The 57,201-nt window shown below is 71.7% G+C and carries 49 protein-coding genes and 1 pseudogene (2 of these 50 only partly in view); 30 read left to right on the top strand and 20 right to left on the bottom strand.

Annotated elements, in window-relative coordinates:
* From ACIOEW_RS05835 to ACIOEW_RS05865, 7 genes are all read left to right on the top strand, one after another.
* Positions 1-231 carry the end of a pyruvate dehydrogenase gene (locus ACIOEW_RS05835; protein WP_362553959.1) on the top strand. 1,512 nt of this gene lie to the left of the window's left edge, so 231 of the gene's 1,743 nt are visible here — the last part of the coding sequence; its start codon lies off the left edge, out of view; it ends in the stop codon at positions 229-231.
* 88 nt (positions 232-319) lie between these two features.
* Positions 320-1,495: an NAD(P)/FAD-dependent oxidoreductase gene (locus tag ACIOEW_RS05840; protein ID WP_401961661.1), complete on the top strand. Its 1,176-nt coding sequence runs from the start codon at positions 320-322 to the stop codon at positions 1,493-1,495.
* A gap of 126 nt (positions 1,496-1,621) precedes the next feature.
* Positions 1,622-1,960, top strand: coding sequence for a (2Fe-2S)-binding protein (locus ACIOEW_RS05845; protein WP_362553953.1), 339 nt, complete (start codon positions 1,622-1,624; stop codon positions 1,958-1,960).
* Entirely contained in the window at positions 1,941-3,395 is a 1,455-nt protein-coding gene (locus ACIOEW_RS05850) for an NAD(P)/FAD-dependent oxidoreductase (protein ID WP_401961664.1), read from the top strand. The genes ACIOEW_RS05845 and ACIOEW_RS05850 overlap by 20 nt, the downstream gene beginning before the upstream one ends.
* 64 nt (positions 3,396-3,459) lie before the next feature.
* A complete protein-coding gene (locus ACIOEW_RS05855) occupies positions 3,460-4,368 on the top strand; it encodes a dihydrodipicolinate synthase family protein (RefSeq protein ID WP_401961666.1) in 909 nt (302 codons plus the stop codon).
* Positions 4,369-4,452: 84 nt separating this feature from the next.
* Complete coding sequence (locus ACIOEW_RS05860; protein WP_401961669.1) at positions 4,453-5,454, top strand: proline racemase family protein; 1,002 nt, start codon at positions 4,453-4,455, stop codon at positions 5,452-5,454.
* Positions 5,455-5,523: 69 nt separating this feature from the next.
* Positions 5,524-6,246 carry a GntR family transcriptional regulator gene (locus tag ACIOEW_RS05865; protein ID WP_362553941.1) on the top strand — a complete coding sequence of 241 codons (723 nt, stop codon included), beginning with the start codon at positions 5,524-5,526 and terminating at the stop codon, positions 6,244-6,246.
* A gap of 162 nt (positions 6,247-6,408) precedes the next feature.
* Here the strand turns inward: ACIOEW_RS05865 and ACIOEW_RS05870 are convergent, their stop codons facing one another.
* A complete protein-coding gene (locus ACIOEW_RS05870; protein WP_401961672.1) occupies positions 6,409-7,137 on the bottom strand; it encodes a hypothetical protein in 729 nt (242 codons plus the stop codon).
* A 323-nt stretch (positions 7,138-7,460) separates the two neighbouring features.
* On the opposite strand from ACIOEW_RS05870, the gene ACIOEW_RS05875 reads away from it, so the two are divergent.
* Positions 7,461-9,836, top strand: a complete 2,376-nt coding sequence (locus ACIOEW_RS05875) for a M9 family metallopeptidase (protein ID WP_401961674.1) — start codon at positions 7,461-7,463, stop codon at positions 9,834-9,836.
* Between the two features lie 57 nt (positions 9,837-9,893).
* On the opposite strand, the gene ACIOEW_RS05880 is transcribed toward ACIOEW_RS05875, so the two are convergent.
* The 3 genes from ACIOEW_RS05880 to ACIOEW_RS05890 all read right to left on the bottom strand — a co-directional run bounded on the left by ACIOEW_RS05880 (position 9,894) and on the right by ACIOEW_RS05890 (position 11,480).
* Positions 9,894-10,283, bottom strand: a complete 390-nt coding sequence (locus ACIOEW_RS05880) for a barstar family protein (RefSeq protein ID WP_362553932.1) — start codon at positions 10,281-10,283, stop codon at positions 9,894-9,896.
* An 81-nt stretch (positions 10,284-10,364) separates the two neighbouring features.
* Complete coding sequence (locus ACIOEW_RS05885; protein ID WP_350995716.1) at positions 10,365-10,757, bottom strand: ribonuclease domain-containing protein; 393 nt, start codon at positions 10,755-10,757, stop codon at positions 10,365-10,367.
* A 132-nt stretch (positions 10,758-10,889) separates the two neighbouring features.
* Complete coding sequence (locus ACIOEW_RS05890; RefSeq protein WP_401961679.1) at positions 10,890-11,480, bottom strand: TetR/AcrR family transcriptional regulator; 591 nt, start codon at positions 11,478-11,480, stop codon at positions 10,890-10,892.
* Positions 11,481-11,706: 226 nt separating this feature from the next.
* Here ACIOEW_RS05890 and ACIOEW_RS05895 point away from each other — a divergent pair, with 226 nt between their 5' ends.
* Entirely contained in the window at positions 11,707-13,638 is a 1,932-nt protein-coding gene (locus ACIOEW_RS05895; protein ID WP_401961682.1) for a serine/threonine-protein kinase, read from the top strand.
* A gap of 143 nt (positions 13,639-13,781) precedes the next feature.
* Positions 13,782-14,180 carry an ATP-binding protein gene (locus tag ACIOEW_RS05900; RefSeq protein WP_401961684.1) on the top strand — a complete coding sequence of 133 codons (399 nt, stop codon included), beginning with the start codon at positions 13,782-13,784 and terminating at the stop codon, positions 14,178-14,180.
* Positions 14,181-14,231: 51 nt separating this feature from the next.
* Here ACIOEW_RS05900 and ACIOEW_RS05905 read toward each other — a convergent pair whose 3' ends face one another.
* On the bottom strand, positions 14,232-15,311 hold the full coding sequence (locus tag ACIOEW_RS05905; protein WP_362553922.1) for a DUF2637 domain-containing protein: 1,080 nt from the start codon (positions 15,309-15,311) through the stop codon (positions 14,232-14,234).
* A 261-nt stretch (positions 15,312-15,572) separates the two neighbouring features.
* Complete coding sequence (locus tag ACIOEW_RS05910; protein ID WP_401961686.1) at positions 15,573-16,421, bottom strand: (2Fe-2S)-binding protein; 849 nt, start codon at positions 16,419-16,421, stop codon at positions 15,573-15,575.
* A gap of 146 nt (positions 16,422-16,567) precedes the next feature.
* On the opposite strand from ACIOEW_RS05910, the gene ACIOEW_RS05915 reads away from it, so the two are divergent.
* Together ACIOEW_RS05915 and ACIOEW_RS05920 are read left to right on the top strand one after the other, a co-directional pair.
* A complete protein-coding gene (locus ACIOEW_RS05915) occupies positions 16,568-17,329 on the top strand; it encodes a GntR family transcriptional regulator (protein WP_362553916.1) in 762 nt (253 codons plus the stop codon).
* A 470-nt stretch (positions 17,330-17,799) separates the two neighbouring features.
* Positions 17,800-17,991 carry a hypothetical protein gene (locus ACIOEW_RS05920; protein WP_401961690.1) on the top strand — a complete coding sequence of 64 codons (192 nt, stop codon included), beginning with the start codon at positions 17,800-17,802 and terminating at the stop codon, positions 17,989-17,991.
* A 19-nt stretch (positions 17,992-18,010) separates the two neighbouring features.
* Here the strand turns inward: ACIOEW_RS05920 and ACIOEW_RS05925 are convergent, their stop codons facing one another.
* Positions 18,011-18,796 carry a hypothetical protein gene (locus tag ACIOEW_RS05925; RefSeq protein WP_362553913.1) on the bottom strand — a complete coding sequence of 262 codons (786 nt, stop codon included), beginning with the start codon at positions 18,794-18,796 and terminating at the stop codon, positions 18,011-18,013.
* Between the two features lie 164 nt (positions 18,797-18,960).
* Positions 18,961-20,682 carry a PucR family transcriptional regulator gene (locus ACIOEW_RS05930; protein ID WP_401961693.1) on the bottom strand — a complete coding sequence of 574 codons (1,722 nt, stop codon included), beginning with the start codon at positions 20,680-20,682 and terminating at the stop codon, positions 18,961-18,963.
* 273 nt (positions 20,683-20,955) lie between these two features.
* On the opposite strand from ACIOEW_RS05930, the gene ACIOEW_RS05935 reads away from it, so the two are divergent.
* The 14 genes and pseudogenes from ACIOEW_RS05935 (at position 20,956) to ACIOEW_RS06000 (ending at position 41,057) form a co-directional block, all read left to right on the top strand.
* Complete coding sequence (locus ACIOEW_RS05935) at positions 20,956-21,846, top strand: xanthine dehydrogenase family protein subunit M (RefSeq protein WP_362553907.1); 891 nt, start codon at positions 20,956-20,958, stop codon at positions 21,844-21,846.
* 2 nt (positions 21,847-21,848) lie between these two features.
* Positions 21,849-22,442, top strand: a complete 594-nt coding sequence (locus ACIOEW_RS05940; protein ID WP_362553904.1) for a (2Fe-2S)-binding protein — start codon at positions 21,849-21,851, stop codon at positions 22,440-22,442.
* A gap of 3 nt (positions 22,443-22,445) precedes the next feature.
* Positions 22,446-24,830 carry a xanthine dehydrogenase subunit D gene (gene pucD / locus ACIOEW_RS05945; RefSeq protein WP_401961697.1) on the top strand — a complete coding sequence of 795 codons (2,385 nt, stop codon included), beginning with the start codon at positions 22,446-22,448 and terminating at the stop codon, positions 24,828-24,830.
* 268 nt (positions 24,831-25,098) lie between these two features.
* The gene (locus tag ACIOEW_RS05950) at positions 25,099-26,556 is read left to right on the top strand and encodes an NCS2 family permease (protein WP_401961700.1); all 1,458 of its coding nucleotides are present in this window, start codon (positions 25,099-25,101) and stop codon (positions 26,554-26,556) included.
* 38 nt (positions 26,557-26,594) lie between these two features.
* The gene (locus ACIOEW_RS05955) at positions 26,595-27,746 is read left to right on the top strand and encodes an XdhC family protein (RefSeq protein WP_401961703.1); all 1,152 of its coding nucleotides are present in this window, start codon (positions 26,595-26,597) and stop codon (positions 27,744-27,746) included.
* A 106-nt stretch (positions 27,747-27,852) separates the two neighbouring features.
* Complete coding sequence (locus tag ACIOEW_RS05960) at positions 27,853-31,611, top strand: S8 family peptidase (RefSeq protein WP_401961706.1); 3,759 nt, start codon at positions 27,853-27,855, stop codon at positions 31,609-31,611.
* A 190-nt stretch (positions 31,612-31,801) separates the two neighbouring features.
* Positions 31,802-35,548, top strand: coding sequence for a S8 family serine peptidase (locus ACIOEW_RS05965; RefSeq protein WP_401961709.1), 3,747 nt, complete (start codon positions 31,802-31,804; stop codon positions 35,546-35,548).
* 242 nt (positions 35,549-35,790) lie between these two features.
* Complete coding sequence (locus tag ACIOEW_RS05970) at positions 35,791-36,093, top strand: urease subunit gamma (protein WP_362557614.1); 303 nt, start codon at positions 35,791-35,793, stop codon at positions 36,091-36,093.
* A complete protein-coding gene (locus tag ACIOEW_RS05975; protein ID WP_362557616.1) occupies positions 36,090-36,419 on the top strand; it encodes an urease subunit beta in 330 nt (109 codons plus the stop codon). The genes ACIOEW_RS05970 and ACIOEW_RS05975 overlap by 4 nt, the downstream gene beginning before the upstream one ends.
* Position 36,420: 1 nt before the next feature.
* Entirely contained in the window at positions 36,421-38,124 is a 1,704-nt protein-coding gene (locus tag ACIOEW_RS05980) for an urease subunit alpha (RefSeq protein ID WP_362557617.1), read from the top strand.
* Positions 38,124-38,789, top strand: a complete 666-nt coding sequence (locus ACIOEW_RS05985) for an urease accessory protein UreF (RefSeq protein ID WP_401961712.1) — start codon at positions 38,124-38,126, stop codon at positions 38,787-38,789. The genes ACIOEW_RS05980 and ACIOEW_RS05985 overlap by 1 nt, the downstream gene beginning before the upstream one ends.
* A pseudogene (gene ureG, locus ACIOEW_RS05990) lies at positions 38,782-39,514 on the top strand (urease accessory protein UreG). The gene ACIOEW_RS05985 and the pseudogene ureG overlap by 8 nt, the downstream one beginning before the upstream one ends.
* Complete coding sequence (locus tag ACIOEW_RS05995) at positions 39,511-40,224, top strand: urease accessory protein UreD (protein WP_401961715.1); 714 nt, start codon at positions 39,511-39,513, stop codon at positions 40,222-40,224. The pseudogene ureG and the gene ACIOEW_RS05995 overlap by 4 nt, the downstream one beginning before the upstream one ends.
* An 89-nt stretch (positions 40,225-40,313) precedes the next feature.
* Entirely contained in the window at positions 40,314-41,057 is a 744-nt protein-coding gene (locus ACIOEW_RS06000) for an SDR family NAD(P)-dependent oxidoreductase (RefSeq protein ID WP_401961718.1), read from the top strand.
* Here the strand turns inward: ACIOEW_RS06000 and ACIOEW_RS06005 are convergent.
* Together ACIOEW_RS06005 and ACIOEW_RS06010 are read right to left on the bottom strand one after the other, a co-directional pair.
* A complete protein-coding gene (locus ACIOEW_RS06005) occupies positions 41,044-42,309 on the bottom strand; it encodes an MFS transporter (RefSeq protein WP_401962941.1) in 1,266 nt (421 codons plus the stop codon). The two genes, ACIOEW_RS06000 and ACIOEW_RS06005, sit on opposite strands and share 14 nt — an antisense overlap.
* 162 nt (positions 42,310-42,471) lie before the next feature.
* On the bottom strand, positions 42,472-43,512 hold the full coding sequence (locus ACIOEW_RS06010; RefSeq protein ID WP_401961721.1) for a hypothetical protein: 1,041 nt from the start codon (positions 43,510-43,512) through the stop codon (positions 42,472-42,474).
* 184 nt (positions 43,513-43,696) lie between these two features.
* Here ACIOEW_RS06010 and ACIOEW_RS06015 point away from each other — a divergent pair, with 184 nt between their 5' ends.
* Positions 43,697-44,275 carry a dihydrofolate reductase family protein gene (locus ACIOEW_RS06015; RefSeq protein WP_362557628.1) on the top strand — a complete coding sequence of 193 codons (579 nt, stop codon included), beginning with the start codon at positions 43,697-43,699 and terminating at the stop codon, positions 44,273-44,275.
* Between the two features lie 50 nt (positions 44,276-44,325).
* A complete protein-coding gene (locus ACIOEW_RS06020) occupies positions 44,326-44,730 on the top strand; it encodes a nuclear transport factor 2 family protein (RefSeq protein WP_362557630.1) in 405 nt (134 codons plus the stop codon).
* A gap of 37 nt (positions 44,731-44,767) precedes the next feature.
* Here ACIOEW_RS06020 and ACIOEW_RS06025 read toward each other — a convergent pair whose 3' ends face one another.
* The 10 genes from ACIOEW_RS06025 to ACIOEW_RS06070 all read right to left on the bottom strand — a co-directional run bounded on the left by ACIOEW_RS06025 (position 44,768) and on the right by ACIOEW_RS06070 (position 56,571).
* A complete protein-coding gene (locus ACIOEW_RS06025) occupies positions 44,768-45,907 on the bottom strand; it encodes a zinc-binding dehydrogenase (protein ID WP_401961725.1) in 1,140 nt (379 codons plus the stop codon).
* The gene (locus tag ACIOEW_RS06030; protein WP_401961728.1) at positions 45,904-46,206 is read right to left on the bottom strand and encodes a putative quinol monooxygenase; all 303 of its coding nucleotides are present in this window, start codon (positions 46,204-46,206) and stop codon (positions 45,904-45,906) included. The genes ACIOEW_RS06025 and ACIOEW_RS06030 overlap by 4 nt, the downstream gene beginning before the upstream one ends.
* A 7-nt stretch (positions 46,207-46,213) precedes the next feature.
* The gene (locus tag ACIOEW_RS06035) at positions 46,214-46,873 is read right to left on the bottom strand and encodes a glycerol-3-phosphate responsive antiterminator (protein WP_401961731.1); all 660 of its coding nucleotides are present in this window, start codon (positions 46,871-46,873) and stop codon (positions 46,214-46,216) included.
* 43 nt (positions 46,874-46,916) lie between these two features.
* Positions 46,917-48,470, bottom strand: a complete 1,554-nt coding sequence (locus tag ACIOEW_RS06040) for an FAD-binding oxidoreductase (protein WP_401961734.1) — start codon at positions 48,468-48,470, stop codon at positions 46,917-46,919.
* Positions 48,467-50,140, bottom strand: coding sequence for an FAD-dependent oxidoreductase (locus ACIOEW_RS06045; RefSeq protein ID WP_401961736.1), 1,674 nt, complete (start codon positions 50,138-50,140; stop codon positions 48,467-48,469). The genes ACIOEW_RS06040 and ACIOEW_RS06045 overlap by 4 nt, the downstream gene beginning before the upstream one ends.
* A gap of 74 nt (positions 50,141-50,214) precedes the next feature.
* Positions 50,215-51,768 carry an FGGY family carbohydrate kinase gene (locus ACIOEW_RS06050; RefSeq protein ID WP_401961739.1) on the bottom strand — a complete coding sequence of 518 codons (1,554 nt, stop codon included), beginning with the start codon at positions 51,766-51,768 and terminating at the stop codon, positions 50,215-50,217.
* Positions 51,769-51,850: 82 nt separating this feature from the next.
* A complete protein-coding gene (locus ACIOEW_RS06055) occupies positions 51,851-53,305 on the bottom strand; it encodes an MFS transporter (RefSeq protein WP_401961742.1) in 1,455 nt (484 codons plus the stop codon).
* 244 nt (positions 53,306-53,549) lie between these two features.
* Positions 53,550-55,103, bottom strand: a complete 1,554-nt coding sequence (locus ACIOEW_RS06060; RefSeq protein ID WP_401961744.1) for a peptidoglycan-binding protein — start codon at positions 55,101-55,103, stop codon at positions 53,550-53,552.
* Between the two features lie 230 nt (positions 55,104-55,333).
* Entirely contained in the window at positions 55,334-56,062 is a 729-nt protein-coding gene (locus ACIOEW_RS06065) for a nitroreductase family protein (protein WP_362546673.1), read from the bottom strand.
* Between the two features lie 47 nt (positions 56,063-56,109).
* Positions 56,110-56,571, bottom strand: coding sequence for a nitroreductase family deazaflavin-dependent oxidoreductase (locus tag ACIOEW_RS06070; protein ID WP_362546670.1), 462 nt, complete (start codon positions 56,569-56,571; stop codon positions 56,110-56,112).
* A gap of 213 nt (positions 56,572-56,784) precedes the next feature.
* On the opposite strand from ACIOEW_RS06070, the gene ACIOEW_RS06075 reads away from it, so the two are divergent.
* Complete coding sequence (locus tag ACIOEW_RS06075) at positions 56,785-57,024, top strand: acyl carrier protein (protein WP_362546667.1); 240 nt, start codon at positions 56,785-56,787, stop codon at positions 57,022-57,024.
* A protein-coding gene (locus ACIOEW_RS06080; RefSeq protein WP_401961747.1) for a beta-ketoacyl-[acyl-carrier-protein] synthase family protein crosses the window boundary here: on the top strand, positions 57,021-57,201 show its beginning. Its footprint extends 1,067 nt past the window's final position; 181 of the gene's 1,248 nt are visible here — the first part of the coding sequence; its start codon is at positions 57,021-57,023; the stop codon falls past the right edge of the window. The genes ACIOEW_RS06075 and ACIOEW_RS06080 overlap by 4 nt, the downstream gene beginning before the upstream one ends.

The following is a 57,201-nucleotide window of genomic DNA, read 5'->3' on the forward strand; positions in this document are numbered from 1 at the left end:
GTCGAGAAGCCCAAGCAGTTGGAGAGCGCCCTCAAGGACGCCTTCAAGCACAAGGGGCCGGCGCTCGTCGACGTCGTGACCGACCCGAACGCGCTCTCCATCCCTCCGAAGATCAGCGCGGACATGGTGACGGGCTTCGCGCTCTCCGCCAGCAAGATCGTGCTGGACGGCGGCGTGGGCCGGATGGTGCAGCTGGCCCGGTCCAACCTGCGTAACGTGCCCCGCCCGTAGGGCCACTGCAACAGCGACTGATGGGGCGTCAGATCAAGGTGTCTGACGCCCTCTTGGCGACCTCAGAGCAATGTGACATATTACTGTCGTGTTCACGAGACAGCGTTTCGACGTGGTCGTCGTCGGTGCCGGAGTGGTCGGTGCCGCCTGCGCGTACTACGCCGCCCGGTCCGGACTCTCGGTCGCGGTGGTGGACAGCGGACCGGTCGCCGGTGGCACCACCGGCGCGGGGGAGGGGAACCTCCTGGTCTCCGACAAGGTGCCGGGCCCGGAGCTGGACCTCGCGCTCCTGTCCGCCGCGCTCTGGCGCGAGCTGGCCGAAGTGCTGCCTTCCGCAGTCGAGTTCGAGCAGAAGGGAGGGCTGGTCGTCGCGGCAGGACCCGAGTCGCTGGCCACCCTGACCGCGACCGCCGTCGGGCAACGAGCCGCAGGAGTCCGGGCCACCGCGGTAGCGTCCGATGAACTGAAGGCGATCGAACCGCACTTGGCCTCCGGGCTCGCCGGAGGGTTCCTCTATCCGCAGGATGCCCAGGTCCAGCCGGCCCTGGCCGCGGCCCACCTCGTCCGCGCGGCCCGCGACGCCGGAGCAAGCCTCCATCCGGGGCAGGCGGTCACGGACGTGCTGACCGGACCGACGGGCGCGGTCCGCGGCGTACGGACCCGTGCGGGCGAGCTGCTCGCCCCGGCGGTGGTCAACGCGACGGGTGTACGGGGCGGGGAGCTGGCCGCTCTGGCGGGTGCGGAACTGCCCGTGCTGCCCAGGCGCGGCTTCGTCCTGGTGACCGAGCCGCTGCCGCCGCTGATCAGGCACAAGGTGTACGCGGCGGAGTACGTGGCCGACGTGTCCAGCGCATCCGCCGCCCTGCAGACCTCTCCCGTCGTGGAGGGCACCCTGGCCGGGCCGGTCCTGATCGGCGCCAGCCGTGAACGGGTGGGCTTCGACCGGACGTTGTCCGTCCCCGTCGTCAGCCGGCTGGCCGCGGCGGCGGCCGCGCTCTTCCCGGTGCTGGCCCACACCCGGGTGCTGCGGGCCTACCACGGCTTCCGCCCCTACCTGCCCGACCACCTCCCGGCGATCGGGCCCGACCGCCGGGTGCCGGGCCTCTTCCACGCCTGCGGTCACGAGGGCGCCGGCATCGGACTGGCACCCGCCACGGCCGTGCTGGTCACCGCCGCGATCCGCGGGGAGCAACCGGCCCTCGACCCAGAGCCGTTCCGCCCGGACCGGTTCGACACGGGCCCCCGTCCCGGTTACGGAGACTGACCGCCCGGTCCGAGGTCACAGTGACAGTCTCCGTAGCCGCCGCCGTGACGCCGTATATCCCGAGAGGCCACCCGATCCGTCCGGGAGCGTCCGGACATCCCGACCGCCGACCGAGCAGGAGCCCTGGTGAGACGTCCCCGCATACGTACGTCCGCACGAACCCCGGCCGGCCTGGCCGGCGCCGGTCCCGGCCCCGGTTTCGAGATCACGTTCGACGGCCGCCCGGTCCGGGCCCTGCCCGGCCAGACCATCGCGGCCGCCCTCTGGGCCGCCTCCGTCCTCACCTGGCGCACCACCCGGGTGACCGGACGGCCGCGGGGCGCCTTCTGCGGGATCGGATCCTGCTTCGACTGCCTGGCCACCGTCAACGGCCTGCCCAACCGGCGTGCCTGCCTGCTGCCCGCCCGTCCCGGCGATGCCGTCACCACGCAGGAAGGGGACGGACATGCCGGTCCCGTCCGCTGAACCGTCCGCCGCCCGGCCCGAGCGCACCGAACTCGCGGTGGTGGGCGCCGGACCCGCCGGGCTGGCCGCCGCCGTCACCGCGGCCGACGGCGGACTCGACGTGGTCCTGCTCGACGCGGCGGACGCACCGGGCGGCCAGTACTACCGCGCGCCCGCCCCCGGGATCGGTGCCACCCGCCCGGAGCGACTGCACCACCGCTGGGCGGACTTCGCGGCCCTCACCGCACGGCTCGACCGGCACCGCGCGGCAGGCCGGATCCGCCACCTCACCGGCCACCACGTCTGGGCCGTCGAGCGGCGCGGAGCGGACTGGGCCCTGCACGCGGTCACCGGACCCGACGGCCGGGACGGTTCCAGCACGCTCGACGCCCGCCGGCTGCTGGTCGCGACCGGCTCCTACGAGCGCCAGCTCCCGTTCCCCGGCTGGACCCTGCCGGGTGTCGTCGGAGCGGCCGGGGCGCAGGCCATGCTGAAATCGGGCCTGGTGCTGCCGGGCAGGCGCATCGTCGTCGCAGGCAGTGGACCGCTGCTGCAGGCCGTCGCGGTCTCCCTCGCCCGAGCGGGCGCCCGGGTCCCCGCGCTGGTGGAGGCCTCGGGCTACGCGGCGTACGGGCGTGCGCCGATGGTGCTGGCCACCAACCCCGGCCGGCTCACCGAAGGGGCCCGGCACGGTGCGGCGCTGGCGCGACACCGGGTCCGGCTGCAGACGCACCGGGCGGTCACCGCCGTCCACGGCACCGACCGGGTGGAGGGCGTCACGGTGAGCCGGCTGGACCGCGACTGGCGCCCACTGCCCGGGACCGGGCGCCGGATCGAGTGCGACACCCTGGCCGTCGGGCACGGTCTCGTGCCCCAACTGGACCTCGCCGTCGGGCTGGGCTGCGCCACCCGGTGCGCCGCGGACGGCTCGGCCGCGCTGGAGCTCGACGAGGAACTGCGCACCACCGTGCCCGGAGTCTGGGCCGCGGGCGAGACCGGCGGTATCGGCGGCGTCCACCTCGCCCTGGCCGAGGGCGAACTGGCCGCCCGCTCCGTGATCGCGGAAGCGCGCGGCGGCCGGGGCGCGGCACGCACGGCGGCGCTGCGCCGGGCCCGGCGCCGGATGCGCGCGTTCGCCGGGCTGATGGCTGCCGTGCACCGGCCCGGGCCGGGCTGGACCGACTGGACGACGACGGACACCGAGGTCTGCCGGTGCGAGGAGGTCACCACCGGCGCCATCCGCGCGGCCGTCGGTGAACTCGGCGCCGGGGACAGCCGCACGGTCAAGCTCCTCACCCGGGCCGGGATGGGCTGGTGTCAGGGCCGGACGTGCGGATTCGCCGTGCGGGAACTCGCCGGCTGCGCAGCGGAGACAGGGAGCCCCGACCGCCGGCCGCTCGCCTGCCCGGTCCCGCTGTCCGTACTCGCCCGTGCCGCCCGCCCCGAGGACACGTGAGGACGCGCATCCCACCCCGCGGCATGTCTTCTCCCACCTTCACCGCACCTTCCAAGGAGCCCACATGACGACGAACAGCCCCGCACGCACCAGCCCCTGGCGAGGCGTCATGGTCGCCACGCCCCTCACCCTGCGGGAGGACCGGTCCATCGACTTCGACGCGTACGCCGCACATGTCCACGACCTCGTCGCCGAAGGGTGCGACGGCGTCGTGCCCAACGGCTCGCTGGGGGAGTACCAGACCCTCACGGACCAGGAGCGCGACCAGGTCGTCCGGGTCGCCGTCGAGGCGGCCGGGGACGGAGCCAGGGTGATGCCCGGCGTCTCCGCCTACGACAGCACCCAGGCACGGCGCCGGGCCGAGCAGGCGGCAGAGGCCGGGGCCGGCTCCGTCCTGCTGCTGCCGCCCAACGGATACCCGTGCGTGGACGGGGCGGTCCGTGCGCACTACGCGGAGGTCGCCTCCGTGGGCCTGCCGGTCGTCGCGTACAACAACCCGTACGACACCAAGGTCGACCTGTCACCGCGACTGCTCGCCCAGCTCCACGCCGACGGTTCCGTAGTCGCCGTCAAGGAGTTCAGCGGTGACGTCCGCAGGGCCTACGAGATCGCCGAGGAGGCCCCGGGGCTCGACCTGCTGGTCGGCGCCGACGATGTCCTGCTGGAACTCGCCGTGGCGGGTGCCGTTGGCTGGATCGCAGGCTGCCCCAACATGCTGCCCGCCGGCTGCGTCGCGCTGTACCGGGCGGCCGTGTCCGGGGACCTGGACACGGCGCTGCCGCTGTACCGCCGGCTGCACCCGCTGCTGCGCTGGGACTCCAAGCCGGAGTTCGTCCAGGCGATCAAGGCGTCGATGGACATCGTCGGACGGCACGGCGGACCGACCCGGCCGCCGCGCCTGCCGCTCGGCGCCGACGCCCTGGCCGCCGTGCGCGCGGCCACCGAGAAGGCGCTCGCCGAGGGCCTCGACTGAGCCTCCCGCCCCACCCGTCAGCACACCAGACATCCGCCGGGCCGGAACGTCGTACCGGACCGGCCGGACGACCGAGGGGGAAACTTGCGCACGCGTCACGTCTTCCACGCCGTCGACTCGCACACCGAAGGCATGCCCACCCGGGTGATCACCGGCGGCATCGGTACGCTGCCCGGCGCCACCATGGCCGAGCGCCGCGCCTTCTTCATGGCGCACCGGGACCAGGTGCGGACCCTGCTGATGTACGAGCCCCGCGGCCACGCGGCCATGAGCGGGGCGATACTCCAGCCGCCGACCCGGCCCGACGCCGACTTCGGGGTCCTGTTCATGGAGGTTTCCGGCTGTCTGCCGATGTGCGGGCACGGCACCATCGGAGTGGCCACCGTCCTGGTGGAGACCGGCATGGTGGAGGTCACCGAACCGGTCACCACCGTGAAGCTGGACACTCCCGCCGGGCTGGTGAGCGTCGACGTCCGGGTCGAGGACGGCGCCGCCACCTCCGTCACCCTGACCAACGTCCCCGCCTTCAGCGCCGGACTCGGACTCACTGCGAAGGTCCCCGGCCACGGCACCGTGCCCTACGACCTCGCGTACGGCGGCAACTTCTACGCCATGGTCCGCCTGGACGACCTGGGCCTGCCGTTCGACCGGGCCCGCAAGGACGAGCTGCTGGCCGCCGGGCTCGCCCTGATGGACGCGGTCAACGCCGCCGACCGCCCGGTCCACCCGCTCGACCCCGCCATCCACGGGCTCAAGCACGTCCAGCTGATCGCCCCCGGCTCGGATGCCGTCCGCTCCCGGCACGCCATGGCCATCCACCCCGGCTGGTTCGACCGTTCCCCGTGCGGCACCGGAACCTCCGCCCGGATGGCCCAGCTCCACGCGCGGGGCGAGCTCGCCCTGGACACCGACTTCGTCAACGAGTCTTTCATCGGTACGGAGTTCACGGGCCGGCTCGTCGCCGAGACCACAGTGGGGACGCTGCCCGCCGTCGTCCCCACCGTCACCGGCCGCGCCTGGATCACGGGGACCGCACAGTACTTCCTCGACCCGGCCGACCCGTTCCCCGAGGGCTTCCTGTTGTGAGCCGCCCAGTCCGTAACGGACAACGTCACATTGTATTCTTGGGCTCCGCACGGTGCTGGAGGAACAGACATGGCCCGCCTGACGTCGCTCAACGTGATCTCGGCGCAGGAGCATCTGCGTGACCAGGTGGCGCACGCACTGCGGGCGGCACTCATCTCCGGCGAGCTGAAGCCCGGGACCGTGTACTCCGCGCCCGCGCTCGCCTCGGAGTTCGGTGTCTCCGCGACGCCCGTCCGCGAGGCGATGCTCGACCTGGCCCGTGAGGGCCTGGTCGAGGCCGTCCGCAACAAGGGCTTCCGGATCACGGAACTGACCGAGCAGGACCTCGACGACTTCACCGAACTCCGCGCCATGATCGAGGTACCCACCGTGGGCAGGATCGCGAGGATGGGTCTCACACAGGAGTTGGAGGCGCTGCGGCCCGTCGCGCTGGAGATCGTCGAGGCGGCCCGCCGGCACGACATCCTGGGCTATCTGGAGGCTGACCGTCGCTTCCATCTAGCCCTGCTGGCGCTGGCCGGGAACCGCCGACTGGTCGAGGAGGTCGGCGAACTGCGCAAGCGCTCACGGCTGTTCGGCCTGAACCGGCTGGCCGAGTCGGGGCAGCTGATCGCCTCCGCGCAGGAACACGTACAACTGCTGGACCTGGTGGTCGCCGGTGACGCCCCGGGGGCCGAGGCCTGCATGCTCGCCCACATGTCCCATGTCCGGTCTCTTTGGGCCGACGGCAGTCAGGGTGGGGCCGAGCGCGCCGGCGAGGCGTCCGAAGGGGCGCCGGCCGTCCAGGCCTGAGCCCCCGGCGTTGGCCACGGACCGCTTCTCGCGTTGGCCACGGACCGTTTCCCGGCACTGGTCAAGGCCGGGTGCTACGGCACGGGCATCGACGCCGAGGCATCCGTCACGACCGGCCCACAGGGCTCCGGGGCGATCGGGATGTCGCACAGGCGGGGGGCCTCACTCTCCCGCTTCGGCCGCAATCCAGCTCTGCCAGACGTGGATCGTGTTGGGCACCTCGGGGCGGTCGAGGAGCCAGAGGACGTAGCCGGCATGCCGGCGTGCCCATGGAGTGTCGGACCGAGCGGCAGTTTCCAGCCTGCAGCGCAGATCCTCACTGTCCACGGCTCGAGCAACGCGCACGTACTCACGGTCCTTGCAGCGGTAGGCCCTCCGAACGACGGTCTCGACCAGGTCGGTGAGCTTCGTCCTGACCTCCGGGCCGTGGCCGGCGGCCGCCACGTCCCGTATGAGGCTCTGCTTCGTGCCCCACTTCTTGGCATGCCGGGTCCACTCGTGCGGATACCTTGCCTCCCATTCCAGGAAGAGGAGTGCATAGGGCAGACCCTGCCACGCCCTGATGTCCCCGGGCGGGCGGTTCCACAACGCGTCGGGCAGCGAGTACTTGCCGGCTTCGATGTACGCCTCATGTGACTGCAGGAAGGCCTGATCCCGCCACTGTTCCTGTCCGCCGAGCGGCAGCGTCACGTGCCACAACTCGTTGAACCGGCCAAGAGCATCCCGTACGTGTCTCTGGGCATCGCCGAGCCGGACCAGCGCCGCAGCCCGTTCGACGGGATCGTCGGCTATCAGCCCGAACGCCCAGCCCAACCGCGCGTCCCACGCCTGGGCTTCGTCCACGTCGGCACCCGCGCCCGCGCCCGAATCTGCATTCGCATCCTTCGTCACGCAGCGGATCATCCCCCAGTCACTGCACCGAGGTGCATCGAACCTCGACTCGGCCTCGACCCGAACCTCGGCCCGGACCTCGATTGGGAGCTCCTCGGCCCGAGGTGTCGTCGTCCTCAAGCAGGTCTCTGCATAGGGGAGTTGGGGCGCGGATGAATGTGCGCACAACTCCTTCCGAAGGACATGTGACATGTGCCATTGTACAGACGGTCGCGCTGGAGGTCGTGCTCATGTCATGAGCCGGGTCAGTCGCCCGGGCCTCGACCGCGCCATCCCCCACGCCGCGCATCGTCGCGCGGCACCCCACCGCTGGGAGGCGGCACGTGAAGAACCGAACGGTTCGACAGAGATTCACCGGCTTGTCCACCGTGGCCCTGGCGGCCTGTCTGGGCGTCGGCATGCTCGCCGCACCGAGCCGGGCCGCCGAGCCCCGGCCCTCCGCGCCGGCCGCCGCCCACGCGACGGCCGCCGTGGGCAAGGCCGTCGGCCCCGAGGCGCCCGAGCCGGGCGGCCCCGCCGCGCAGGCCCTCACCGCGCCCGTCGAGGACGCCGGCCACATAGGCGGCGCAGCCCTGAAGCCCGCCGACCGGGCCCCGCAGACCGCGTCCAAGGACGCGCTGAAGCGCGACTACGACGACCCGCGTGCCGCCGCGCCGAGCCACCCGGCCCCGTCGATGAGGGCGAAGGCCCGCTCCGCCGCGAAGGCGGCCGGACTCGCCCAGGCCGCCGCGTGCTCCGTGGCCGACTTCACGAGCCGCACCGGCAGCGCCCTGGTCCAGCAGATCAAGTCGTCGACGACCGACTGCGTCAACACCCTGTTCGGGGTCAAGGGCAACGACGGCTACCTGGCCTTCCGTGAGGCACAGATGGTCGCCGTCGCCGACGCCCTGCGCGACGGATCGGCCGCGTACCCGGGTGACAGCAGCACCGGTATGCCGCAACTGGTGCTCTTCCTCCGGGCCGGCTACTACGTGCAGTACTACGACCCGGGCACCGTCGGCGGCTACGGCGCCCCCCTGCGCACCGCCATTCAGGGCGGGCTCGACGCCTTCTTCGCCTCGGCGCACTCACGCGACGTCACGGACGCCAACGGCGAGACCCTGGCCGAGGCCGTCACGCTCATCGACAGTGCCGAGCAGAACGACCGCTACCTGTACATCGTCAAGAGGCTGCTCGCCGGCTACAACTCCTCGTACGACAGCTCCTGGTACATGCTCAACGCGGTCAACAACGTCTACACCGTGACCTTCCGGGGTCATCAACTGCCCGCGTTCGTCAGCGCAGTCCAGGCCGACCCGAGCCTGCTCGACTCGCTCGCAGGCTTCGCCCGCGACCACCTCTCTCTGCTGGGCACGGACCGCTCGTACCTGACCTCCAACGCAGGTCGCGAACTCGGGCGGTTCCTCCAGGAGGAACCGCTGCGGCCCAGGGCCCGTCCGCTTGTCATCGACCTGCTCGGCCGGAGCTCGCTGACCGGACCCACCGCACCGCTCTGGGTCGGACTGGCCGAGATGACCGACTACTACGACCGGGCCAACTGTGCCGCGTACGGCACCTGCGACCTGGCGGCCCGGATCAGGAGCGCCGTTCTACCCGTCGAGCACACCTGCAGCGACAGCATCCGCATCCTGGCCCAGCAGATGTCCTCGGCCGACCTCGCGTCAGCCTGTACCAGCCTGCGGGGCCAGGACGCCTACTTCCACGAGGTGGCCCGGGACGGCGGACCCGTCGCGGGGGACAACAACACCACCATCGAGGTGGTCGTCTTCGATTCCAGTACCGACTACCAGACCTACGCCGGAGCCATCTACGGCATCAACACCGACAACGGCGGAATGTACCTGGAGGGCGACCCGTCAGCGGCCGGCAACCAGCCGCGGTTCATCGCCTACGAGGCCGAATGGGTGCGCCCGGACTTCCAGATCTGGAATCTCAACCACGAGTACACGCACTACCTCGACGGCCGGTTCGACATGGCCGGAGACTTCGAAGCGGGTGTGACGACCCCGACCATCTGGTGGGTCGAGGGCTTCGCGGAGTACGTCTCCTACTCCTACCGTGACGTCGTCTACGACGACGCCGTCACCCAGGCCGGATCGCACACCTACACCCTGAGCTCCCTGTTCGACACCACCTACGAGAACGCCGACCAGACGCGCATCTACAACTGGGGCTACCTGGCCGTCCGTTACATGCTCCAGTCGCACCGAGCGGATGTTGACCGACTGCTGGGCCTCTACCGCGGCGGTGACTGGAGCGGTGCCCGCACCCTGCTCACCTCCACCATCGGCAGTCGCTACGACTCCGACTGGAACGCCTGGCTGACGGCGTGCGCGGCGGGCAGTTGCGGCACCACCGCCAACCCGCCGGCCGAGTGCACGGCAGGTGACGTGCGCGAGCTCGGCCAGAACTGCACCCGGAGCGGACGGCAGGCGACGCGGGGCAACTACTCCTATCTGTACGTCTACGTGCCTGCCGGCACCGCTCGGCTGAAGATCACCACGAGCGGGGGGACGGGCGACGCCGACCTCTACTACAACGCGAACGGCTGGGCCACCACGGGTGCTTACACATCCCGGGCGACCGGCAGCGGCAACAGCCACACGCTGACCGTCGAGAACCCGGCGGCAGGCGCCCACTACATCAGCCTGTACGCCGTGCAGGACTTCGGCGCGGTGAACGTGTCCACGCGGTACTGATTCCGGCCGGGCGTCACGCGTGCGGATCACCGCGGCCGTGGCGCCCGGAGCGGTTTCTCAGAGCAGTCGCAGGGTGTCCGGTCCCGTCCGTTCCCGGATGATCTCCACCAGCCGGTCGAAGAGAGTGGGGCCGAGCCCCTCGGCCGCCCGGGCCGATTCCGCGCGCAGGCGTTCCTGGTTGCTCGCATGGGCCCGTCCGGCGATCGCGCGGAGATACCGTGCGGTCTCCTCGTGGCCCAGCGCGCGCGCAGACAGCGCGTGGTCCCGCCACTCGATGACGAAGTCGCCGTCGTCCGGCGTGCCCATCCCGCCGCTCAGGCAGTCCGCGAAGGCGTCGAGGTTCCGGCCGAAATAGCCGCCGGGCCCGTTCACCGCCTCGCCGATCACGTCCCAGAAGCGCTCCGGGCCGGTGACCTCGGAGCCGTCGATCACATAGGTCACGGTCATGGGGGGAGCGTACAAGTACGTCGCTCCGGTGATCCGCGCCGCAGGTGGGGGCTACGGCGCGGACCGGACCGGGGGTGCGGCTCAGCAGTCGTGGTCGACGAGGTCGAAGGTCTCGTAGTGGTCGGCGGTGTAGTAGTCCTCCTGGACCTCCTCGCCGGTGACGATGCGTCGGGCACCGCGGGTCGGGGAGCCCGGGGTGATCACGGTGTACTCGTGGTAGTAGCCGGTGCCCTGTCCGGGCAGCACGCCTTCGCGGTTCTGGAAGACGGTCCCGTCCTGGTCGTACGGGAAGGGCCCGCCGGCGTCGATGAGGTCGAGGGTGTCGTGGGCCTGGGACGGCAGCGCGGAGTAACAGATGCTGCCGACGGAGGTGGTGGCGGCGGTCGCGGTCGCCGTGACGGGGCCGCCGACGAAGAGGACGGACAGAAGGGCGGCGATGCCGCCGAGCGTGGTGATCCGTGGGGGGATTCGCATAGCCACCATGATGACGCGCGTAGATACGGTCCCGTCAACGCCAACAAGGGTGAATTTTTGTGAAGTTAACCGAGCGGGAGGTGAACGTCGCGCACGGGGCGGGCGGGCGCACGCCGTAGCGCGCAGCGCGTGTCAGGGGCTGACGGAGCGCCAGATGCGTTCCGGGACCGTCCGGACGGCCTCCTCGATGTCGATGTCACCGACCGAGAGCCAGCGGCGCGCGATGCCCGTCACGGGGCCCAGGATCAGTGATTCCACCACGGGCAGGGGGAGGTCGACGAGTTGCCCCGCCTCCTGGTGGGCACGCAGCCAGGCCGCGAGAGGGGCCAGCCGGGCCTCCTGGGCGCCGCGGATCTGACGGGCGCGTGCGGTGATCTCGCGGTCCACGGTGACGGAGTGCATGAGCCGGGCCGCGTCCGGGTGGACCTGGATGAAGCGCAGGTAGGCCCGTACCGCCGCGTGGACACCGGTGCGGGCGTCCTCCGCGCGCGTCAGCTCCGCGCCCAGCTCGCCCAGGAGGCGGCCCAGCCAGGACTGCGCGAGCGCGACCACCACGCCTTGGAGGCTGCCGAAGTGGTGGTAGATGCTTCCCGCGCTGACGCCACTGGCCGAGGTGATCGCGCCCAGAGTGAGTCCGGCTTCGCCGTCCGACGCGTAGATGTCCAGTGCGCAGTCGAGCACGTGCGCTGCGGTGGCCTCACCGCGTTGTTGCTTCGGACTCATCGACGCCGCCCCCAGCTCCCGGATCCGGCGTTCCCTCGTGGACCCGCCCGCAGGGAACAGAGTAGAAGAATGTTCCAGAACTATTTCCGGAAGCAGTTCCAATTGTCGCGCGTTGTGCCTCAGACTGAACACCTTTGCGCCAAGTGACGGTTGCGCATGGAGATTTCAGGTGTCGGACGCGGTCCCGCGGGGCTGCGCGGCGGGACTCACGGGGGAGTACTCGAACATGACCAGCGTGCACGACGGTGACCACGAGGACGGCGAGGACAACCTCGACGGCGGCATAAAGCCCCTGGCCGCGACCGACCCGGTCCGCATCGGGCCCTACCTGCTGCTCGGCAGACTCGGCGCGGGGGGCATGGGCCGGGTCTACCTCGCCCGTTCCGAGGGCGGCCGCACGGTCGCGGTCAAGGTGGTGCACCCGGAGCATGTCGCGGACCCGCAGTTCAGGGCCCGCTTTCGCCGTGAGGTCGACGCGGCGAGGCGCGTGGGCGAGCGCTACACCGCGCCCGTTCTGGACGCGGCTCCCGACGCGGAGTACCCCTGGGTGGCGACGGGCTATGTCCCCGGCCTCTCCCTGGAGCAGGTGGTGCGGGGCCATGGCGCGCTTCCCCCGGAGTCCGTACTCGCCCTCGCCGACGGACTCCTGCGCGCACTCGAGGACATCCACTCGGCCGGCATCGTCCACCGCGACCTCAAGCCCTCGAACGTGATGCTCACGGTCGAGGGACCCAAGGTCATCGACTTCGGCATCGCCCGCGCCGCCGAGACGTCCGTCGACTCCCTCCTCACCAGCACGGGCATGGTGATCGGATCACCCGGCTTCATGGCTCCGGAGCAGATCCGCGGCGAGAGCGCGGGCCCGAAGAGCGACGTGTTCACCCTCGGCTGCGTGCTGACGTACGCGGCTACCGGCACCCTCCCGTTCGGCAACGGGGTGAGCAATCAGCATGCGGTGATGTACCACATCGTCGAGGCCGAGCCCGAGATCGATCAGGTCCGCGACGAGGGTCTGCGCACCCTGATCACCCGCCTCCTTGCCAAGTCGGTCGCCGAACGGCCCTCCGTGGCAACGCTGTTGGCGGAGCGCGGCGGCGAGGCGCCTGCCGCGGGGGCATCGTGGCTGCCGGCCGGAGTGGTGGGCCACCTCGCGCGGCAGTCGGCGCGGCTCCTGGACGCGGAGGCGGCGCCGGTGCGGCAGGAGAGCGTCGACCGCGGGACGGTCGGCCTGCGGGCGCCGGCGGACGTCTCCGTGGTCGCCTCCGTCGGTGGGACCGCCGAGCCGAAGCGCAAGCGGGACGGGCGACGCCGCCCATGGATCGTGGCCGTTCCCCTGGTCGTGGTCCTGGGCGGGGGAGGCGGCACGCTGGCGGTTCTGCAGCCGTTCGGCGGCGACAGCGACAGCGACCGCGGCAGCCACGCGTCCCCGTCCAGCGGTGCGACAGCCCCTTCCGTGCCGGGGTCGCCGTCGGCACCGCACAGCTCACCTCCCCGGAGCGACAAGAGCCCCCAGGCGGACGGCGGCAAGAAGGACGACGACCGGAAGGACGGCGATGACGGGGAGGGCGGCGGGGACGCCGGAGGCTCGGCCGGCGGTGCGGGAGTTCCGGACGGCGGCGGTACCTCCGCCGTGGGCGGCTCCGGCTCCTCCGGCGGCGGCACCGATGCGACGGGCGGCGGGAGTTCGAGCACCGGAGGCTCAAGCGGGGGGAGTGCGGCCGGAGGTGGTTCGGGCAGCACCTCGGGCTCGACGAGCGGTTCCGGGGGCACCTCCGGGTCCACCACGACCGGCTCGGGCGGCACTTCGGGCTCCACGGGCGGATCAGGCGGCGGGAGCACGGTCCCGTCGTCGTTCGCGGGCACCTGGAAGTACGGCGACGCGTACAACGTGGGGCAGCCGGGCACGATCACCATTTCCGGGTCGGGCGTGGTGCGCCTGACCGACTTCCCGGTCAACAACTGCCCGTACGAGGCAAAGGTGACCTCCACGGCGAACGGCAACAGCCGTATCAACGTCGGCACGGCCAGGCTCGTCGGCGCCAACCCCGGTTACTGCTACGCGACGCTCGAAGCGTCGTACTTCACCCTCAACGGCAGCGGCGTCCAGCACAACGTCGGCGCCCCCCATGCCGACGGCTACTACTACAAACGGGCCTGAGGCCGGCACGACCGCCGCCCGAGGGTTGCCGGAATCACCTTCCTCGTGACGCATCCGCAAGCGTGACAGCGCGTAGGCGGGGCATGCATTGCGTGAGCACCTTCGATAACAGGGGGCGATTCACTGTGTGGGCGGGGGAGACGATGGGGCGTCAGGAATTGGCCCGACTGCATCGCAGAGTCGGCCGTGCCGATCTGGCGGCCGTCGCGGAAGTGCGGGGAGCCGTGCGGGAATTACTGCGATATCGATGGAAGGAGGAGCCCGCGCAGGTGGCCGAGCTGCTGCTCAGCGAGCTCGTGACCAATGCGCTGGTCCATACGGGCGACGGAGCGGTCGTCGCCGTGAGTGTGGCGCCGCAGAAGCTGCGCGTGGAGGTCAGGGACTTCGTCCCGGGCATGCCCGTGTCGCACGTACCGAACGCCGACGACGGTACGCACGGCAGGGGACTGGTCCTGGTGGAGAGCCTCGCGGACTCCTGGGGAATAAGCCCGCACGCCCTGGGCAAGGTGGTCTGGTTCGAGCTGGACGGTGAACGGCCCTGACGGTCCGGTCGGATCGTCAGGGCCGTGTCCCGCAAGTCGCCGGCCGGCACATCAGCCGAACTGCTGCTCCAGGTCCTTGAGCTTCTGCTCCAGCGAGTCGAGCCTGGGCAGTGCCTGGGTGTCGTCCTCGGCAGTGAGGTCGACCGCTCTCGGATCGGTCGCGCCCAGCTCAGGAACGTCCCTCGAGTTCGGGCCGTTCACGGCTTGCAGGGATGGCCGGGGTCGCAGGGGCAGCTGACCCGGCTCGGATATGGCGGGCTCCGCGACGGACTGCGCGGAGCCCGTCGCGGGGGCGATGGCCTGGACGTCCACCTGGGCGCCGCCCCGGCCGACCCGTCCCCAGGCCCGGTTCTGCCGGTTCAGGGCCTTGATCTGCGCCCGGTCCAGCTTTTCCTGGTCCCTTCGGCGGAGCCGGTTCTGTTCCTTCTCCCGGCGGTCCTCGCGTACCTCGTCGACCGCCTCGTCCAGCGTGCGTACGCCTTCGAGCAGCATCAACGACCAGGCGCCGAAGGTCTCCCGGGGTGCGCGCAGCCACCGTACGATCCGGATCTGCGGCAACGGACGGGGAACCAGGCCCTGTTCGCGCAGCGCCGCCACCCGGGTCTGTTTCAGCGCCCGGTCGAAGAGCACGGCCGCCGAGAGCGACATTCCTGCGAAGAAGTGCGGAGCACCCGCGTGGTTCAGGCCACGGGGGGCGTGCACCCAGTTGAACCAGGCGGCCGCACCGGCGAAGGTCCACACCAGAAGCCGTGAGCCGAGCGCCGCGTCGCCGTGGCTGGCCTCGCGGACAGCGAGCACGGAGCAGAACATCGCCGCCCCGTCGAGGCCGAACGGCACCAGGTACTCCCAGCCCCCGGAGAGGCCGAGATTCTGGGTACCGAAGCCGACGAGCCCGTGGAAGGAGAGCGCGGCCGCGACCGCGGCGCAGCAGAACAGCAGAACGTACGAGGCGGTCGCGTACAGCGCCTCCTTGCGTCTGCGCCGTTCCTCGCTGCGTTCCCAGGTGTCGTCGGCCGCGGATGTGTCAGAGGCGCGCTTGCCGCGCGCGACCACCGCAACCGCCGCCATGACCCCTGCCAGCAGCACGGCGGCCGGAAGCAGCCAGTCAAGCGATATGTCGGTCAGTCTCATGCACGATCCCTTGCATCGCGATAGGGCATTTCGGCCGCCATCGTGCCGGGGATTGCCTTGCGTCCAGGCGGTTTCGGGGCAAGAGAACGCCAAAGGGGTGGCAGAGTCGACGGATATCCACGATCTGGTCGAATGCCCGTATGCCGCAGGGGAGTTGCGTTCGATTTACGTCACTCGTGCGGGCGGTGTGGATCTTCGCATCGCACCACGCTGCGGGCAGTGCGGAGCTTCGGGTCGCGCTACGCCACCGGGCGGCGCGGGTCAGGCGGTGGGCGTCAGCTTCCGGACCCGGTCCGAGTCGCAGGTGCGCGGGCAGGTGACACAGGTGTCCTCGGGGCGCACCGTGTAGAACATGCAGCAGCTCGCCCGGTCCCGGGTGGGCAGTGACTGTCCGTCCGGGCCGGTCAGCTCCCGGAAGCCCGCCGTGCCGACGTAGGGCTTCGTGGTGCCCGGCAGGAGCGCCTCCAGCTCGGCCATCGCGCGCCGCTCCTCGCCGAGGAGATGGGCGATGTACCAGAGGCCCTCGACGACCTCGTCCGTCGCCATGCCCCACAGGGCCCGCTTGCCGCGCCGCATCCGCGGGCCGAAGCCGTCGAGCACGGGGCCGAGGTGTTCGGCCACGGACGCGAGCACCTCGGCGCGCAGCGCGGCCTCGTCCGCCACCACGCGCGCACCCGGCAGCTCCGCCGCCGGATCGCCGGGCAGGCAGGCGAACTCCTGTACCCGTACCGTCAGATGGCCCAGCGCCCGCTGGAAGGCGACGTTCTGGACCGGGATCCGCGGCACCCGCCGGTGCAGGAACCACGGCACCGTCACCAGCAGGCAGGCCGGCCATGCGTAGCGGTGCAGCCCGAAGCCGGCGACCACGTCGGGCCGGGCCTGCTGTCCGTAGTCCCGCAGCACCTGCGCGTCGTCCCAGGCGAGGAAGGCGTCGAGTCCGCCGCCCCCCGCCGCGAGCTCGTGGGCGCCCACCCAGCCGGTGCCGCCGGGGGCGGGCTCGTCGTCCGTGAGCACCTCGGCGCGCAGCCCGGGAAAGACCTCGGCCAGGCGCGCGTACGCGTCCGTCATCGCCGAGGTCGTCGTGCCGGGGAACAGAGTGGGCAGGGTCATGCAGGGACCACCGAATCGCGATCGTTTGCAGGTAAGCCTTACCTTACCCGACGCGATCGATGTTTGAACTGCAGCCTCCTCCGCCTATCGTGCACACGAGGCGCCGTGCACGCGAGCCGCGCCCGCGACCGGCCGAGGAGGTACCCGTGGAGCAGGGCAGAGCCCGTGAGGACGCGTGGACACCGCATGCGTCCGCCGCGCCCATGACCGCCTCCTCGTCCCTCCGGGTGCCCGAGCAGGCCCGAGGCGAGCACACCCACAGCGAGCCGCCGGCCCCCCGGACCGTGGTGCAGCGGCACTCCGTGCGCGGCCAGATCCTGGACGCCCTGCGCGCCGCCCTCGTCGACGGCGAGCTGATCCCCGGGCAGGTCTACTCCGCCCCGGCGCTCGGTGCCCGTTTCGGGGTCTCCGCCACCCCTGTGCGCGAGGCGATGCAGCAGCTGGCCGTGGAGGGTGCCGTCGAGGTCGTGCCGAACCGCGGCTTCCGGGTCGCCCAGCGCGGGCCGGGCGAGCTGGCCGAGCTGGCCGAGGTGCGGGCGCTGCTCGAAGTCCCCGTCATGCTGCGGCTCGCCCGCACCGTCCCGCCGGCCGGCTGGTGCGCCCTGCGCCCGCTGGCCGACGCCACCGTCGCGGCAGCGGCCGTCGGCGACCGGGCGAGTTACGCGGAGGCGGACCGGGCCTTCCACGGGGCGGTACTCGCGCTCTCCGGCAACCGGCAACTCGTGATGGTCGCCGACGAGCTGCACCGCCGCTCCCAGTGGCCCTTGGGGCACAACCCGGCCACCCGCCGGGCCGACCTCCTCGCCGACGCGGTGGAACACGCCGCGCTGCTCGATGCGCTGATCGCCGAGGACCTGTCCGTCGTGCAGTCACTGGTGCGCGAACACTTCACCGGCGCGGACCGCTGACCTCCCCGGTCCGGGCTGCCGGCGTGGGCTGCTGACCTCCCCGGTCCGGGCTGCCGGCGCGTACCGCTGACCTTTCCCGTCCGGGCCGCTGCCAGACGCTGACTTCCCCGCCCGGGCCGCCGCCGCCGCGGTCCGCTGTGGGTACTCTGTGCCTCTCATCGCATGATCGTTTTCGAGGGGCGGGAATGATGCGGAACCGATGGCCGCGGGGGACGTCCGCGCTGCTGGTGGTGCTGGGACTGGCACTGGCGGCGGCGGGCTGTTCCGAGTCCGGCGGATCCGACGGAAGGCCTCCTGCGACGCCCGCTCCCGCGACGCCGTCGCCGAGCGCGAGCCCCGCGCGTACACCTGCGGAGTCCGCCGCGCCTTCGCCGTCCGCGACCCCGTCGGCTTCCGCGACTCCGTCAGCCTCCGCGACCCCCTCCGCCTCCGCTGCGGCCGCCTTCTCCGTGCCCCCGACGAGGAAGCCGGTGCCGCCGAAATCCCCGGTCGCGCCGCCCCCGCGCGACGGAGGCGCGGAGAACGGGAATCCCACCGCCGCGGTGCCGCAGAACCCGAACCGCGGCCCGAACCCGCCGCCCGCTCCGCCGCGTCCGACGCCGACCCCCGAGTGGAGCGACGCGGGCTGGAAGCCCGGCGACCCGGTCGAGGACCCTGCCTGAGGTCCTCGACCGGCCGTGCTCAGTTCGCCCCGGCCGTCTCCGGCCCCGGCGGGTCGAGATGCGGCGCCAGCCAGGTCGGTACGCCGCCGAGCAGCCGGAAGAGCCTGCCCGCCTCGGCACGCAGCCGCGTGGCCGCCTCGGGCTCCGGTTCGGCGTCCGCCATGGCGATGAGCGCCGGTGCCGTACCGACCAGGTAGCCCAGCTCCTCCCTTATCCGCAGGGACTCGGCGAAACCGTGCCTGGCCTCCGCCAACTCGCCCTCGCGCAGGGCGATCAGGGCCAGATGGCGCCAGGTGGAGGAGAGCAGCAGCGCGTCTCCCTGGGCCGTGGCGCCTGCGTGGGCCCTGCGGTACGCGGCGCGGGCGGCCTGCGGTGAGTCGGCGATGTTCTGGGCGATCAGGCCCCGCCGGAAGTCGAGCAGCGGGCGGCCCGGGGCGGCCGGGGCGAGCAGCGCCGCGGCGCGGCTCAGCGCCACCCGTGCCTCGTCGGCCCGGTCCCGTACGCCGAGCAGGGTGGAGGCATACGCCAGATAGCCGCGCTCGCAGGCGGCGGCCCCGCGCTCGGCGTCGTCGTGGGCCATGGCCTCGGCGGTGCGCAACGCGTCCTCCGCGTCGGTCCAGCCCTGCCCGGTGTACAGACACCGCTCGGTCAGCAGTGCCGTCCGCTGGAGGGCCGCCGCCGGGTCGGTGGCGGCGTCGTGTTCGAGCAGTGCCGCAGCGTCCGTCCAGCAGGCGCGTGACCGCAGCCGCCATACCGCTGTCTGGAGCGGCGGATCGTCATCTGCTGTCGTTCCGGAACCAGACATGGCGGTATGCGCCACATTGCCCTCCCCGAGCGCGCCATCGAGCTGTTGAGTCTGGCCGCATCACAGCACGGAATGGCACGCCGGGCCAAGAGGTCGAGGCAATGTCAGGTGAAACTTTTCACAATCGACGGGACCCTGTGGTGGCCGCCAAGGCCCCCGGGGCGTCAGCTCATACGCAGGGCGAGGAAGAAATCGAGCTTGTCCTCGAGCCGCGAAAGGTCACGGCCCGTCAACTGCTCGATTCGCCCGATCCGGTAGCGCAACGTGTTGACGTGGAGGTGCAGCCGGGCCGCGCAGCGGGTCCATGAACCGTCGCAGTCCAGGAACGCCTCCAGGGTCGGGATCAGCTCCGCGCGGTGGCGCAGGTCGTAATCGCGCAGCGGGTCGAGCAGTCGTGCGGTGAACGCGCGACGCACATCGTCGGGGACGAACGGCAGCAGCAGTACGTGCGAGGCCAGCTCGTGGTGGCCGGCCGCGCAGACCCGCCCCGGACGGGCCGCCGCCACCCGGCGGGCGTGCCGGGCCTCCTCCAGGGCGCCGCGCAGCCCCTCGGGCGAATGCACCGCGGCGCTGACACCCAGTGTCAGTCGGCCGTCGTCGGCGAGGCCCGCGGAGAGCGGGGCGCGCACGGCGGCCAGCAGGGCGTCGGCGTGCAGCGCGGGGTCGTCCGCCGCGGCCTCCTCGCCGTCCTCGTCCGCTTCCGGCCGGGCGCCGGAGAGGGCGGGCAGCGGTACGAGTGCGATGGCCTCGTCACCCGTGTGGGCGACCGCGATCCGGTCCGCGGAATCCGGCCCGGTCACGGCCGGGTCGACCAGGATCTCCTCCAGCAGCGCCTGGGCGACCGGGCCGCCCGCGATCCCGGAACCGGTGCCGCCGGGCGCGTCCGCCTCGTCCCACTCGACCCGGGCCACCACCACCTGCCAGTGAGGCGCGCTCCCGAGGCCGGGCAGCAGGACCGGGGCGGCCACCCGGAGCCTGGCGGCGATCTCGGTCGGCGGCGCACCGGCCTGGACCAGCTCCAGGACCTCCTGGGCGAGCCTGCGGCGCACCGTACGGGCCGCGTCGCGCCGGTCCCGTTCCACCGCGATCAGCTGGGTGACGCCCTGGAGCAGGTCGAGCCGGGCGGCCGACCAGTCGCCCGCGTCGGCCTCGACGGCCAGCAGCCAGTCGGAGAGCACCGACTCCCGCACGTCGCGGGAGGCCGGCACGGCGCCTCTGCCATGGTTGCGAATGGGAAAGAGTGAATACGTCACCCCGTCGACGGTGGCCCGGTGCGGGGCGCGGCGGCCGGAGCGGACCGCGGCCAGATGCAGCCCGGCCAGCTCCGCGCCGGCCGGTCCGGACAAGGGCGCGCCGGCGCCCGCGATCTGCCGGCCGGTGGGGGAGAGCACCCATGCGTGCAGGTCGAGGTCGGATCCGAGCAGATCGAGGACCACCTCGGGACCGCCGCCCGCCGGCCCCGAGGTCATCAGCCTGCGGTGCCGGTCCACGACCGCGGCCAGGTCGCCCGCGCGCTCGCCGGACACCTGGCGGACCACATGCTCGGTGATCGTTGCGAACGCGACGGTCTCGTTCACGGCGAAGAGCGGCAGCCGGTGGTGGCGGCACGCCTCGATCAGATCGTCCGGGATGGCACCGAGCTCCGCCTCACCCGCCGCGAGCCCGGCGACCCCGGCCCCCGACAGGATCCGTACGAACGGCTCCGAGTCCTTCGCGTCCCGGTGCCAGGCCAGCCCGGTCAGCACCAGCTCGCCGCCCGAGAGGTAGCGGCTGGGGTCCCGCAGGTCGGTGGTCATCACGCCGCGGACCGACCGGTCCAGCTCCTCGTCGCCGCCGAGCAGCCGCAGGCCCAGCGCGTCGGTCTCCAGCAGTGCGCGCAGCCGCATCTCGTCGCCGCCATCTCATTCGTTGGTGAGGGTGAAAACTGGGTATTGCGGTGAGGTCACCGATCCCCGCCATTCGTTCGAATCTACAAGACGAGCGTGGAGACCAGCCAACTCCTTCATGGTTTCGGTGACTGCACCAGGTGGAGCAGGGCTTGTGTACTGGGCCACACACCGCGTGAACAACACAGGAACGACCAGGAGAGGGCCGGCCGTCCCCAGCCCGACGAACGACATTCCCGGCGAACGACCCGATTGAGAAGAAGAGAGCCACCCATGGACTTCCTTCGCCCCGCCAGCTGGGAGGAGGCGCTCGCCGCCAAGGCCGAGCACCCGACGGCTGTGCCCATTGCGGGCGGCACCGATGTGATGGTCGAGATCAACTTCGACCACCGCCGGCCCGAGTACCTTCTGGACCTGAACCGCATCGGCGAGCTGTCCGAGTGGGACGTGGGCCGGGAGAGCGTACGGCTCGGCGCCTCGGTCCCGTACAGCCACATCATGGAGCACCTGCGCGCCGAGCTGCCGGGTCTGGCGCTCGCCTCGCACACCGTCGCCTCGCCGCAGATCCGCAACCGCGGCGGCGTCGGCGGCAACCTCGGCACCGCGTCGCCCGCCGGAGACGCCCACCCGGCGCTGCTCGCCGCGGGCGCCGAGGTGGAGGCCGAATCCGTCCGCGGAACCAGGCTGATCCCCATCGACGACTTCTACACCGGCGTCAAGCGCAACGCCCTGGAGCCGGACGAACTGATCCGGGCCGTGCACATCAAGAACGCCGACGGGCCGCAGCAGTACTCCAAGGTCGGCACCCGCAACGCGATGGTCATCGCCGTCTGCGCCTTCGGCCTGGCCCTGCACCCCGAGACCCGCACGGTCCGCACCGGCATCGGATCCGCCGCCCCGACACCCGTACGGGCGAAGGAGGCGGAGGACTTCCTGAACGCCGCGCTGGAAGAGGGCGGGTTCTGGGACAGCCGCACGATCATCACGCCCTCGATCGCCAAGCAGTTCGCCACGCTCGCCGCGGCGGCCTGCAACCCGATCGACGACGTGCGCGGCACCGCGAGCTACCGCCGGCACGCGGTCGGGATCATGGCCCGCCGGACGCTCGGCTGGACCTGGGAGTCGTACCGCGGCAACGGCCGCAGCACCGAAGGAGCTGCCTGATCATGCGCGTCAATTTCACGGTCAACGGCCGCCGGCACGAAGCCGACGACGTCTGGGAGGGCGAGTCCCTCCTGTACGTCCTGCGCGAGCGGATGGGCCTTCCCGGTTCCAAGAACGCCTGCGAGCAGGGCGAGTGCGGCTCCTGCACGGTCCGCCTGGACGGCGTGCCCGTCTGCTCCTGTCTGGTCGCCGCCGGCCAGGTCGAGGGCCGCGACGTCGTCACCGTCGAAGGTCTCGCCGACTTCGCCGCCCACCGCTCCGAGGCCCACCCCGGCACCGGCTGCGCCTCCGGCGCCTGCGGCGTCACGGTCGACAAGGCGCAGCGGTGGAAGGCCAAGCCGTCCGCCGAGGAAACCCGCGACACCGGAGAGCTCTCCCCGATCCAGCAGGCGTTCATCGACGCCGGAGCCGTCCAGTGCGGCTTCTGCACCCCCGGACTGCTCGTCGCGGCCGACGAACTCCTGGAACGCACCCCCGAGCCGTCCGACGCGGACATCCGCGAGGCGCTCTCCGGCAACCTCTGCCGGTGCACCGGCTACGAGAAGATCCTCGACGCGGTCCGCCTCGCGGCCGCCCGCGCGGAAGAGACGGTCTAGACGATGGGCGTCAGCGGTTCCCCCACCAACATCAACCAGGGCACCCGGACCAAGGGCGGCATCGGCGAGTCCACGCTGCGCCCCGACGGCATCCTGAAGGTCACCGGCGAGTTCGCGTACTCCTCGGACATGTGGCACGAGGACATGCTCTGGGGCCACACCCTGCGCTCCACCGTCGCGCACGCCGAGATCGTCTCGATCGACATCTCCGAGGCGCTCGCCACCCCCGGCGTCTACGCCGTGCTCACCTACGACGACCTGCCGACCGCGGTGAAGAACTACGGCCTGGAGATCCAGGACACCCCGGTTCTCGCCCACGGCCGGGTCCGCCACCACGGCGAACCGGTGGCGCTCGTCGCCGCCGACCACCCGGAGACGGCCCGCCGCGCCGCCGCGAAGATCAGGATCGACTACCGCGAGCTGCCGGTCGTCACCGACGAGGCCTCCGCGACCGCCCCCGACGCGCCCCTCATCCACGAGGGCCGCGACGACCACCACATCGGGCACGTACCGCACCCCAACATCGTCCACCGCCAGCCCATCGTCCGCGGCGACGCGGAGGCGGCGAAGGCCCGGGCCGACGTCGTGGTCAGCGGCGAGTACGTCTTCGGCATGCAGGACCAGGCCTTCCTCGGCCCCGAGTCCGGCCTGGCCGTACCCGCCGAGGACGGCGGCGTCGATCTGTACGTCGCCACCCAGTGGCTGCACTCCGACCTCCGCCAGATCGCCCCCGTCCTCGGCCTGCCCGAGGACAAGGTCCGCATGACGCTCTCCGGCGTCGGCGGCGCGTTCGGCGGCCGTGAGGACATCTCGATGCAGATCCACGCCTGCCTGCTGGCGCTGCGCACCGGCAAGCCGGTCAAGATGGTCTACAACCGCTTCGAGTCCTTCTTCGGGCACGTCCACCGGCACCCCGCAAAGCTCTGGTACGAGCACGGCGCCACCCGTGACGGCAAGCTGACGCACATGAAGTGCCGCATCGTGCTGGACGGTGGCGCCTACGCCTCCGCCTCCCCGGCCGTCGTCGGCAACGCCTCCTCGCTCGCCGTCGGCCCGTACGTCATCGAGGACGTCGACATCGAGGCGATCGCCCTCTACACCAACAACCCGCCGTGCGGTGCGATGCGCGGCTTCGGCGCGGTCCAGGCCTGCTTCGCCTACGAGGCGCAGATGGACAAGGTCGCGGCCGAACTGGGCATGGACCCGGTCGAGTTCAGGCAGCTCAACGCCATGGAGCAGGGCACCCTGCTGCCGACGGGCCAGCGGGTCGACTCGCCCGCCCCGGTCGCCGAACTGCTGCGCCGGGTCAAGGCCAGGCCGCTGCCGCCCGAGCGCCAGTGGGAGAGCGCCGGCGAGCACGCCGACGTACGGGCGCTGCCCGGCGGTCTCTCCAACACCACGCACGGCGAAGGGGTCGTGCGGGGCGTCGGCTACGCGGTCGGTCTGAAGAACGTCGGCTTCTCCGAGGGCTTCGACGACTACTCCACCGCCCGGGTACGCATGGAGGTCATCGGCGGCGAACCCGTCGCGACCGTGCACACCGCCATGGCGGAGGTCGGACAGGGCGGCGTCACCGTGCACGCCCAGATCGCCCGTACCGAACTGGGCGTCTCCCAGGTCACCATCCACCCGGCCGACACCCGGGTCGGCTCGGCCGGCTCCACGTCCGCGTCCCGCCAGACCTACGTCACCGGCGGCGCGGTGAAGAACTCCTGCGAGGCCGTGCGCGAGCAGGTCCTGGAGATCGGCCGCCGCAAGTTCGGTACGTACCACCCCGCCTGGGCCACCGCCGAACTCCTCCTGGAGGGCGGCAAGGTCGTCACCGACGGCGGCGAGGTGCTGGCCGACCTGGCCGACGTGCTGGAGGACGAGGCGGTCGACATCGAGCTGGAGTGGCGCCACCGCCCCACCGAGGCCTTCGACCTGCGTACCGGACAGGGCAACGGCCACGTCCAGTACTCCTTCGCCGCGCACCGCGCGGTCGTCGAGGTCGACACCGAGCTCGGCCTGGTCAAGGTCATCGAACTGGCCTGCGCCCAGGACGTCGGCAAGGCGCTCAACCCGCTCTCCGTCATCGGCCAGATCCAGGGCGGCACCCTCCAGGGCATGGGCATCGCCGTCATGGAGGAGATCATCGTCGACCCGACGACCGCGAAGGTGCGCAACCCGTCCTTCACGGACTACCTGCTGCCCACCATCCTCGACACCCCGGCCATCCCGGTCGACGTGCTCGAACTCGCCGACGACCACGCCCCGTACGGGCTCCGTGGCGTCGGCGAGGCCCCCACCCTGTCGTCGACCCCGGCCGTCCTCGCGGCGATCCGGAACGCGACGGGGCTGGAGCTCAACAGGACCCCGGTCAGGCCCGAGCACCTCACCGGCACCTGACCCGAGCTCCTCCTCAGCTCTCCGGGCGGTGCGCGCCCCAGGGAACGTCACACTTCCTGCGCCCGCACCGCCCGGAGCTCCCAAGTTCCGCACCGCTCGCGGCGCTTGATGCCCTGCGCACAGCAGTGGCAGTACCCGTTCCACCCATCCCGTATGAACAGTTCGTCTCGGGCCGTCCCCCGGGTCGTGCAGCCGGAGTACTCATCCCAAATCCCGCATCTCCATTCTCCATCGCGGGTGCCCCTGTGAACCTTGGGAGTCAGGCATCATGACCCAGCAGTCAGTGGAACCGAAGACCGGTGCGGAGGACGCGGGCCCAGGCTCGCGCGTCCCCGCCGGCAGATCGTGGCTCGACCGGTACTTTCACATATCCGAGCGTGGATCGACCGTCGCGACCGAGGTGCGCGGCGGCGTCACGACCTTCATGGCCATGGCGTACATCCTGTTGCTCAACCCGCTGATCCTCGGCGGCAAGGACGTCGACGGCAACCTCCTGAGCCAGCCAGGGCTGATCACCGCCACCGCGCTCGCGGCCGCGGCGACCACCCTGCTGATGGGATTCGTCGGCAAGGTCCCCCTCGCGCTCGCCGCGGGACTCAGCGTCTCCGGCGTCCTGTCCTCACAGGTCGCCCCGGAGATGACCTGGCCGCAGGCCATGGGCATGTGCGTGATGTACGGGCTGGTGATCTGCCTCCTGGTGGTCACCGGACTGCGCGAGCTGATCATGAATGCGATCCCGCTCCCGCTGAAGCACGGCATCACCATGGGCATCGGGCTCTTCATCGCCCTCATCGGCCTCTACAAGGCCGGCTTCGTCCAGAAGGGCACTGCCACCCCGGTCTCCCTCGGCCCGACCGGCGAACTCGCCGGCTGGCCCGTCCTCGTCTTCGCGGTGACCCTGCTGCTGATCTTCATGCTGCAGGCCCGCAACATCCCCGGTGCGATCCTCATCGGCATCATGGTCGGCACCGTCGTCGCCGTCGTGATCAACAAGGTCGCCGACGTCGACCCGAAGATCTGGAGCAGCGGGCCGCCCGAGCTTCAGGGCTCGGCGGTCTCGTCACCCGACTTCTCCCTCTTCGGGGATGTGGAGTTCGGCGGATGGGGCGACGTCGGCGCGATGACCGTCGGCTTCATCGTCTTCACTCTGGTGCTGGCCGGCTTCTTCGACGCGATGGCCACCATCATCGGTGTCGGTACGGAGGCCGAGCTGGCCGACGACAAGGGCCGCATGCCGGGCCTGTCCAAGGCGCTGTTCATCGACGGCGCGGGCGGTGCGATCGGCGGCGTGGCCGGCGGCTCCGGACAGACGGTCTTCGTCGAGTCGGCGACCGGGGTCGGGGAGGGCGCCCGGACCGGGCTCGCCTCCGTCGTCACCGGACTCTTCTTCGCCGCCTGTCTCTTCTTCACCCCGCTCACGGCGATCGTTCCGGCCGAGGTGGCGTCCGCCGCCCTGGTCGTCATCGGCGCCATGATGATGCAGAACGCCCGGCACGTGGACTGGAGCGACCGTTCCGTCGCCATCCCGGTCTTCCTGACCGTGGTCCTGATGCCGTTCACGTACACCATCACCACCGGTGTGGCCGCGGGCGTCATCTCGTACGTCGCCATCAAGGCGGCCCAGGGCCGGGCCCGTGAGGTCGGTGCCTTCATGTGGGGGCTGACGGTGATCTTCGTCGTCTACTTCGCCCTGCACCCGATCGAGAGCTGGCTCGGCGTCAGCTGAAGACAGCCGCTCCCCACACACCCTCCAAGGAGACCGAGATGCTGGACATCGCCGACGAGCTCGACCGGTGGGCCGGGCAGGGACGCGACTTCGCCGTGGCCACCGTCGTCGCCGTCGGCGGCAGCGCGCCCCGTCAGCCGGGTGCGGCGCTCGCCGTCGACCGCGACGGGACGGCGATCGGCTCGGTCTCCGGAGGATGTGTGGAGGGCGCGGTGTACGAACTGTGCCGACAGGCCCTCGACGACGGCATCACCGTGCGGGAGCGGTTCGGCTACAGCGACGAGGACGCCTTCGCGGTCGGCCTGACCTGCGGCGGCGTCATCGACATCCTGGTGACACCGGTCAGGGCGGACGACCCCGCCCGGCCGGTGTTCGCCGCAGCGCTCGCCGCCGCCGCACGGGGGGAGGCGGCGGCCGTGGCCAGGATCACCGACGGGCCCGCCGAACTGCTCGGCCTGCCCCTGCTGGTCCACCCCGACGGCACTCACGAGGGCGGCCTCGGCGGTCATCCGGAACTGGACCGCACCGCGGCCGCCGAAGCCCGGGCGATGCTGGACGCGGGCCGCACCGGCACCCTCACCATCGGCGCGGAGGGCTCGCAGTGCGGGCAGCCGCTCACGCTGCTCGTCGAGTCCAGCGTCCCGCCGCCCCGGATGATCGTGTTCGGTGCCATCGACTTCGCCTCCGCGCTGGTGCGGGCCGGGAAGTTCCTCGGCTACCACGTCACGGTGTGCGACGCCCGGCCCGTCTTCGCCACGAAGGCGCGGTTCCCCGACGCCGACGAGCTGGTCGTCGACTGGCCGCACCGCTACCTGGCCACCACCGACGTGGACGCCCGTACGGTCCTGTGCGTCCTGACGCACGACGCCAAGTTCGACGTCCCGCTCCTGGAGGCAGCCCTGAAACTGCCGGTCGCCTACGTGGGCGCGATGGGCTCGCGGCGCACCCATCTGGAGCGCAACGACCGGCTGCGCGAAACCGGGGTCACCGAACTCGAACTCGCCAGGCTGCACTCACCGATCGGCCTCGACCTCGGAGCCCGTACGCCCGAGGAGACGGCTCTGTCGATCGCCGCCGAGATAGTCGCCGACCGGCGCGGCGGCAGCGGTGTCCCGCTGACCGGCGCCCGCACCCCGATCCATCACCGCGGCGCCCTGGCACCGGCCGGGCGCATCGGGTCCGTGGCCTGAAACCGGATCCCCAACACCCCCTGAAAGAAGGCGGTTTGCCGCCAAGGCGGCTTCACGCCAGGCAGGAACCCGACCGTAGCCACGGTTTTGCCGGTAGATCAGGGGCATGACACTTTCCCCCTCATCCGCATCCGGCCGGGCGAGACCCGCCCGCGCGGGACGCAGAGCCCTGATCGTCGCCACGTCGGTCGCCCTGTTCAGCGGCGCGCTCCTGCCCGCGACCGGTACCGCGTCCGCAGCCGCCCAGGCCGCGACCGCCGCCGGGGACAAGGCCCCCGGCGCCGTCCACCAGTACGACATCACGCTGGTCACCGGTGACGTCGTCCACTACGCCGACGGCGTGGGCAACCAGGACACCGTCACGGTGGACCGGCCCGACGGAGCGGTCGGCGGGGTCCACATCCAACAGGCCGGCGACGACATCTACGTCCTGCCCGAGGAGACGAGTGCCCTGCTGGCGGCCGGCAAGCTGGACCGCCGACTGTTCAACGTCACCGCCCTGGCGAAGATGGGGTACGACGACAAGAAGACCGGCGGCATTCCGCTGATCGCCACGTACGCCACCGCCAGGGGCCGCGCCCTGCCGGTCGCTCCGCGCGGTGCGGAGAAGACCCGGGACCTGGACTCGATCCACGGCGCGGCGCTGACAGCCGGCAAGGGCGCGGCGCGCGCCTTCTGGGACGACATCGCGAAGACGTCCACGGCCCGTTCGCTGGACAACGGCATCGCGAAGCTGTGGCTCGACGGCCGCGTCGAGGCCGCGCTGAAGGACTCCGTCCCGCAGATCAACGCCCCGCAGGCCTGGGCCGAGGGCTACGACGGCAAGGGCTCCAAGGTCGCGGTGCTCGACACCGGCATCGACCCGGCCCACCCGGACGTCAAGGACCGCATCCTGGAGACCAAGAGCTTCGTGCCGGGCGAGGAAGTCCTGGACAAGCACGGTCACGGTACCCACGTGGCCTCCACGATCGCCGGCTCCGGCGCCGCATCGGACGGCCTCAACAAGGGCGTCGCCCCCGGCGCGGACCTGATCATCGGCAAGGTGCTGAGCAACGAGGGTTCCGGCGCGGACTCGGGCATCATCGAGGCGATGGAGTGGGCGAAGGCGGAGGGTGCCGACGTCGTCTCCATGAGCCTCGGCTCCAGCGTCCCGGACGACGGCTCCGACCCGATGTCGCTGGCCGTCGACTCGCTCTCGGCCGACGGCGGTCCGCTGTTCGTGATCGCCGCGGGCAATGCGTACGGCGCCGGGACGATCGGTTCGCCGGGCTCGGCGGAGAAGGCGCTCACGGTCGCCGCCGTCGACAAGCAGGACCAGCGTGCGGACTTCTCGTCCATGGGCCCGCTGACCCGCTCGTACGGCCTCAAGCCGGACCTCTCCGCGCCGGGCGTCGACATCAACGCGGCCGCCTCGCAGGCCGTGCCCGGCGTGGACGGCATGTACCAGTCGATGTCCGGTACGTCGATGGCGACCCCGCACGTCGCCGGTGCGGCAGCCATTGTGAAGGAGCGTCACCCCGACTGGTCCGGCCAGCGCATCAAGGACGCGCTGATGACCTCGTCGAAGGAACTGCCGGACTACACCCCGTACGAGCAGGGGACCGGCCGCCTGGACGTGAAGGCCGCCATCGACACCACCATCGAGGCCACGGGTTCGGTCGCGGTCGCCTCGTACGACTGGCCGCACAGCCCCTCCGACGCGGTCGCCGAGCGGACCATCACGTACCGCAACACGGGTACCGAGGACGTGACGCTGGACCTGGCGACGGACAGTGGCGCGGACGCGTACACGCTGTCGGTGAAGCAGCTGACCGTGCCGGCCGGTTCGAGCGCCGAGGCGTTGCTCTCGCTCGACCCGTCGAAGGTCGCGAACAACACCACGTTCTCCGGGCAGGTGATCGCGAAGGACGCCTCCGGCGCCACGGTCGCGCACACCGGGTTCGCGCTGAACAAGGAGCAGGAGCTCTACGACCTGACGCTCCAGCTCCGCGACCGTGACGGCAAGCCGATGGACGGCCAGGTCGTCATCGCCCAGCTCGGCGACCCCAACCTCGGAGTGGTCGCCGTACCGGGAGACATGACACTGCGGCTGCCCCCGGGCAACTACACCGCCTGGGCCGCCGCCGACATCAAGGGCGACACCGCCGACTCCAGGGCCGTCGCCTTCCTCGCGGCTCCCGAGATCATCCTCGACAGGACGACCACGGTGTCGCTCGACGCGTCGAAGGCCCGCAAGGTCAGCGTGAAGACGCCGAAGGAGACCGAGAAGCGCCAGCTGCGCTACGACATGGCGCGGACCGCACCGGACGGCACCGTTCAGCGCGATGCGTTCCAGATCCCGTTGATGTACGACCAGCTGTGGGCGAGCCCCACGAAGAAGGTCACGCAGGGCAGCTTCTCCTTCCTGACGCGCTGGCGGCAGAGCGAGAAACTGATCGACCTGACGGCCGACGGCCGCGACGTCCCCGTCACCGTGCAGGGCGGTTCGGTCGTCGCCGAGGACAGCACCCGCAAGCTCGGCAGCGTCTTCGCGGGCAACGGCGCCCCGGCCGACTACGCCGGTCTCGACGTCAAGGGCAAGGCGGTCGTGATCCGCAGCAGCGACACGGTGGCTCCGGCCGACCGGGCGACTGCCGCCATCGCAGCGGGCGCGAAGGCGCTGTTCGTCGTCAACGCCGGTGACGGCGTGCTGATGGAGTCCTACGCCGCCTACGGCACCACGCTTCCCATCCCCGTCGCCTCGGTGCAGCGTCTGGCCGGCGAGGGTCTCGTGAAGGCCGCCCAGCGCGGCAGGAAGGTCACGGTCGACGAGCGGAGGTTCGCGCGCTACCTGTACGACCTGGTCGACCGGCACGACGGCACGATCCCGGACCGCTCGCTGGCCTTCGCCCCGTCCACCCGTCAGCTCGCGAAGGTCGAGAACACCTTCTACGGCGACAGGACCCGGCTCGGCGGCGGCTTCCGCTACGACATCCCCGACTACGGCCCCGGCCTCGGCTTCGCCGAGTACGAGCAGTTCCCCACGGTCCGCACCGAGTGGGTCAACCCGCTGCCGGGCGACTCGTTCTGGTACGAGGACCACTCCGTCCTCGACGCCGACCGGTCCGGCACCGCGCACGAGATGCGCAGCGGTGAGCTGGACTACGCGGCGGGCCGCAACTACTCCGCCGAGTGGTTCGCGCCGGTCAGCCACCCGCGTCTGGGCACCGGCTACTGGGGTCCGTTCCGCTCCGTCTACAACGACATCCAGTTCAACTTCACCGCGTGGACGGACTCCGGCGCCGGCCACTCCGGCTCCATGCCGGAGGACGAGTACGACACCACCAGCACCGCCTTCTACCAGGGCGACACACTGATCAAGAAGGTCGCGGGCCGGGCCGGGTACGCCTGGGACGTCTCGCCCGAACCGCTGCCGTACCGCTTCGTGCTCGACGCCACGCGCGACGGCTCCACCTGGAAGTCCTCCACCCGCACCCACACCGAGTGGGACTTCGTCTCGGGCGCCATGGACGAGAACGGCCCCTACCAGGCCGACATTCCGATGCTTCAGCTGGACTACGACGTCGACACGGACCTGGCCGGTGACGTGAAGGCCGGGTCGTGGACCGAGATCGGTCTGTCGTCCACCACGCAGGAGTGGCTGGAGGGTGCCGTGAAGGCGTCCAAGGCCTCGCTGTCGGTCAGTTACGACGAGGGCGAGTCCTGGAGCGCGGTGCAGCTGAAGAAGGACGCGGCCGGTTCCTGGACCGCCCGGTTCAAGTCCCCGAAGAACGCCTCCGGTTCCGTCTCGCTCAAGGCGCACGCCGAGGCCCCGGGCGGCCTCGGCGTCGACCAGGAGATCATCGCGGCCTTTGGGCTGAAGTAGCAGGCTGCCGACCCGGAACGGGCGGTTCCGCACCTCTCCGACAGGGGGTGCGGGACCGCCCGCCGACGCTCTCGGCACCTCTTGGCGCAGGATGTCATCCGCCCTGCTCAGGAGGCGGTTCTCCGCCGCGGCGGTTTTCCGCCAGCGATGGCGCATGACGTACCGGTGCGTTTACCGGTAGATCAGCTACATGACATCTACCCCCTCCACGGCCGCCGACCGGGCGAGACCCGCTCGCGCGCGGCGCAGAGCCCTCCTCATAGCGACCTCCGTCGCCCTGGTGAGCGGCGCGCTGCTGCCCGTCACCGGTGCCGCGTCCGCGGCGAGCGCACCGGTCACCGACCGGAACGCCCCGGTCCACGCGTACGACATCACGCTGGTCACCGGTGACGTCGTCCATTACGCCGACGGCGTGGGCAACCAGGACACCGTCACGGTGGACCGGCCCGACGGTGCGGTCGGCGGGGTGCACGTCCAGCAGGCCGGGGACGACATCTACGTCCTGCCCGACGAGGCCGGCAGCCTGATCGCCGCCGGCAAGCTCGACCGCCGTCTCTTCAACGTCACCGCTCTCGCGAAGATGGGGTACGACGACAAGAAGACCGGCGGCATCCCCCTGATCGCCACCTACCCGGCGAGCAAGGCCCGTTCGTTGCCCGCCGCTCCCCGCGGCAGCAAGCCCGTCCGGACGCTGGAGTCCATCCACGGTGCGGCGCTGACGGCCGGCAAGGGCGCGGCGCGCGCCTTCTGGGACGACATCGCGAAGACGTCCACGGCCCGTTCGCTGGACAACGGCATCGGGAAGCTGTGGCTCGACGGCCACGTCGAGGCCGCGCTGAAGGATTCCGTCCCGCAGGTCAACGCCCCGCAGGCCTGGGCCGAGGGTTACGACGGCAAGGGCACCAAGGTCGCCGTCCTGGACACCGGTATCGACGAGGACCACCCGGACGTCAAGGACCGCATCCTGGAGACCAGGAGCTTCATCCCGGGCGAGGAGGTCGACGACAGGAACGGCCACGGTACGCACGTCGCGTCCACCATCGCCGGTTCCGGCGCAGCCTCCGACGGTGCCAACAAGGGCGTCGCCCCGGAGGCCGGGCTGCTCGTCGGCAAGGTGCTGAGCAACGAGGGTTCCGGCGCGGACTCGGGCATCATCGAGGCGATGGAGTGGGCGAAGGCGGAGGGCGCCGACGTCGTCTCCATGAGCCTCGGCTCCAGCGTCCCGGACGACGGCTCCGACCCGATGTCGCTGGCCGTCGACTCGCTCTCGGCCGACGGCGGTCCGCTGTTCGTGATCGCCGCGGGCAATGCGTACGGCGCCGGGACGATCGGTTCGCCGGGCTCGGCGGAGAAGGCGCTCACCATCGCCGCCGTCGACAAGCAGGACAACCGCGCGGACTTCTCCTCCATGGGCCCGCTGACCCGCTCGTACGGCCTCAAGCCGGACCTCTCCGCGCCGGGCGTCGACATCAACGCTGCCGCCTCGCAGTCGGTCCCCGGCATCGAGGGCATGTACCAGTCGATGTCCGGTACGTCTATGGCGACCCCGCACGTCGCGGGCGCCGCGGCCATCCTCAAGCAGCGTCACCCCGAGTGGTCCGGTCAGCGCATCAAGGACGCGCTGATGACCTCGTCGAAGGTGTTGCCCGCCTACACCCCGTACGAGCAGGGCACCGGGCGGCTCGATGTGAAGGCCGCCATCGACACGAAGATCGAGGCCACCGGCTCCGTCGAGGTCGCGTCCTACGACTGGCCGCACGGCCCCTCCGACGCGGTCGCCGAGCGCACGATCACGTACCGCAACACGGGTACCGAGGACGTGACGCTGGACCTGGCGACGGACAGTGACGCGGACGCGTACACGCTGTCGGTGAAGCAGCTGACCGTCCCGGCCGGTTCGAGCGCCGAGGCAGTGCTCTCGCTCGACCCGTCGAAGGTCGCGAACAACACCACGTTCTCCGGGCAGGTGATCGCGAAGGACGCCTCCGGCGCCACGGTCGCGCACACCGGGTTCGCGCTGAACAAGGAGCAGGAGCTCTACGACCTGACGCTGGAGCTGCGCGACCGCTCGGGCAAGCCGATGGACGGCATCGTCGTCCTCGCCGCCCTCGGCGACCCGTCCCTGACCCCCGTCCAGGTGCCGGGGACGACCACGCTGCGGCTGCCCCCGGGCAACTACACCGCCTGGGCCGCCGCCGGCGTCAAGGGTGACACCGCCGACTCGCAGGCTCTTGCCTTCCTGGCGGCCCCCGAGATCATCCTCGACAAGCCCACCACCGTCACCCTCGACGCCTCCAAGGCCCACAAGGTCGCCGTGAAGACGCCGAAGGAGACGGAGACCCGTCAGCTGCGCTACGACATGGCGCGCACCGCACCGGACGGCACCGTCCAGCGCGACGCCTACCAGATCCCGCTGACGTACGACCAGTTGTGGGCGAGCCCGACCAAGAAGGTCACCCAGGGCAGCTTCAGCTTCCTCACGCGCTGGCGCCAGGGCGAGAAGCAGATCGACCTGACGGCCGACGGCCGCGACGTCCCCGTCACCGCGCAGGGCGGTTCGGCCGTCGCCGAGGACAGCAAGCAGCGGTTCGGCAGTGTCTTCGCCGGCAACGGCGCAGCCGCCGACTACAAGGGCCTCGACGCCAAGGGCAAGGCCGTCGTGATCCGCAGCAGTGACGCGGTGGCCCCGGCCGACCGGGCCGCGGCCGCGATCGCCGCCGGCGCGAAGGCCCTGTTCGTCGTCAACAGCGGCGACGGCGTGCTCATGGAGCCCTACGCCGACTACGGCACCACGCTGGCCATCCCGGTCGCCTCCGTCCGGCGCCTCACGGGAGAGGGCCTGGTCAAGGCCGCCCAGCGGGGCAAGGCAGTGACCGTCGACCAGCGGAAGTACGCGAGCTACGTGTACGACCTGGTCGACCGCCACGACGGCACGATCCCGGACCGCTCGCTCGCCTTCGCCCCGTCCACCCGGCAGCTCGCGAAGGTCGAGAACACCTACTACGGCCACCGGGACGTCCTCGGCGCCGGCTACCGCTACGACATCCCGGACTACGGCTTCGGGATCGGCTTCCCCGAGTACGAGAAGTACCCCGCCACCCGCACCGAATGGGTCACCCCGCTGCCGGGCGCCTCGTTCTGGTACGAGGACCACTCCGTGCTCAACGAGACCGCCTCGGACACCTCGCTGGAGGAGCGCAGCGCCAACCTGGACTACACGGCGGGCCGCACCTATCCCGCCGACTGGTTCGCGCCGATCGCGCGGCCGCGTCTGGGCACCGGCTACTGGGGTCCGTTCCGCACCTCGTACAACGACATCCAGTACAACATCACGCCGTGGACGGACGCGGGCGCCGGTCACTCCGGCTCCATGCCCGACATGGAGTACGACACCGGCACGGCGGCCGTCTACCAGGGCGACACGCTGCTGGACGAGTCGCCCGGCCGTGCGGGCTACGTCGGGAACCTCGCGCCCGAGAAGCTTCCGTACCGGCTGGTCCTCGACGCCTCGCGCGACGCGGACACCTGGAAGACCTCGGTCCGGACGCACACCGAGTGGAACTTCCTCTCGGGCGCGCTCGACCCCCAGACACCGTCGCAGGCCGACATCCCGCTCCTGCAGCTGGACTACGACGTCGACACGGACCTGGCCGGTGACGTGAAGGCCGGGTCGTGGACCGAGATCGGTCTGTCGTCCACCACGCAGGAGTGGCTGGAGGGTGCCGTGAAGGCGTCCAAGGCCTCGCTGTCGGTCAGTTACGACGACGGCAGGTCCTGGAGCGCGGTGCAGCTGAAGAAGGACGCGGCCGGTTCCTGGACCGCCCGGTTCAAGACCCCGAAGAAGGGCGCCACCGCTGTGTCGCTCAAGGCGCACGCCGAGGCCGGCGACGGTCTCGCCGTGGACCAGGAGATCATCCGGGCCTTCGGCCTGAAGTGACCTGCTGAGCGCCGTGTTCGAGGCGGCCGCGCACCCCGGGAACGGGGTGCGCGGCCGCCTTTCTGTCTCCTTCTGGATCATCAAAATTTGTCTGCTTTGCCCGTATATGGCGGGTGATAACGCCAGAAAGGGACTTTTTGCGGTGCGCTGGAAGTTGCCACGGCGCCACCCGGAGGCTTATAAGAGGAAGGTGGCCGAGGCGATTCCGGGAATTCCGGGGACTGCCGCCATGGAGGTTTCCCATGTTTCTGACTCCGTCCGACACGGAGAAATTGCTGCTGAGTGTTGCCGGAATGGTTGCCCGTGACCGGCGGGAGCGGGGCGTGCGCCTCAACTACCCCGAGGCCGTCGCACTGCTCGCCTGCTGGGCGATGGAACGGGCCCGCGAAGGGGCTCGCGTCGCCGACCTCATGACCGCGGGCCGATCCGTCCTCACCCGCGCTGACGTGCTCGAAGGCGTCCCGGAGATGCTGCGCGACGTCCAGGTCGAGGCGACCTTCCCCGACGGGCGCAAGCTCGTCACGATCACCTCGCCGATCCCGTGATCCCCGGCGAGATCAGGACCGGATCCGGCATCCTGCACATTAATTCCGACCGGCAGATGATTAAGCTCACCGTGGTGAACGACGGGGATCGTCCCATTCAGATCGGCTCCCATTTTCATTTCTTCGACGTAAATCCCGCACTTTCCTTCGACCGTCCGTCGGCGAGGGGATTCCGGCTCGATATTCCCTCCGGTACGTCGCTGCGCTTCGAGCCCGGCGTCGGCGCGGAGATCACCCTCGTCGCGCTCGGCGGACGCGGGACGGTGCCCGGCATCGTCGTACCCGCCGCGCCTGGGGCCGGCACCGCGGCGAAGGAGGCCGTGTGACATGGCACAACTGACCCGAGCCGCCTATGCGGCGCTCTACGGACCCACCACCGGTGACCGTGTCCGGCTCGCCGACACCGACCTCTGGATCGAGGTCGAGGAGGACCGCTGCTTCGGCGGCGAGGAGGCCGTCTTCGGCGGCGGCAAGTCCATCCGCGAATCCATGGCCCAGGCGACCACCTCGCGCGCCGAGGGCGCCCTCGACCTCGTCATCACCAACGTCGTGGTCCTCGACCACTGGGGCGTCGTCAAGACCGACATCGGTATCCGGGCCGGCCGGATCGTGGCCCTCGGCCGCTCCGGCAACCCCGACATCGCCGACGGGATCCACCCGGACCTCGTCATCGGGCCCGGCACCGACGTCGTCTCCGGCGAGGGCCGCATCCTCACCGCCGGGGCCGTCGACACCCACGTCCACTTCCTCATGCCGGAGACCCTGCACGAGGCCCTGGCCACCGGCACCACGACCGTCATCGGCGGCGGCACCGGAGCCACCGAGGGGTCCAAGGCCACCACGGTCACCCCCGGCGCCTGGAACCTCGCGATGATGCACCGGTCCCTGGACCGCGTCCCGCTCAACGTCATGCTCTTCGGCAAGGGCTCCACCGTCGGCGAGGAGGCCCTGCGCGAGGCGGCGCTCGGCGGAGCGGGCGGCTACAAGGTCCACGAGGACTGGGGCGCCACCCCTGCCGCCATCGACGCCGCACTGAGGGCCGCCGACACCTACGGCCTCCAGGTCGCCCTGCACGGCGACAGCCTCAACGAGGCCGGCTACGTCGAGGGAACCCTCGACGCCATCGCCGGCCGCGGGATCCACGTCTTCCACGCCGAGGGAGCCGGCGGCGGCCACGCACCCGACATCATCACCGTGGCCTCCCACCCCAACATCCTCCCGGCGTCCACCAACCCGACGCTCCCGCACACCGTCAACACCGTCGACGAACACCTCGACATGCTGATGGTCTGCCACCACCTCAACCCGCGGGTGCCCGAGGACCTCGCCTTCGCCGAGTCCCGCATCCGGGCCACCACCATCGCGGCCGAGGACATCCTCCACGACATCGGTGCCCTCTCCATCACCTCGTCCGACGCCCAGGCCATGGGCCGCATCGGCGAGGTCATCTGCCGCACCTGGCAGGTCGCCCACGTCATGAAGCGGCGCTTCGGGGACCGCGGCAGCGCCCTGCCCGCCGACAACGAACGCGCCCGCCGCTACGTCGCCAAGTACACGATCTGCCCCGCCGTCGCCCACGGCATCGACCACGTCGTCGGCTCCGTCGAACCGGGCAAGCTCGCCGACCTGGTGCTCTGGGACCCCGCCTTCTTCGGGATCCGCCCTGCCGCCGTCATCAAGGGCGGCATGGTGGTGTACGCGCCCCTCGGCGACGCCAACGCCGCGATCCCCACCACCCAGCCCGTGCTGCTGCGCCCCACCGCCGCCGCCGAGGCCGCCCCGCACCTGTCCGTCAGCTTCGTCGCCCCGGCCGCCCTGGCCGACGGTCTGGCCGAACGCCTCGGACTCGTACGCGAACTGGTCGCCGTGCGCCCCACCCGCCACCTCACCAAGGCCGATCTGCCGAACAACACCGCGCTCCCGGACATCGAGGTCGACCCGGAGACCTTCGCCATCCGCATCGACGGGGAGCTCGTCGAGCCGTCACCCGCCGCCGAACTGCCGCTGACCCAGCGGTACTCCATGTTCTGATGGCGTCCCTGGCCTCGCTCCTGCTCGGCGACGGACGGCTCCCGGTCGGCGCGTACACCTACAGCGCGGGACTCGAACCGGCCGTGGCCGCAGGCCTCACCCGTGACCGGATCCCCGCGCTCCTGAAGGCCCGGCTCCACACCACCGCCGTCACCGAGGCGGCCGCCGCCGTCCTCGCCCTGCGGGCCGCCGGCCAGGACCCCGTCGACTACGAACCCCTGCAACAGGCCCTCGCGGCGCGGACCCCCGCCGCCCCCCAGCGCGAGGTGTCGGCGGCGCTCGGCCGGGGCGTGCACCGGCTCGCCCGCCGGCTGGCCCCGGACCACTCGGCGGTCACCGCACTGGCGGCCCTGAGCCCCCGGCCGCTGCGGCCGGTCACGCTCGGCGCGCTCGGAGCCGTACTGAAGGTCACCGAGGAGGAACTGGCGCACGCCGTCGTCTACGACGAACTCCAGACCGTCGCCTCCGCCGCCCTGAAACTCCTGCCGGGCGACCCGCTCGACTCGGTCGCCTGGATCCTCGCCGCCGAACCCGAAGCGGTCCGGGCGGTGGCCACCGCCCTTGCCGTACGGAGTCCGGACCGACTGCCCGCCCGTACGGCCCCGCTCACCGAACAGTGGGCGCTCGAACACGCACGACGCGAACGGAGACTCTTCCTTGCCTGACAACGACACCACCCCCGCGCAGCAGCCCAACCCCCACTTCCACGAGCCGCTCAACCAGCCCCGCGCCCTGCGCCTCGGCGTCGCAGGGCCGGTCGGCACCGGCAAGAGCTCCATCCTGGCCACCCCGTGCCGCGAGCTCGCCGGCGAACTCTCCATGGCCGTCGTCACCAACGATATCTACACCGACGAGGACGCCCGCTTCCTGCGCTCGGCGGGCGTCCTGCCCACCGAACGCATTCGCGCCGTCGAGACCGGCGCCTGCCCGCACACCGCGATCCGCGACGACGTCAGCGCCAACCTGGACGCCGTCGAGGACCTGGAGGAGGCGTACGGGCCGCTGGACCTGGTCCTCATCGAGAGCGGCGGCGACAACCTCACCGCCACGTTCAGCCCGGCCCTCGCCGACGCGCAGCTGTTCTGCATCGACGTCGCGGGCGGCGGTGACGTAGCCCGCAAGGGCGGGCCAGGCATCACCGGCGCCGACCTCCTGATCATCAACAAGACCGATCTCGCGCCCCACGTTGAGGTGGACGTGGCAGCCATGGTCGGCGACGCCGAAGCGGCTCGCGGCGGACTGCCCGTGCTCGCCCTCTCGAAGAAGGACCCGGCCTCCATCGCCGAACTCGCCGACTGGGTACGGTCCTTGCTCGCCCGCCACCGCACCGGCTCCCATGTCCCCACCGACCCCGGCCCGATGGCGCCCCCACAGCCACAGCCACCCGTGAACGAACCGGCCGTCGTCGCCGTCGAGCGGGACCCCTCGGGCCGCCATCTGGCGCGCGAGCTGAGGCCCGGCGCGTTCCTCGCGCCCCGCCCCCTGATGCCGGAGCCCGACCGGATGCGGATCGCCCTGGTCGGCACCCGGGCCGGGCTGCTGGCCGGTGACGACCTCGGGCTGCGGATCTCGGTCGGTCCCGGCGCGCGCCTGGAGCTCGTCGAGCCGGCCGGTCTCGTCGCCTACGACCACCGCGGCGGGAGCTCCCGCTGGCAGGCCCGCGTCGACATCGCCGAGGGGGGCGAACTCCTGTGGAACGGGCTGCCGTTCGTCGTCTCCGGGGGAGCGGACGTCGTCCGCGCGATGGATGTACGGCTGGCCGCCGGGGCCCGGATGCTGTGGCGCGACACCCTGGTCCTCGGTCGCTCCGGTGAACGCGGCGGGAGATTGCGGGCCACGACCCGGGTGACGTACGACGGCCGGGAACTCCTCGTGGAGGACCTCGACCTGACCGACCCCGAACTGCGCGAACTGCCGGGCGTTCTGGGCCCCCACCGCGTCATCGGCGCCGTCACCGCACTCGGCGCGAGCCCGGCGGGCCCGCCGCACCCCTATCGCGCCGACCTGGCGGGCCCGGGTGCGCAGGTGCGGCTGCTGGACACGGTCGCCCCGTCCGTCGAGGCGGAGCTGACCGCGGTCTGGGAGTCCTGGCTCACTTGATATGCACCATACATATAGAATGTATGGTGCATGGAGAGGCGCGGGGTGGGGGTGCGGCGCCGGAAACAGCGAGTCGGAGGTACAGCGCAATGACACTGGAGAACAAGGTCGCCGTCGTCACCGGAGGAGCGTCGGGCATCGGTGAGGCCGTCACCCGGGTCTTCGTCGAGCGGGGCGCCCGGGTCGTGGTCGTCGACCTTCAGCAGGAGGCGGGCGACGCCGTCGTGGCCGACCTCGGTGACGCGGTGGCGTTCCTCCGGGGCGACGTCTCCGACCGGGCGGTGGCCGACCTGGCGGTGGCCACGGCCGTCGAGCGTTTCGGCGGGCTGGACATCCTGGTGAACAACGCCAGCGCCTCACGCGTACGGCCCTTCACCGAGCAGACCGAGGACGACTGGAAGCTCGCCCTGGACTCCGGCCTCTTCGCCACCCGCAACTTCATGCTTGCCGCGTACCCCGAGCTCCGCAAGAGCCAGGGCGCGGTGATCAACTTCGGCTCGGGCGCGGGCATCGACGGACAGCCGAACCAGGCCTCGTACGCCGCCGCGAAGGAAGCGATCCGCGGACTGAGCCGGGTCGTCGCCAACGAGTGGGCGGCCGACCGGATCCGGGTCAACGTCGTCGCGCCGATGGCGAAGACCGCAGGCGTCGCCGCCTGGGCCGAGGCCAATCCCGAGCAGTACGCCCTCTCCGCCGCCAAGGTCCCGCTCGGCCGCTTCGGTGACCCGCGCACGGACGTCGCCCCCGTCGTCGCGTTCCTGGCGAGCGACGACGCCCGTTACATCACCGGCCAGACCCTGATGGCCGACGGCGGCGCGATCAAGCTCCGCTGACCGTGTCCGGGGCCCCCGTTGCCGCCGCCCGGCGGCCGCGGGCCCCGGCGCGCATCACGACCGCCGCGCACACCAGCGCCGGAGCCGCCGCCAGCGCGAAACACAGGGCGAGCGGCAGCCGGTCCACGAGCAGTCCGACCGCGGCGGTGCCGCCCGAGGACCCGGCGTTGAACGCCGTATTGACCCAGGCGCCCGCCTGGGTGCGCCGGTCGGCGCCCACGGACTCGTCGGCGATCAGATACGCGGTCGTGAGCGCCGGGGCGACGAAGAGCCCGGCGACCGCGGCGACGGCGACCAGCACGTACAGGTGCGGCGACACCCCGGCCACCATCAGCGCAGCGCCCAGCACGGCGGCCGTCACCGGCAGCCGCACCCTGCTCGCGGACTTCCACCGGACCGCCCCGTAGGCCAGACCGCCGACGGCGCTCCCGGCCGAGAGCGCGGCCAGCACCCAGGACACGGCCGCCGGCTGCTGGAGCCGCTCCGTGAAGGCCACCACCAGCAGATCGAGCGCCCCGAGGCAGAGCCCCACGGAGGCCGTCACCAGCACCGCGTGCCGCAGGGCGGCGACGCCGTGCAGCCGAAGCCGGGGCGCGGCGGGCGCGCCGGCCGGGGCCTGCGCCTTGCGCTCGCGGGACACGGCCGGCGACGACACCAGTGCCACCGCACCCACGAACACCAGCACGGCGCCGGCCAGCACGCCGGCCGCGGGCCGGCCCGCCCGCACGATCACGCCGACCAGCAACGGACCGGTGACGTACAGCAGTTCCTCGGCGACACCGTCCAGGCTGTACGCGCGCCGGAGCAGATCCCGGTCCGGGACGAGGCCGCTCCACAGCGCCCGCATGACCGGACCCAGCGGCGGAGTGCACGCACCCGCCGTCACGGCGAGCCCGCCCAGGACGAGAGGCGGCGCGCCCGGACGCCAGGTGGCCAGGGCGATCACGGTGAGCAGCGCCGCGTACAGCCCCGCCATGGGCGGCAGGACACGCCGCGGCCCGTGCCGGTCGATCAGGGCTGCACGGGCGGGGGAGAGGGAGACACTCGCGGCCCCGAACAGGGCCATGGCACCTCCGGCGACGGAGTAGGAGTCGGTGGCGTCCTTGATCGCGAGCAGGAGGGAGAGGGGCACGATGCCGTACGACAACCGCCCCAGCAACGCGGCGGCGAAGGTGCGCGCGGCATGGGGGGTCCGTAGGACAGCGGCGTACGAAGGCGCGCGCGAGGGCGCGGAAGAAGGCGTGAGCACGATGACGATTCCTCGTGAGGGCAGCGCGGGAACGCGGCGCTGCGGGCATGCGGGGACACCGGAGTGCCGCACCCGGGACAGCGGGTGCGGTCAGTGCGGGGTCCTACGCACGAGGAAGAGACATGCGGGCAAATTAGCAGAGGGGGTGGCGCGGCGGCAGGGGCCCTATCCGGTGATGTCCGGATTGGCCGCCAGGATGTCCTCGGCGGCCGTCCACAGCCGGGGCAGGAACCGGGTGACCTCCTCGCGACGGGCCAGGATGTCCGCGGTGCCGGTGATTCCGGTGAGTTCGGCCACGGCCGCCTCGAACGCGGGCAGCCGCGCGGCGTGCAGCGCCGGGTCGTCCGCGGCCAGCACCGTGTGGCAGCGGGCGAACGTCGCGACGGTCCAGAAGACCGCCTCGCGGTGCTCGCCCCGGTCCAGGAGCTCCAGGCTGCCGTCGACGGCGATGGGGCGCGCCTGCTCGGTGAGATCGCTGCTGAAGAAGAACGGGGTGCGCGCCACCGGGACCGTGGCGTCGAACGTCCGCGCCAGCTCGGCCACATGGTGCCGCACCCGCCGCTCGGACACGTCGGCGCAGCCGAGGAGCTCCAGTAGCTCCCGGTACAGCTCCGGCTGCCCGTACCCGCTGAGCACTTCGCGCACAGCCCGGTAGCGCAGCCGGACGGTGGGGTTGCGCAGCGCTGCGACGAGCAGGACGTGCGTGGTGACCCCGGTGGGGAACATCCAGGTCGGCACCTGCTCGTGGAAGGGGGCGGACGCGTCGAACGCGGCGAGCCGGCTCTCGACGCGGTGCCGGGCGTCCAGACAGCGTCGCCGGACCCGGGTCCGCTCGGCGAAGCGGGGTGCGACGGCCGCGTACAGGGCACGCAGCGCGCCGGTGGGATCGTCGATCACCGTGTCGACGCGGAAACTGCCCGCCAGGTGGTACGAGGAGAGCACGGTCTCCGCGTCGCCGAGTTCCGCCAGCGGCACATAGGTGATCTCCAACAGGGCTTTCTCGTAACGGAGTTTGCCGGGCTTGGCCGGCGGATCGTCCGCCTCCGTGACGACCACGACGTCGACGTCGGACGAGGGTGCCAGCTCGGCGTCGTCCGGCCGGCCGACCGTCGAACCGCTGAAGTACGCCCCGCGGTATCCGGGGGCGGAGCGGGCGTGGGCGGACACCCAGCGGACTGCGGCGGCGCGTGCCGCTCCGACTCTCACGTGCGCAACTCCTCAAGGGCGGGGCCGAAGGGCGGGCTCCGGGCGCCGCCCCTTCCCCGACTCCTACGGGGTGCGCCCGCCGTTCGTCAAGCGGTGCCTTCGCTTCCCGCGTCCGCGCACCGACGCCGGGTATGGTCGGTTTCGTTCCGCAGACCCGTTCCCGATGCCCCCGGTGAGGTTCGCGATGAGAAAGATCATCTACTCCATGTCGATCTCCCTCGACGGTTTCATCGAGGGCCCGGACCGGGACATCAGCTGGCACCGGGTCGACGACGAACTGCACCGCTACTTCAACGAGCGGATCGCCGCGATGGGCGGCTTCCTCCACGGGCGGGTCGTCCACGAGCTGATGGCGGACTTCTGGCCCACCGCCGACCAGGACCCGGCCAACGCCGGGCCGATGGCCGAGTTCGCCGTCATCTGGCGGAACATGCCGAAGTACGTCTACTCCCGGACGCTGGAGCGGGCCGACTGGAACACCACCGTCGTGCACGACGTCGTCGCCGACGAGGTCAGGGCGCTGAAGGAACAGCCCGGCGGCGATCTGGCGGTCGGCGGCGCCGACCTCGCCGCGTCCTTCGCGGCGCTCGGGCTGATCGACGAGTACTGGGTCTACGTCCACCCGGTCCTCATCGGCCGGGGGAAGCCCATGTTCCCGTCGACGGACACCATCACCGCACTCCGGCTCGCGGGAACCCGGACCTTCGGCAACGGGGTCGTGGAACTGCGGTACGAGCACGCCGAAACGTCCTCGCGGGACTGAGCGTCGCGGGCGTATGGTCGTGGCCGGTCCGGACCGGCGAAGGGAAGCACATGGCACTGGAGGCCGACGACCGCCTGGCGGTCATGGAGGTGATCGCCCTGCACGGGCACCTGGTCGACGAAGGTGAACTCCACCGGCTGGAGGAGCTGTTCACCGACGACATCGTCTATGACGTCACGGACCTCGGCCACGGATCGCTGACCGGGGTGGACGCCTTCCGGGATGCCGCGCTCGCCATGGGCGCACTCAACCCGGTCGGGCACCACGTCACGAACATCGTGCTCACCGACCTCGGCGACGGCCGGGTGGCCGCCCGCTCCAAGGGCATCGGCATCAACGCCGACGGCACCAGCGGCAGCGTCACGTACGAGGACATGGTCGTGCGGGGCGACCGGGGCTGGCGCATCAGCTACCGCAAGGTCATCGCCCGGCGCACACCCCTCAGCGCCCCGTGAGGCGCCCGCCGGGTGGCGGGCGCCTCCGGCAGGGCGTCTAGGCCTCCAGCAGCCCCGAGGTGTCGAGCACCTGACGGATCGCCCGGCCCGAGGCCAGCTCCTCCATCGCGTGGTTGACCTCGTCCAGCGGAAGCGTTCCGGTGTGCATCTCCTCCACCGGCATCAGTCCCGCCCGCCACAGATCCAGGAAGCGCGGGATGTCCCGGCGCGGGACCGCGTCGCCCATGTACGAGCCCAGCAGGGACTTGCCCTCGCCCGCGAAGGCCAGGGCCGGGACCTCCAGGACGCGGTCGGGGGCGGGCAGGCCCACCGAGACGACCTTGCCGCCGCGGGCCACGGCTGCCAGGCACTCGGCCATGACCTTCGGGCTGCCCACGGCCTCCACCGCCACCTCCGCCCCGCCGGACGTCAGTTCGCGGATCGAGCCGAGTGCCTCGTCGGGGGCGTACGTGTGGGTCGCGCCCAGCCGCAGGGCCAGCGCGCGCTTCTCCGGGACCGGGTCGACGGCGACGATCGGGTACGCGCCGGCCGCCCGTGCCCCCAGCACAGCCGAAAGGCCCACGCCGCCCAGCCCGTAGACCACCGCCGACTGGCCGGGGCGCAGGGCGGCCGTGTTGATGACCGCGCCGGCGCCCGTCAGGACCGCGCAGCCGAACATCGAGGCCACGGTGAACGGGATGTCGCGGGGGATCGGCACCACGGACTCCTGGGCCACCACCGCGTGCGAGGAGAACGCCGAGACGCCCAGCTGGTGGTGGACGGTGGCGCCGGAGGCGTCGGTCAGCAGCGACGGGCCGTGCAGCAGGGCGCCGGACCCGTTCGCCGCCGCGGCCTGCGCGCACAGGGCGGGGCGGCCCGCCGCGCAGTCGGCGCAGAAGCCGCAGCTCGGCACGAAGACGAGGGCGACATGGTCGCCGGGGGAGATCCGGTGGACGCCGGGTCCGGTCTCCTCGACCACGCCGACCGCCTCGTGGCCCAGGGCCATCGGCAGCGGCCGGACCCGGTCGCCGTTGACGACGGACAGGTCCGAGTGGCACAGGGACGCGGCCGCCACCCGGACCAGGACCTCACCCTCGCGCGGGGCGCCGAGGTGCAGCTCCTCCACCTCGACCGGACGGGTCTCCGCGTACGGCCGGGCGGTCGATATCCCGCGCAGGACCACGGCCCGGGTCCTCATGCGGTCACCTCGTCGCGCGGCGCGCAGCGCAGGACGTCGCGGCTCTCCAGGAGCGGGACGACCTTGCCGAGCACGATCTCCTGGAAGTGCGGGGTCGCGCAGTGCGCGGTGAAGTCGGCCTCGGTCACGTACTCCTCGTAGAGCACGACCGCCCGAGGGTCCTCGGTGCCCTGGTGGACCCGGTAGGCGAGGTTGCCGGGCTCCTCGCGGGAGGCGGCGGCCATGGTGTCGAGGAGCGGGAGGACGGTGTCCTGCTCGCCCGGCCTGGTGCGGTAGCGGGCTACGACTACGTATGTCACGTCGGTACTACTCCTGGGGTGGGACTGGCCTCTTGAGCGCGGCCGGCGGGACCGGCGGAAGCTGGTCGCGGCGCAGATGCCAGAGGCGGGGGTCGGACGTGGCGGCCGCGGCCGACCCGAGGGCCAGCGCGAGCGCCACGTCCGCGGGGCACTCCACGAAGCCCGCGGCCACCGACGGGGACATCGCGCGCTGGGCCTGCGCGCTCATCCGGGCGATGATCGGGGCGGGCATGACTTCGACCAGGTCCGGCGCCCCGCGCGAGATCGCGTCCGTGGAGCGGCGCAGATTGGACCGGTCGGTGACGAACACCTTCATCATCGTCAGCAGGCCGAGCGGGCGGCCCTTCTCTATGAGCGAGAGCCGGGTGCTGACCACGCCGTGCGCGCCCATGTTCTTGATGAACTCCAGCGCGCCCCGGTCCTGCGCGAGACCGGGGCTGCTGTCCACGTTCACGAACACGAGCTTGCCCGCCCGGACCAGCGCCGGTACGACCTGGGGCAGTTGCCCCACCGCGAACGAGGCGAGGATGCACACCTTGGCCGGTGCGGTCAGGAACTGCCGCAGCGGCTGGGTGCCGACGACCGACGCGATCACGGGCACCTCGGCGAACGCCGCGGTGAGCCGGGGATCGAGCGGTGCGGCGGAGCGGGACGGGGAAGGGGGCATGGCGGGGTCCGGACCTGACTGGGAGGGGTTCGTTGCTGCTGGGTCAGTTCAGCGGAGACGTACCGAATCGGCTGGGAAGGCCCAGTTTGCCAGGGTTGAGAATGCCGGCCGGGTCCAGGGCCGCCTTCACCGCGACGAACGTCGCGAAGCCCGCGCCCAGGGATTCCTCCAGGTAGGGGCCGCGCAGCAGCCCGCAGCCGTGGTGGTGGCTGAGTGCGGCCCGGTGCTTGACGAGTACGCCGTTGGCGGCGTCCCACACCGAGCGGTACCAGTCGCGCCGTGCCTCGGGCGCCACTTCGCCGCGCAGCGAGAAGTAGACGCAGGCACCGTCGGTGTACGCGTGGGACTGGTGGGCCGAGGCCGCCAGGGTGCCCTCCACCGACTGGATCGCGGCGACGACCTCGTCGTAGATCACCGGGAGGGCGGCCCAGGAGGCCGCCATCTCCAGGGTGTCGGCGACGAAGCCGGGACCCGGCTTGAAGCCGTCGGCGGACTTGCCGACGATCATCCGCTCGTCCAGCCAGCGCTCGAAGACCGCCTTGGAGTCCAGCTCGGGGCCGTACGCGGAACAGACCTCGGCCGCCACCTTGATCGAGGCGTCCACGATCGCCGGGTCGCCCTCGTCGGCGATCAGCAGGAGATTGGTCTCCGGGTGGCCGAAGTGGGTGCCCGACTCCAGGGCGTCGTACAGCCGCAGTACGGCCGGGGTCGCACCGCGCTGCATGATCTTGCGGCAGGCGTCCAGGCCCTCGGCGAAGGTCTCGAAGCCGAACGCGACGGCGTTCGCGTACTCCGGCAGCGGGTGGACGCGCAGCCGGGCCGAGACGATGACACCGAGGGTGCCCTCGGAGCCGATGAACAGCTGGCGCAGGTCCGGGCCGACGGCGGCACGGGCGTAGTCGCCGTACGTGGCGCGGGTGCCGTCCGCGTGGATCACGTCCACGCCCACGACCATGTCCTCGATCTTGCCGTAGCGCGTCGAGAGCTGACCGGCGCCGCGGCAGGCGATCCAGCCGCCGACCGTGGAGACGGCGAATGCGGACGGCCAGTGGCCGGTCGTGACGCCGTACTCCTCCTGGAGCTGCTTCTCGAAGAGGTCGCCGAACATGCCGGCCTGGACGTCCACCACGTTCGACTCGGCGTCGAAGCCGGTGATCTCGTTCAGCGCGCACACGTCCAGGACGACGCCGCCGAAGACGGGCAGTGCCGCACCCGTGACGTTCGAGCGGCCCGCGGACGGGGTGACCGGGATGCCCGCCGCGTGGCAGATCCGCAGCACGGCCGCGATCTGGTCCGCGTCGGCCGCCTCGACGATCACGGCGTCCGGCGTCGCGGGACGGCCCTCGGTCTCGCCGATCATCGAACCGGCCCACCAGTCACGGGTCCTGGTGACGACCTCGTCGCGCTCCACGTGCACGGCGTGCGCGGCCTCGCGCAGCGCCTCGATCACGGCATCGGGGACCTCGACCGGGTTGACCTGGAGCGCGGCCTCGCCGTCGCCGATGGGGGTGTTCTGCGCCCACTTGGCGAAACTGGGGGCGCCGATCGTGTAGTTGCCCCGGTTGAACGGGTGGGTGATGGTCTGACGGCTGATCATGCTGCTGCCCCTTCGAGGAGTACGGACTTTTCGTGACGGACGGCCGCGAGGTAGTCGGAGACGGAGCGCTCCACCTCGGCCTCCGAGAGGTTCAGTTCGCGGCCGAGGATCGCGCCGACGGCGCCCGCCGCGTCGGCGGACGCGTCCCGGGCGAAGAGCCGGGCGCGCATCCGGCGGGAGAGGACGTCGTCGACCGAGCGGGCGAGCTCCGCGCGGGCCGCGTAGACGACCTCGGCCTTCGTGTACGGGAGTCCCGCGACGATGGGCTCGGCCAGTGTCGGGTCCTCCTGGATCAGGTCGCCGACGAAGCGCGCCTCGGTACCGAAGCGCTCGCCCAGATGGGCGGCGATCCCGCCGGACGCGGCCACGGCCTCGGCGTCGTATCCGGCGCCGCCGAGCAGCGGAAGGTCGCTGGTGCGGCTCTTCCCCCTGCGGCCGAGGACCGTCATCACCTTGTCGATGACCAGCTCGCCCATGTGCCGGCTGGTGGTGAGCTTGCCGCCGGTCACCGTCACCATGCCGGTGCGGCCGATGCTGATGTGGTGGTCGCGCCGCATGTCGAGCGTCGCGCCCTCCTTGCCGCCGACCAGCGGACGCAGCCCGCCGATGGAGCCGACCACGTCGTCCGGGGTGAGCTTCCCCTCGAAGGCGGTGTTGGCGCCCTCCAGCAGGAAGTCCATCTCCTGGCGCGTGCAGTGCACGTCGTCGGGAGAGCCCTGGTAGTCCTCGTCCGTGGTGCCCAGCACGACGCTGTTGCCCCAGCGGGTGCACGTCGCGCGGCGGGCCCGGCCCGGGATCGGCACGGTGACCGTGCAGTTGATCCGTACCTTGTCCCACGGCACCACGATGTGCACGCCCTTGGCCGGGCGCACCTGAGGCCGGTGGCCGTCGACGGCCTTCGCGTCCAGCTCGTCGGTCCACACCCCGGTGGCGTTGACGACGGCCCGCGCACGGATGTCCACGCTGTCGCCGTCCACCTCGACCCGGGCCCCGGCCACCTTGCCGGACTCCATCAGCAGACCCTCGGCCTTCGCCCCGTTGAGGACCGTCGCACCGAGCGCCGCGGCGGTCCGCACGATGGTCAGGACGAGTCGGGCGTCGTCGGTCCGGGCGTCGAAGTACATCAGTCCGCCCTTGAGGTTCTCCGCACGCAGCGTCGGCGCCTGCGCGAGGACCTCCGGGACCGTCAGGCGCTGGTGGAGCTTGCCGATCCGCCAGCCGCCGACCAGGTCGTACGTCCACAGCAGACCCTCGAAGCCCTTGGCGAGGCGGGCGTCGAAGATGCCCTCCTTCTCCAGGATCGGGAAGAGGAACGGCAGCCGGTGCACCAGGTGCGGGGCGTTCTTGCGGAAGCGGTGCCGCTCCAGGAGCGAGTGGCGTACGAGATTGACGTTGCCCTGCTCGATGTAGCGCAGACCGCCGTGCACCATCTTCGAGGACTTCGACGACGTACCGGAGGCGAAGTCGTCCTTCTCGACGAGCGCCGCGCGCAGCCCGCGCGAGGCGGCGTCCAGCACGGCGTACGCCCCGGTGATGCCGCCGCCGATGACGAGGACGTCGTACGTGTCGTCGGCCAGCCGCCGCTTGGCCGCCGCGCGGTCGAGCAGCAGGGGCGTCCGGCGGGTCGCCGCGGCACTGCGCCGCGGTTTCCGGGCGGGCATGGTGATCACAACATCAACTCCTGGTGTTTCGGTGCGGCGGCCGCGTGGTCGGGGACCGGCCGCCTGCTGACGGTGAGGGGCCGTCAGTGGGGGGTGAGGGGTGTGAGAGCGGGGTCGCCGAGATGGCTGGTCAGCACGTCGCGCCAGGCGGCCCGCTGGGCGGCGCGTTCGTCCGCGCCGGTGGAGGGTTCGAAGATTTGGCCGTGCGGCTGCGCCTCGACGATCTCCTCGAGCGAGCCCCACAGACCCTGGGCGACCCCGGCCAGATAGGCGGTGCCGCGCAGGCTTGCGGTCGCCGAGTCGGCCACCCGCTCCAGGGGCAGGCCGGTCAGGTCGGCCTGGATCCGCATGAGCGGGTCGCTGCCCGCGACCCCGCCGCCGACCCGGAGCCGGGTGAACGGGGCGCCCATCGTGGCGGCGACCCCGTCGACGAGGTCGCACACCGAGTGCGCGATGCCGTCCAGCACGGCGCGGGCCAGATCGGCGCGGGTGGTGGCGAGGGTGAGTCCGGTGAGGGACGCGGTGGCCTCCGGGTGCCAGACCGGCGTCCGGACCCCGGCGAGCGCGGGGACGAACCGCGGGGTGCGGCCCGGCCGGGTGGGGACCCGGCCGGCCTCCTCACCGAGCTCCTTCGGCGAGGCGAACAGGCCCAGGTCGTCGCAGAGCCAGCGCAGCGCCGAACCCGCCGTGGAGGTGTACGCCTCCAGGCTGTAGTGGCTGATGTCGCCCTGCCGCCGGCCGGGCTGGGCGAGCACCCCGGAGATGTCCGGCCGGGGCAGGGCGGGCGTGGTGCCGGTCGCCGCGTCGACGAACGCGCCGGTCCCGTACATGCACATGCCCTGCCCGGCGGCCAGGCCGCCGAGCGCGATCAGCGCGGCGTGCTGGTCGCCCATGGAGGCGGCCAGCGGGACGGCGATGCCGAGGGCGGCCGGGTCGGTGGTGCCGAATCCGGCGTCGTCCGAGCGGAGTTCCGGAAGCAGGTCGAGGGGGAAGCCGAGGTGGCTGATCCACTCCTCGTCCCAGGCGTGCCGCTCCAGCAGGTAGCCCCCGCTGGAGGCGGCGTTGGTCGGGGTGGTGGCGTGCACGGCGCCGCCGGTCAGGCGCCAGATCAGCCAGGTGTCGACGGTACCGAAGAGCAGCCGGCCCTCGCGGTGCGCGGCGGCCACCTCCGGGTGCGCGGCGATCTGCCGGGCGGCCCAGAGGAACGGCGCGCGGGCACCGACCGGCCGGCCCTGACGGGCCAGCAGGGCGGCATCCCACTTCGCCTCGTGGGCGGTGAGCTCGGCGGCGTACCGCCGGTCCTGCCACACCACGGCGGGCAGCAGCGGCCGCCCGGTGACCCGGTCCCAGAGCATCGCGGTGGCCCGCTGGGTGGAGAGGGCGACGGCGGTGAGCTCGATCCCCTCCGCCCGGGCCGCGCCGACGGCCCGGCGCGCCACGTCGAGGGTGGCGGTCCAGATCTCCATCGGATCCTGCTCGACCGAGAGGTCGTCCGGATGGCTGACCGCGATCGACCGGTAGAACACCTCGTGCGCCCCGCCGGAGTCGAGGACGACTCCGGCCCTGGTGCCGGTGGTGCCCTCGTCGATGGCCAGCACACCGCGCCGGGGGGAGGCGCCGGGGAGCGTCTGCGTCATTGCAGCCCTTTCATTGCGAGCATCGCGAGCTGTACGGAGGGGGAGAGGGACCATCGTGTGGTGCGGCAGGGACGGCGGACGGTCAGCGCGCGGTGGCGGACTCCGCGGATTCCGGCGAACCGGCCGGTGCGCCGAGCGTGGCCGCGTGCTGTGCCGCCGCCTCGTCGGGGGAGGCGGCCTTCATCGGGTCCCACTTGATGGCCAGGCAGGTGATCATGCCGAGCAGGGGCACGACGGAGAGCACCAGGAAGGTGTCGGCGAGGCCGAGCGACTCCTTGATCTGCGGGAAGAGATACAGCCCGGCGACACTGCCGAAGCTGCCCACCATCCCGGTGACACCGGTGCCGAGCGCGCGCACATCACTGCTGTACGAGAGCGCGGCGATGGACTTGCCGTTGGCCCCGGGGCCGGCGGAGTGGCAGAGGATGAACAGCACCGGCAGCAGGAACGCCACGGCCGTCGGGACCTTCTCGAAGGTCAGCCCCATCGCGATCAGGGCGACGAACACCCCGGCGAACCCGGCGGCGGAGCTGAGCCGCAGCCCGAGCCTGCGGCCGAAGTACGCGGACAGCAGCCCGCCCGCGATGCCGAAGGCGTTGAAGACCATCGAGCCGATCGTGGCCTTCTCGAAGCTCTCGCCGAAGATCGTCAGGCTGATCAGCGGGAGGTACCAGCCGACCGCGAAGTACTGCATCGACTGCCCGAGCGAGATGACCGAGGAGAGGATCGTGCGCGGCAGGTACTCGCTCTTGAAGAGCACCCCGGCCTGGCGGAAGCCGATGGCGGGCGCGGCGGTCGCGGCGCGGGTCGCCGCGTCCGGCTTCCCGGCGACGGCCTCGATCCCGTAGATCCGGTCCAGGTTGAGGACGGCGTCGTCCAGGCGCCCCTTGCTCGCAAGCCAGGTGGGACTCTCCCTGAGCATCAGCCACTGGCCCACGAGCAGCGCGACGGCGACGACGGCGGCCGAGCCGACCGACCAGCGCCAGATGTCCGCTCCGACGTCCAGGTTGAAGAAGAGCAGGGCGAGCGCGAGGTTGCTGGTGGTGGCGACGTACCAGACCGCCTGCCACAGGTTCAGCCGGCCGCCGAGCTTGGCGGGGGTGTACTCGGCGAGCAGGGCCATGGCGACGGCGAAGTCGATGCCGTACGCGACACCCACCAGGACCCGGCCGAGCCAGACGACTGTGAAGTCACCGGCGGACGCGGCGAGCAGGGCGCCCGCGATGGCGAAGACCTTGGCGATGAGCAGCGGGGGGACCCGGCCGATCTTGGTGGCGAGCCAGCCGCCGACCGGGTTGAAGATGATCGCCAGGGCCGGAGCGGTGGCCGTGAGGATCGAGACCTGCGTGCTGGTCAGCTCCATCTGGGACGTCATCGGCCCCAGACCGGCGCTCAGCGCCGCGTTCGAGTAGGCGTCGAGGAACAGCCCGCCGAACACGAGGAACCAGATGACTTGCGCCCGGCCGGTGATCTTTCCCAGCCCATCGATGAGCGCAACGACGTCGGCGACGCCTTTGACGCTCGGACGTTGTGCCATGAATCCGCCTTCGAGGAAGACCCATCGGCGGCACGGGGAGCACAAAAAAACAGGCATGACGAAACCACCGACAGGTGGTCTATGTCTGTGCCTGTCAAAACACTGCGGAAAGCGCCGCAGCACGTGAAGTGCGACTACACGAGGAGGTTAGGAACGAGTCAGGAGAAACGTCAAGGGTTTCCGGCAGGTTACCCAAACGTGACGAGGCGGGGCGGTGCCGTGCGCACCGCCCCGCCCGTCTGCGTCAGCGGCCCGCCTGAAGCGCCGTCCAGGTGCCCGGACCGACGATGCCGTCGACCGTCAGGCCCCGGCTCGTCTGGTAGGTGCGCACCGCGGTCGCCGTCCCCGGGCCGAAGCTCCCGTCGACACCGACCGTCGAGCCGAGCGCCGCGGTCAGCGCCCGCTGGAGCCGCTTCACGCCGTCGCCCGAGGCGCCCTCGGCGAGCGCGGGCTTGGTGCCCGCGGACAGCAGCGCCGTCCAGGTTCTGGCTCCCACGACGCCGTCGGCGTCCAGCCCGCGCGCCGACTGGAACGCCGTCACCGCACTCTGTGTGGCCGGACCGAAGCTGCTGTCCACCTCGCCCGCCGGATAGCCCTGCGTGTTCAGCAGCGTCTGAACGGCCTTGACCTGGGCTCCCGTCGAACCGCTGCGCTGCGTCGCGTACGCGGTGAAGCTCAGCCCGTCGCCCGTGTCGCCGCCGCCGGTGCTCCCGCCGACCAGCTCCATGTAGCGGTTCCAGTCCCAGTACGGTCCGGGGTCGGTGTGGTCGTTGCCCGGTGCCTCGCTGTGCCCGATGATGTGCGCGCGGTCCTTCGGGATGCCGTACCGGTCGCACAGGTACGCGGTCAGGGCGGCCGAGGACCGGTACATCGGGTCCGTGAACCATGACGGGTCGTCGATGAACCCCTCGTGCTCGATGCCGAGCGCCGAGGCGTTGGCGCTCCGCGCGTGGTATGCGGTGTCGCTGTCGCGCACCATCTGGGTGATCTGGCCGTCCGACGAGCGCACCACGTAGTGGGCGCTCACCTCGGACGCCGGGTCCTGGAACCAGCTGATCGAGCCGGCATACGAGCCCTGCGTGACATGGACGACCACCTTGTCGATCGTCGCCGAGCGTCCCGTGGCGTAGTTGTTCGCGTCGGCCGGCACCCAGAGCGCCGACGGGTAGTCGGTGCTCCGGGTGCTCGCTTCCGCGGCGCTGACCGCGCCCTTCTGCGGCGACACCGGACGGCCCGTCACCGAGACCGCTTCGCCGTCCGGCGTCACGGTGTCGAGCCCGTCGGCGAGGAACGTGTAGACCGTGTCGGCGTAGAGGGCGGCGGCCGGGCCGTCGCTGCCGCTGTACCGGGCGACAGCCGGGTACCAGGAGTCGAGGTCGTCGCGGTCCCGTGCGTCGAGCCCGAGCTTGTCCGCGTAACCGCGCAGCACTGCCGCGCCGCCCATGATGTTGGCCGCCGTGTCGGCGCGGAGCTCGGCCAGGGGTTCCCCGGTGAGGCCGGCCGCCTGCTCCAGCGTCCGGTTCACGGGGTTGCTGACCAGGTGCATCACGCCATAGCCGTTGGCCTGGCTGGGACGCCCGGAGTGGCCGTCGAGCCGGGTCTCGCCGTATCCGACGGCGGCGAGCAGATCGCGCGGGACGTCGTACGTCTCGGCGGCCCGCTCGAACGCCCGGTTCATCGGGTGCCCGGTGTCCGTCGAGGCGAGGGCCGGGGTGCCGGTCGCGGCCAGGACGGTGGCGGTGAGGGCCGCCAGCACGGAGGCGCGGGCCTTGGTGTGGGCGGCGGCACGTGTGGGCATACCTGCTCCTGCTCTGTGGGGGAGAAGAACGGCCCCCGGGCCCGGATGGGGTGGGCCGAGGGGCCGCGAAGCCCGCTCAGGCTATCCATCTGTTCAGAGCATGACAATCATATCGCGGCGTGTCGAACTCCCTTTCACTGCAATGGAGTTGTGGAGCCGGCGGCCGGGATCCAGGCACCGATCCGCGCCGTCCGGACCGAGCCGTGGCGGCGCGGTCCGGACGGCGGGTACTACCAGCGGTCGCGGTGGATGACGTCGGCCGCCGGGCGGCGCCGGATCGGCCCGAAGTTGCCCTGCGGCCATCCGACGGGAATGGCCGCGAAGGTCTCCATGTCCTCGGGGATGCCGAGCGCTTCCTTCCACTCCTGTTCCAGCATCAGGTGCCAGATGGTGATGTTCGCCGCGAGCCCCAGCGCCCGGGCGGCGAGCAGGATGTTCTGGACCCCCGGGTACACGCAGGACCCCTCGGCGAGTGCCTGGAAACGGGTCTGGGTGGTCATCATGTGCTCGACCCCCGCCGGACCGAGCGCCTGCGCGTAGGCGGCCAGGCCCTCCTCCTCCATCCGGGGCTCCGGGAACCGGTAGCAGGGAACGATCAGCGCCGGCGTATCGGCGAAGTGGTCACGCTGGTACTCGATCGCGGCGACCATCCGGCCGTACGCCGCGTCGTCCATGCCCTCCGGCGCGTACTTCCCGGTCGTCGCCAGATACGCGTCCACGCACCGCTTCCACAGCGGCGCGAGACGCGCCATCACCTCACGGTCCGTCACCACCACGTACTCGTAACACTGCATGTTCCCGCCGCTGGGACCCCACACCGCGGCCTGTATGAGCTGCTCGAGCGTCTCGTCCGGCACGGGCTCCGGCTTGAGGCGGCGCATCGCGCGCATCGTGGACATGGTGGAGAACAGGGCCTCGGCCTCGGCCGTTCCGGCTGCCTGAGTCGTTTCGATCGTCATGATCGCGGAGTTTACGGGCGAAGCCCTGCCGTGAGGAGGCCCGATGATCAGTCCGTGGCCGGAGCGGTCCGCCGCAGCCGGACCACCGGGATGTCGCGGTCGGTGCCGCCCCGGTACTTCGCGTACCGGGGGAAGACCTCCACCAGGTGCGGCCAGACCCGTTCCTTCTCGTCCGAGGACAGCGTCTCGGCGACGGCCGGGAACCGCTCCGGGCCCACCCGGAGTCCGACGGACGGGTTCGCCCGGAGGTTCAGGTACCAGAGCGGATGGCTGTCCGAGCCGCCGTTCGACCCCACGATGAGGTAGTCGTCGCCGTCGCGCCCGTACATCAGCACCGTGCGCCGCAGCGTGCCGCTGCGCCGGCCGACGTAGTCGAGCAGCAGACAGGGGACGCCGAGCTGTGTGGTGCCCTTGGTGCCTCCCGACGACTCGTACAGCTCGGCCTGCTTCGCCACCCAGGCGCTCGGACTGACCTGTGCGGGCGCCTCGTTGTCGTTCTCCGCAGCCATACCGGTCCCTTCCTCTCGCGTGCCTTGCGCCCATCGTCGCACCCCGGCGGATTCGCACACCTGGACAGCCCCCCACCGCACGGGGGAACGCGGACCGGACCCGCCGCCGGCAGGGCGTATAAAAGATTCCTCCGGACCAGCCGGCGTCCCCCGATGGCACTCACACCTTCACGCGGCAAGGCGTCACCGCGTACGACAGCGGAGGAGTGCCCCTTGAGCACGGCAGACGAGATCAGCACCTTGCTGGTGGCGAACTTCGGAACCGACCCGGTGGCGATCCGGCCCGAGGTGTCGCTCCGTCAGCTCAGGCTGGATTCCCTGGCCCTGGAGGAACTGCGGCTCCTCATCGAGGACCGGATGGGTGTCGACCTGGACGACGTCCAGCTGACCTCGCGCGACACGGTCGGCGACCTGGTCGATGCCGTGCATGTGCACCGAGAGGCCGTGGCATGACGGCCCCGTACCGCCCCGAGCCGTTCGCCGCCGCTGTCACCGGCATCGGTCTGGTCACCGCGGCCGGCGTGGGCACCGACGCCACCTGGCGCGGGGTGTCCGAGGCCACCGACGCGCCCTCCGTGCGGCGCCGGCCCGAACTCCACGATCTGCCATGCGACTTCATGTACACCATCA

This window comes from Streptomyces sp. NPDC087901 (assembly GCF_044742205.1).
GTDB lineage: Bacteria > Actinomycetota > Actinomycetes > Streptomycetales > Streptomycetaceae > Streptomyces.

What these genes read in the sequence shown, in the direction of transcription:
- ACIOEW_RS06020 (WP_362557630.1), top strand. Translation starts at nt 44,326, where the DNA reads ATGGCACTGGAGGCCGACGACCGCCTGGCGGTCATGGAGGTGATCGCC.
- ACIOEW_RS05885 (WP_350995716.1), bottom strand. Translation starts at nt 10,757, where the DNA reads ATGCGAATCCCCCCACGGATCACCACGCTCGGCGGCATCGCCGCCCTT.
- ACIOEW_RS06015 (WP_362557628.1), top strand. Translation starts at nt 43,697, where the DNA reads ATGAGAAAGATCATCTACTCCATGTCGATCTCCCTCGACGGTTTCATC.
- ACIOEW_RS05940 (WP_362553904.1), top strand. Translation starts at nt 21,849, where the DNA reads ATGCGCGTCAATTTCACGGTCAACGGCCGCCGGCACGAAGCCGACGAC.
- ACIOEW_RS06000 (WP_401961718.1), top strand. Translation starts at nt 40,314, where the DNA reads ATGACACTGGAGAACAAGGTCGCCGTCGTCACCGGAGGAGCGTCGGGC.
- ACIOEW_RS06040 (WP_401961734.1), bottom strand. Translation starts at nt 48,470, where the DNA reads ATGATCAGCCGTCAGACCATCACCCACCCGTTCAACCGGGGCAACTAC.
- ACIOEW_RS06065 (WP_362546673.1), bottom strand. Translation starts at nt 56,062, where the DNA reads ATGACGATCGAAACGACTCAGGCAGCCGGAACGGCCGAGGCCGAGGCC.
- ACIOEW_RS05980 (WP_362557617.1), top strand. Translation starts at nt 36,421, where the DNA reads ATGGCACAACTGACCCGAGCCGCCTATGCGGCGCTCTACGGACCCACC.
- ACIOEW_RS05925 (WP_362553913.1), bottom strand. Translation starts at nt 18,796, where the DNA reads ATGTCTGGTTCCGGAACGACAGCAGATGACGATCCGCCGCTCCAGACA.
- ACIOEW_RS06055 (WP_401961742.1), bottom strand. Translation starts at nt 53,305, where the DNA reads ATGGCACAACGTCCGAGCGTCAAAGGCGTCGCCGACGTCGTTGCGCTC.
- ACIOEW_RS05985 (WP_401961712.1), top strand. Translation starts at nt 38,124, where the DNA reads ATGGCGTCCCTGGCCTCGCTCCTGCTCGGCGACGGACGGCTCCCGGTC.
- ACIOEW_RS05965 (WP_401961709.1), top strand. Translation starts at nt 31,802, where the DNA reads ATGACATCTACCCCCTCCACGGCCGCCGACCGGGCGAGACCCGCTCGC.
- ACIOEW_RS06070 (WP_362546670.1), bottom strand. Translation starts at nt 56,571, where the DNA reads ATGGCTGCGGAGAACGACAACGAGGCGCCCGCACAGGTCAGTCCGAGC.
- ACIOEW_RS05900 (WP_401961684.1), top strand. Translation starts at nt 13,782, where the DNA reads ATGGGGCGTCAGGAATTGGCCCGACTGCATCGCAGAGTCGGCCGTGCC.
- ACIOEW_RS05935 (WP_362553907.1), top strand. Translation starts at nt 20,956, where the DNA reads ATGGACTTCCTTCGCCCCGCCAGCTGGGAGGAGGCGCTCGCCGCCAAG.
- ACIOEW_RS05865 (WP_362553941.1), top strand. Translation starts at nt 5,524, where the DNA reads ATGGCCCGCCTGACGTCGCTCAACGTGATCTCGGCGCAGGAGCATCTG.
- ACIOEW_RS05960 (WP_401961706.1), top strand. Translation starts at nt 27,853, where the DNA reads ATGACACTTTCCCCCTCATCCGCATCCGGCCGGGCGAGACCCGCCCGC.
- ACIOEW_RS05950 (WP_401961700.1), top strand. Translation starts at nt 25,099, where the DNA reads ATGACCCAGCAGTCAGTGGAACCGAAGACCGGTGCGGAGGACGCGGGC.
- ACIOEW_RS05930 (WP_401961693.1), bottom strand. Translation starts at nt 20,682, where the DNA reads ATGCGGCTGCGCGCACTGCTGGAGACCGACGCGCTGGGCCTGCGGCTG.
- pucD (WP_401961697.1), top strand. Translation starts at nt 22,446, where the DNA reads ATGGGCGTCAGCGGTTCCCCCACCAACATCAACCAGGGCACCCGGACC.
- ACIOEW_RS06050 (WP_401961739.1), bottom strand. Translation starts at nt 51,768, where the DNA reads ATGACGCAGACGCTCCCCGGCGCCTCCCCCCGGCGCGGTGTGCTGGCC.
- ACIOEW_RS05890 (WP_401961679.1), bottom strand. Translation starts at nt 11,480, where the DNA reads ATGAGTCCGAAGCAACAACGCGGTGAGGCCACCGCAGCGCACGTGCTC.
- ACIOEW_RS06060 (WP_401961744.1), bottom strand. Translation starts at nt 55,103, where the DNA reads ATGCCCACACGTGCCGCCGCCCACACCAAGGCCCGCGCCTCCGTGCTG.
- ACIOEW_RS05955 (WP_401961703.1), top strand. Translation starts at nt 26,595, where the DNA reads ATGCTGGACATCGCCGACGAGCTCGACCGGTGGGCCGGGCAGGGACGC.
- ACIOEW_RS05905 (WP_362553922.1), bottom strand. Translation starts at nt 15,311, where the DNA reads ATGAGACTGACCGACATATCGCTTGACTGGCTGCTTCCGGCCGCCGTG.
- ACIOEW_RS05880 (WP_362553932.1), bottom strand. Translation starts at nt 10,283, where the DNA reads ATGACCGTGACCTATGTGATCGACGGCTCCGAGGTCACCGGCCCGGAG.
- ACIOEW_RS05910 (WP_401961686.1), bottom strand. Translation starts at nt 16,421, where the DNA reads ATGACCCTGCCCACTCTGTTCCCCGGCACGACGACCTCGGCGATGACG.
- ACIOEW_RS05970 (WP_362557614.1), top strand. Translation starts at nt 35,791, where the DNA reads ATGTTTCTGACTCCGTCCGACACGGAGAAATTGCTGCTGAGTGTTGCC.
- ACIOEW_RS06035 (WP_401961731.1), bottom strand. Translation starts at nt 46,873, where the DNA reads ATGCCCCCTTCCCCGTCCCGCTCCGCCGCACCGCTCGATCCCCGGCTC.
- ACIOEW_RS05855 (WP_401961666.1), top strand. Translation starts at nt 3,460, where the DNA reads ATGACGACGAACAGCCCCGCACGCACCAGCCCCTGGCGAGGCGTCATG.
- ACIOEW_RS05895 (WP_401961682.1), top strand. Translation starts at nt 11,707, where the DNA reads ATGACCAGCGTGCACGACGGTGACCACGAGGACGGCGAGGACAACCTC.
- ACIOEW_RS06025 (WP_401961725.1), bottom strand. Translation starts at nt 45,907, where the DNA reads ATGAGGACCCGGGCCGTGGTCCTGCGCGGGATATCGACCGCCCGGCCG.
- ACIOEW_RS05850 (WP_401961664.1), top strand. Translation starts at nt 1,941, where the DNA reads ATGCCGGTCCCGTCCGCTGAACCGTCCGCCGCCCGGCCCGAGCGCACC.